Below are 57,671 nucleotides of genomic sequence, written 5' to 3'. Positions count from 1 at the left end.
GTGTCAGACTATAGGCGCCTAACACCTTGACGACCTCCGGGTTTGCAGAGCCACTGCGGTACAGCAAGTAAATGAGATCTTTAACGATGGAATCCGGTGCATCTTTGGTGGTCGCAACCTTTCCCACATACACCACTTCGCGGGCATATTTTTCCAGGCGCATCAGCAGGCGTTTTCGCGCTTTGTTAAAGCCCATCGCCCGGTCGAGCATGGCATCGGTCACCATAGCCAGCAAGCACCACATCTGCCCCATGGGCGCGCCCTGGCAAAGACGCGCGAACCCCCTCGCCGCCCGGGACATCAGTTTTTTGCTGACAACCTCATTGCGTTCACGGAGTATACCCAGCAGTGCAACCTGAAAGGTCAGGCGCATACGGCGGGCAAGAATCTCGTATTCATTTTCGGCGCCTTCGAGTGGGCGAAGAGTCAGATCGCAGCAGAAATCCGGGCGTTCCCGAACATCCACATCAAAAAAGCGCGATTCCGGGTAGGGCTTTTCTTTTCGGGCTTCCCGCAATTCATTAATAACCGGGAGCAACAGCTCCGGGTGGTCTTCTCGTTGCTGGTGATAATATTCAACATACCGGCGAAGGATAAAGAGCGCGGTACTGAGTGTGGTAAGCAGGATGTTCTTGTCGTCGTTCGCACCCACAGGAACATCGTTGGCCATGCTCACCGCTTCCTGACAGAGCAGAGTGCCACCGCGCAGCTCTACGAGGATGAAGATCCCTCTTAACTGATTCAGATAGTCGACACAGTTCTGCAGGTCCTCACCGCTCTCACGGTTCTCCTGAAAACGCTCAAGGCTGGATTCTGCCTGCTTGATGGTCTGCTCTATTTCACTTTTGACCAGATCAAACGACTGCGATTTCGTCGCCAGAGACGATTGGACCATAAACGCTTCCTGTTACTTTGCGGAGACTACCGCTTCCTGCATGTGAACGATAACTGCTCCAGGTGGAACAGCTTTTCTTATGCGCCCCGCAACCCTCGCCGAGCCTGACCGGTTCGCAGAAAAATGGCGAACTTATCATTACTTATAACACAAAACTCAAGTAGCTCAAGAAAGCCCGAATGTAACAAATGGTACAGTCAGACACAGATCTCACTCTGGCGCATCGAGTTGACCCCACAGTGTGTGACCGACCTGCTTTTCCATCATGGCCATGAATTCGTCATGGGCTTTTGCCTCTTCTCCGGTCGCACGAACCACCGCTAGCCGAGGCCGGTTTTCCGGAACCCTGCGCAGCCCGCGAACACCGCCGTTTTCACCGGCACCGGCATCAAGAGACAAGGCAGTCTGACCACCGGTCATCAGCAGGTAGACGTCTGCCAGAATTTCGGCATCGAGCAACGCGCCGTGAAGTTCACGATTGGAGTTATCTACCCCATACCGCTTACAGAGTGCATCCAGGTTGTTCTTTTGACCCGGATGCTTTGCGCGGGCTATGGCCAATGTGTCGACGATGCCGCAGTGATCGGCGGTTTTTCGTACCGGCTTAAGCCGTGCAAATTCTGCATCCATAAACCCGACGTCGAACGCCGCGTTATGGATAACCAGTTCGGCACCGTCGATGAACTCGAAGAACTCCTCCACAACCTCTGAGAATTTGGGTTTATCCCTCAAAAATTCGTTGGTAATGCCGTGAATGGTAATGGCCTCAGCCTCAACCTCACGATCGGGGTTGATGTAAACGTGGTAATTGCGCCCGGTCAGCTGCCTCTCCACCACTTCCACGCAGCCGATCTCGATAATCCGGTGGCCAGCATTCGGGTCAATGCCCGTGGTTTCGGTATCCAGTACAATCTGTCTCATTACAAACCTTCAGGTAGACATCAGATAATTCAACAGGCCGCTCAGGCACCGGTCAGTCCGGCAACGCCCATATTCGCCAATTCATCCGCAAGCTCGTTACCGGGGTCGCCGGCATGACCTTTCACCCAGTGCCAGTTCACCTGATGGCGAGCGGTTTCAGTATCCAACTCCTGCCACAGGTCGGCATTCTTTACCGGCTTTCGGGCTGAGGTTTTCCAACCGTTCCGCTTCCAGCCCGCCATCCACTCGGTAATACCCTTACGCACGTATTGGGAATCGGTATAAAGCTCCACCTGACACTCTCGATTAAGCGTACGCAGACCCTGAATGGCGGCCATCAACTCCATACGGTTATTCGTGGTCTGCTTTTCACCACCGTGCAGGGTTTTTTCTGCGCCACCGTAGCGCAACACGACGCCCCAGCCACCCGGCCCGGGGTTACCCTTGCACGCGCCATCGGTATACATCACTACTTTGCCGGCCATCAACGCTCCCGGGAATGATCATTCGTCTCAAATTTGCTGGATGTGCTGCTGGCGCAGCCTCTGGACGCGCCAACTGCTCCGGGCAATGACATGACCTTTGTTTTGCGCCAGGACATGTTTCGCCGAATCGGTGCGTACACCCGTTTGCGGGCAAGGATACAGTAATACGCGCCAACAGGAATAATGTTCGCCCGCCCAAGTGATGCGTTCGTGGCGGAGGCTCCATAGCCATCCCTGCGTTGAACCGGCGTGGTACAGAAATGCGTTGTTGACGACTCCAGCGCAAAGCCCAGCAGCCTGAGCCAGTCCTCCATTCGCGACCGCAGCAGAAATCGACCGCCCCAAGGGCCTTGCCTGTGCCTCGACACCATTCTGCGGAGGCCCCACAAACTTAAAGGATTAAAGCCGACCAAGGCAATTCTGCCCTCCCCCCGCAACACCCGGGCAGACTCTCTGAGAACCTGGTGAGGATCCGGGGAGAAATCTGCCGTGTGGTGAAGTATCACGAGATCCATGGAGTCCCCCGGAAACGGCAGCTCATCCGCATCACATACAGCAACACCGTCTGGCATGTGCGGATGCCAACCTGGTGACGTGATGATTTTCTGGACGAAATCCGTTCCGCTGGCCAGTGGCAGCCGGTGGCTCAGCCCGACCTGAAGCTGTCTGGCCCCGGTCATTCTTGCCAACTCACGGTCCAGAACCCCCCGCTGACTGGCCAGCAGACAACGCCCCAACGGACTCTGGAACCAACGCTCAAAGCTGTCATGCCGCGCTGCGTAATCAATCGGCTCTGAAGATCCCACACTGTAGTCCTCTATTCAGGCAACAATTCGATAGACGCCTGGTTTCTTGGGGTGAACGCTCTGTTGCTTTATCATAACAGTGACACTCATTCAGCACATGGGGTCAAGATGCTCAGCATTTATCCTGTTCCAGCGTTTTCCGATAATTATATCTGGTGCCTCTCCGATAGCCGGGCTGGCAAAGCCCTGGTGGTCGATCCAGGCCAGGCGCAGCCGGTTGCCGATTACCTGGAAAGCCAGAGCCTCACCCTCGACACCATCCTGGTTACCCACCATCACCCGGATCACACCGGCGGCATCTCAGAACTCAGGAAGCTGTTTCCGGAAGTCCGGATAATCGGTCCGGCAGCGTCGCCGTTCAAGGATGCCAGCGAGTTCGTTGCGCACGGAGACACCGTTCGCTGGCAAGACATCCGTTTCAGTGTTTTTGCCACACCCGGCCATACTCTGGATCACATTGTTTACTTCACCACGACCGCCCTTAACGGCAGGCCCGCACTGTTTAGTGGCGACACGCTGTTTGTCGGCGGTTGTGGCAGATTGTTTGAAGGTACACCCGAGCAAATGTTTGGCTCTTTGAGCATTATCCGGGACCTACCCGATGAAACAGCGGTGTATTGTGCCCACGAGTATACGCTCGCCAATCTGCGCTTTGCTCGACATTGGCTGCCTGATGACAAAGCGCTGATGACATTCGAACAGCACTGCAAGCAGCTGCGAGAAGCCGGCCAGCCAACCGTGCCAACATCGCTGAAAGATGAGAAGGCTCTGAACCTCTTTTTACGCTGGGACGACCCCTCCGTCACCAGGGCCGCGAGTGATTACGGCGCCAAGCAAGGTTTGCCCGTGACCACACCGACCGAGGTTTTTGCCGCGGTTCGCCACGGCAAGGATCACTTCTGATCGAGGTGCCTGAGAGGCCCGTTAACAATACCTCTCACAGCCGTAACATCACCGTTCTTGACCGGCCGGAAAACCGTCTCTTAGAATCGCTGGTCAAGAACGTTCGTAACCTGTTAAATCTGCCTGAATTTTTTACATACATATGGCAGCAACACCCGGAATCCAACATTATGCCGGTCAAACGAATCTCCCTCATTCTGTTCGCCAGTTCACTGGCAACGGGATGCAGCAACAGCCAGATTATTGAAAACTGGCACACGCCATCCGCCTGGTTTACCGAATCTTCGCTGGCTGACGATGGCAACCCTCTTGAGTCCGACGATGTGGTGGTTGCCAAAGGCGACCAGGCACTGATGGCGTCGGTTGAATCCGGCGATGACGAAGCCAACACGGTTAACGCACCGCTCGACGACGCCATTTCCCCGGAGCTTCAGGCCAAGGCCAAGGAGGCCAGAGAAAAACTGGATAACCCGAAGCCTCAGCCCGAGGGGTCCGCCTCTGACAACGACATGTGGGACCGGCTTCGTGCCGGTTTCGCCATGGATCACTCTGTCGACAGCGACCGGGTGCAATCTCAGCTCGACTGGTATGTTCGCAACCCTAGGTACATTGAGCGAGTGGTCGAGCGTGGGTCCCGCTACCTGCACCATATCGTCGGTGAGACGGAAGCCCGGGGCCTTCCCACTGAACTGGCTCTGCTGCCGGTGGTAGAAAGCGCCTTCGACCCATTCGCCTATTCACACGGCCGTGCTGCAGGCCTCTGGCAGTTCATCCCATCAACCGGCAAATATTTCGGACTAACTCAAAGCTGGTGGCACGATGACCGCCGGGATGTTCTCGCGGCAACTGACGCGGCACTGACCTACCTGGAGCGCCTGGCCAATCGATTTGATGGCGATTACACGCTGGCACTGGCTGCTTACAATTCCGGCGGCGGCACTGTGTCCAGTGCCATGCGCCGTAACCGTAAAGCGGGCAAACCGACAGACTTCTGGTCGCTGACCCTGCCCACTGAAACCCGGCATTACGTGCCCAAGGTGATTGCCCTGGCAAAGATTTTCGACAATCCGGAAGCCTACGGCATAAAGCTGCCAGACCTGAAAAACGAGCCCTACTTCGAAGTGGTTGAAACCGGCTCGCAGCTGGATCTCGCCCAGGCCGCCAAACTTGCGGCCGTTGATATTGACGAGATTTACCTGCTAAACCCTTCGTACAATCGCTGGGCGACCAACCCCGACGGCCCCCACAGGCTGCTGGTCCCCATTCAGAATGCAGAAACCTTCAAGGTGGCACTGGACAATTTTCCCGCCAAACAGCGGGTGTCCTGGCAGAACTATCGAGTGTCGAAAGGCGACAGCCTGAACACCATCGCCCGCCGCTTTTCGACCACACCGGCGGTGATTCAGCAGGTCAACAAATTGAACAGCGACCTGATCCGTATCGGACAGCAATTACTGATACCTTCCTCTACCAAAGGTTCTGAAGCCTACGCTTTGAGCCAATCCCAACGGTTGGAGCGGACTCAGGACCGAAAGCGCGACGGCAATAAATTACGTTATACCGTTCGGAGAGGCGATACCTTCTGGGATATTGCCCGGGATCACAGAGTCACCGTGAGAGAAGTGGCCGCCTGGAACGGCATGGCACCCGGTGATCCACTCATTCCCGGAAAGGAACTGGTGATCTGGTCAAAAACCGCCCAATCAACCACCACCGCCAGCAACACCCGAAGCAAAGCGATGGTGCGGAAAGTCGGTTACCGCGTTCGCAGTGGCGACTCGCTGTCTGCCATTGCCAGCCGTTTTTCAGTGAATGTGCGGGATATCGCATCATGGAACGATCTTAATACGGACCGTTATCTGCAACCCGGCCAAAGTCTGGTACTCTACGTGGACATAAGAAACAGTCCCTAACGTGCGAGAACCATGACAAAAACACGGAAAGCACCGAGCCTGACCGGATGGGTAGCGTCCCTGGCCCTTCTGGCCGCTCCCGGTATTGTTAATGCAGAACCACACCCCACCGAAGCGCCGGAACCGGTGCATGGCATTGCCATGCACGGTGACGTTAAATACCCCGAGAACTTCAGCCACTTTGACTACGTAAACCCGGATGCGCCCAAAGGCGGCCACCTCAAGCTGAGTGTCGTGGCGAACGGTTTCGACAGTTTTAATCCGTTTGTCGTGCGGGGTGTCGCAGCGACAGGTATCAACGCCTACCTTTATGACACCCTGATGGTGTCGTCTGACGATGAACCTTTCTCGGAATACGGGCTGATCGCTGAAAGCGTTGAAATACCGGAGAACCGCAGCTACGTTGTTTTCAACCTCCGCAAGGAGGCCAGGTTCCAGGATGGCCAGCCAATCACAGCAAAGGACGTCGAGTTTTCCTATCGCATCCTGACCACCGAGGGGCACCCTTTTTATCGCAACTATTACGCCGACGTACAAGGCGTGGTCGTTGAAAACGCCCGTCGCATCCGCTTTGATTTCGGTGAAACAGAGAACCGCGAACTCCCACTGATCCTTGGCCAGATGCCCATTCTACCCGCTCACTACTGGCAGGAGCGTGAATTCGAAGGCAATGGCCTGGCCATTCCTGTCGGCAGTGGCCCGTATAAAATCGCCTCATTTGACGCTGGCCGGGCCGTGACATTCGAACGGGTTGCCGATTACTGGGCAGAAGACCTGGGGGTACGAAAAGGCCGTTACAACTTCGACAAAATCACCTACGAGTACTACAGCGACGACACCGTAGCACTCGAAGCCTTCAAGGCCGGAAACTTCGATTTCCGCCAGGAAACCTCAGCGAAGAACTGGGCCACAGCGTACACCGGAACCCCGTTCGAAAATGGCTCCATCACCAAAAAAGCCATAGAACACCAACGCCCTACGGGTATGCAGGGGTTTGTCTTTAATACCCGCAAGGACGTATTCAAACATCCGAAAGTTCGACAGGCTCTGGCCTATGCCTTTGATTTCGAGTGGGCCAATCGCAACCTGTTCTTTGGCCAGTACACCCGCACCGACAGCTATTTTGAAAACAGTGAACTGGCCTCCGAGGGTTTGCCCTCAGGGCGGACCCTGGAGATTCTCGAACGCTTCCGGGATCAACTGGCCCCGGAGGTCTTCAACACCGAATACACCCCACCTGACACCAGCGAATCCCAAAGCCTTCGGGATAACCTGAGAGCGGCTTTGAAGCTGCTCTCCGAGGCTGGTTACGGAATTCGCGATGGCAAAATGGTTCATCAGGAAACCGGCACACCATTGGCATTCGAAATACTGCTGGCCCAGAAGAGCTTTGAGCGAGTTGTACTCCCGTTCAAGCAAAATCTCGAGAAGCTCGGCATTGACGTAACCGTTCGGTTGGTCGACAGCAGCCAGTACATAAGGCGCGTGCGCAGTTTTGATTTCGATATGATTACCCAGGTATTTCCCCAATCCGATTCACCCGGCAATGAACAGCGGGATTATTGGCACTCCTCAAATGTGAATGCTGAGGGATCCCGCAACATCATCGGCATCCATGATCCGGTGATCGACCAATTGGTCGATCTGGTCATTCAGGCACCCGACCGCAAGGAGCTTGAGCATCGCGTTCAAGCACTGGACCGGGTACTGCTTCATGGCCATTATGTTATTCCCCACTGGCACCTGAGCAAAGACCGGGTGGCTTACTGGAACCGCCTCCAGCGGCCCCAGGCAACACCTAAAAGCGGCGTTGACCTGAATAACTGGTGGATCAGCCCCTGATCAGATCTCAACCGATCCGGCAGTAATGGAAGGACGCCTCTCCTAGATGGGTACATACATTCTTCGGCGACTGGCACTGATTATTCCCACCCTGGTGGGCATCATGCTGCTCAACTTCATCATTGTTCAGGCGGCCCCCGGTGGACCGGTTGAGCAACTGATTGCTGAAATGGAAGGCCTGGGCGGCAACGCCCTGGCCCGTGCTGGCGGCGGTGACATGGGCGGTGAAGTATCGTCAGCGTCGGGCGAAAGTCGGGGGGCCCGCGGGCTGCCTCCGGAATTACTCCAGCAGATGGAAGTCCGCTACGGCTTCGACAAGCCTGCCCATGAGCGTTTTCTGAAAATGCTGAAGGATTACGCCACCTTTGATTTTGGCGACTCCTTTTTCCGTGACCGGTCCGTGGTCGAACTGATCATCGACAAAATGCCGGTATCCATCTCGCTCGGCCTCTGGTCTACCCTGATCATCTATCTTATTTCCATCCCCCTGGGTATTCGCAAAGCGGTATCAGACGGTTCCCGGTTCGATGTCTGGACCAGTTCCGCAATCGTGGTGGGCTATGCCATACCCGGGTTCCTGTTTGCCATTCTCCTGATCGTGCTGTTTGCCGGCGGGAGCTACTTCGACTGGTTTCCCCTGCGCGGACTCACTTCTCCGGATTTTGAAACCATGACCTGGTATCAGAAGATCGGTGACTATTTCTGGCATCTGGCCTTACCGGTCACCGCCAACGTGATTGGCGGCTTTGCCACCCTCACCCTGCTGACCAAAAACTCTTTTCTGGATGAGATCGGAAAACAGTACGTTGTGACCGCCCGAGCCAAGGGGCTGGAAGAGAAGCAGGTGCTCTATGGCCACGTGTTCCGGAATGCGATGTTGATCGTCATCGCCAGTCTGCCGGGCGTGCTGGTCGCACTGTTCTTCACCGGCTCATTACTGATTGAGGTCATCTTCTCCCTGGACGGACTGGGGCTGCTCGGGTTTGAGGCCGCCCTGAACCGCGATTACCCGGTTATCTTTGGCACACTGTACATTTTCACTCTGATGGGCCTGATTCTGAAACTGATCAGCGACATCACCTACGTGCTGGTAGACCCCCGCATCGATTTTGAAAGCCGGGAGGGGGCGTAACCCTCATGAAACTGACTCCGATCCAACAACGCCGCCTGCGCAATTTCCGCAACAACCGCCGTGGGTACTGGTCACTCTGGCTATTTTTGTTGCTGTTCGGGCTGTCTCTGTGTGCCGAGCTGATTGCCAACGACAAACCGCTGCTCGTGTCCTACAACGGAGACTGGTATTTTCCGGTTGTAGACCAAATTCCCGAAGAAACCTTCGGGGGGTTTCTCCCCACCGAGACCGATTATCGCGACAGCTTCATCGCTGAAGAGATTGAAGCCAACGGCTGGATGCTGTGGCCCCCGATCCGGTTCAGCTACAACACCATCAATTACAACCTGGATGTACCCTCCCCGGCACCGCCGAGCGCTGTCAACTGGCTCGGAACAGACGATCAGGGTCGCGATGTGGCAGCACGGGTCATCTACGGTTTTCGAATCTCCGTTGTCTTTGGTCTCACACTCACCATTGCCAGCTGTATTGTCGGCGTTGCCGTAGGCGCAATTCAGGGCTATTACGGAGGCAAGGTCGACCTCCTTGGCCAGCGTTTTCTGGAGATCTGGTCTGGCCTCCCGATGCTGTATCTGTTGATTATCCTGTCCGCCATTGTTCAGCCCAATTTCTGGTGGCTGCTCGGCATCATGCTTTTGTTCAGCTGGATGGGGCTGGTGGATGTGGTACGTGCAGAATTTCTGAGGGCCAGAAACTTTGAGTATGTGAAGGCCGCAAGAGCGCTCGGCCTGGATAACCGGAACATCATGTACCGACATGTTCTGCCGAACGCCATGGTGGCCACGCTGACGTTCATGCCGTTTATCCTGGCCGGCGCCATTACCAGCCTCACATCCCTGGACTTCCTGGGCTTCGGCCTGCCGTCCGGCTCGCCTTCCCTCGGCGAACTGATCGCCCAGGGCAAGGCCAACCTTCATGCTCCCTGGCTCGGCGTATCCGCTTTCGTGTCACTGTCACTGATGCTCACGTTGCTGGTGTTCGCCGGGGAAGCCGTTCGTGATGCCTTTGACCCGAGAAAGAACTGATATGAGCAACCTGTTGACCATCTCGGATCTCTCCGTCCGGTTCGACAACGGCCCCTTGGTCGTACAGAACCTTTCTCTGGCCATACAGCCAGCAGAAACACTGGCTGTGGTTGGTGAGAGCGGATCAGGAAAGTCGGTATCGGCGCTTTCTGTGCTGCGCCTGCTCGACGGGCGCCATGTCAGCTACCCGACTGGCAGCATCCGCTATCAGGGCGAAGACCTTCTGAAAGCCCCCGAGAACACGCTCCGAAAAATACGCGGCCGGAAAATCAGCATGATTTTTCAGGAGCCCATGACATCGCTCAACCCGCTTCATACCGTCGAAAAACAGATTTCCGAAACACTTCAGCTCCACCTCGGCATGCGGGGCCCCCAGGCGCGTGAGCGGTGTATCGAATTGCTGAACCTGGTGGGCATTCATAATCCAGAGGAACGCCTCAAAAGCTATCCGCACCAGCTGTCTGGGGGGCAGAAACAGAGGGTCATGATTGCGATGGCCCTCGCGAACGAGCCAGAGCTTCTGATTGCCGATGAACCCACCACCGCTCTGGATGTGACCGTTCAGAAGCAGGTACTGGAATTGCTGACATCACTTCAGCAAAAGCTGGGTATGGCGATGCTTCTGATCACCCACGACCTCAGTCTGGTCAGGCGCTATGCCGATCGGGTAATCGTGATGGAACAGGGCAAAAAGGTAGAGGAAGGCGCCACCGACACCCTGTTCAACGCACCGAAACACCCTTACACCCGCAAGCTGATTGACGCCGAGCCGCCCGGGCATCCCCTGCCGGCGGCCGGGAACGAGCGCGAACTGCTGCGAGTATCGGAGCTGAATGTCGAATTCACCCTTCGCAAGAGCTTCCTGGGCAAAGTCAAAGAGAGCTTTCCGGCGGTCAAAGATGTCAGTTTCAGCGTTGGCAGGGGCGAAACACTGGGTATAGTCGGCGAAAGCGGCAGCGGCAAAACGACCATCGGACATGCATTGCTCAAGCTGACCGGCAGCACCGGTTCCATTCAGCTCGACGACCATGAGTTGGCGCACCTGTCCCAGAAACAATTCCGGCCCTGGCGTCGCCGGGTTCAGATTGTCTTTCAGGACCCGTTCGGCAGCCTGAGCCCCAGAATGTCGGTGGAGCAGATCATCAAGGAAGGTCTGGAGATTCATGACCGGGACAACAGCACGGAGCACCCGAATAAGGTCATACAGGCGTTGAAGGATGTGGGGCTTGATCCGGAGGCCCGGCATCGATACCCCCATGAGTTCTCAGGGGGCCAGCGTCAACGCATTGCGATCGCTCGCGCACTGGTTCTGCAACCTGACCTGATCATCCTGGATGAGCCGACCTCCGCACTGGACAGAACCGTTCAGAAACAGGTCATTGAACTTCTTACTGAAATTCAGAAGCGATATGGACTAAGCTATATTTTTATCAGCCATGATCTTGCAGTTGTTCGTGCGCTCAGCCACAAATTGCTGGTACTGCAGCATGGCCGCATTGTGGAATACGGCAAGGCTTCCGACATCTTTCGGTCACCCCGTGCAGACTATACTCGTGAGCTGTTGAATGCCGCGTTCTTTTATCAGAACACAACTACGACTATTTGAGCGTTACCCTGGCGGAACCACTTCAGGGATAATGCACTGAAATCAGGAACACAGGGAGAACGACCCATGGGAATCCTCAGTGGCAAAAAAGCACTGATCGTTGGCGTAGCCAGCAAACTGTCCATCGCCTATGGCATTGCCGAGGCATTCGCCCGGGAAGGCGCCGAGCTGGCGCTCACCTACCAGAATGAAAAGCTGCAGCCACGCGTCGAGAAATTCGCTGAAGAATGGGGCAGCACACTGACGTTCCCCTGTGATGTTGCCAGCGATGAAGAAATTGAAAATGTCTTCAAGGAACTGAACAAGCACTGGGACAACATCGACATCATTGTCCATGCGGTTGGTTTTGCACCGGGCCATGAACTCGATGGAAACTATGTGGACGTCACCACCCGTGAGGGCTTCCGTATCGCTCACGACATCAGCTCCTACAGCTTTGTGGCTCTGGCCAAGGGCGCCCGTAGTATGATGCACGAAGGCAGCTCTTTGCTGACACTGAGCTACCTGGGCGCTGAGAAGACGCTGCAGAACTACAACGTGATGGGGCTGGCCAAGGCATCCCTTGAAGCCAACGTTCGCTACATGGCAGCCAGTCTCGGCCGCGACGGCATTCGTGTGAACGCCATTTCCGCGGGCCCGATCAGAACCCTCGCGGCCTCCGGCATCAAAAGCTTCCGCAAGATGCTCGCAGAAAATGCCAAGCGCGCACCGCTGCGCCGCAACGTAACCATCGATGAAGTGGGCAACGCCGCAGCCTTCCTGGGCTCGGATCTTGCCAGCGGCATAACCGGTGAAATCATGTACGTAGACGCCGGCTTTAACATTACCGGCATGGGTGAACTGGAGGACTGATCGCCGCCAGCTAATCGATAATCCAGGGCCGGCTTCTTGCCGGCTCTGGGCTTATTAACTGTCGGAAAAGGCCTCTGCTACAGATTCCATCCAGCGCAAGTAATCCGTCTCATCAGACTCCAGCACGCGAACACCCACCAGGTAGCCTCGCCCGTCTTCCCGGCACCAAACCACTTCAACCATGAGCCGCAGGGGTGCCTGATGCGCATCGAGGCTGACTTCTGCTGTCAGGATGGAATCAACGCTCAAAGCCTGACGCGACACCAGGCTCATACCCCGAACGGAAATATCCCTGATCTCGCAAGCCAGTGTTGTGGCATCGCCGTCGCTGACGCCTGGCTCCCGTGACTCAAGCTCGATTCTGACCAATGCCCGTGCAGTCAGCCGGTAATCTTCCCTCATGTCCCGGCCGTCAGGCGTCTCTTCACCGGAGCCAAAGCTATAATCTTCATCTGCCATACTTACCCCTTAATTCCGGCCGACCCGAATACGACCCACCACGCGGCTAAGCGTGTCATCAAATTCTGCAGAGCTTCCCAGTACCCGGATTGTGCCCTCGACAATGCCATTAACCAGTTCATCATCAATAAACTGGCGACGGTTCAGACCAAGGCGATCGACAAACACAAACTTTCGGGACGCAGCAATCTTGACCGCAAGCTTTAATCTCTGCGGCTCACCCTCCTCCTGATCCGGCGCAACAACAATCCAGCCTCCCAGTGCGATTCCCTCAACCTGCCGGGATGCGATGGCCTCGGCCTCTTTTCTGAGACGCACCTGCTCCGCTTTCTCGTCAGCCAACCTCTGCTGCTCCTCGACGGCCTTTTGCTGCTCGGCTTCCAACCTTCTGGCGGCCTCCTCCTCTTGCCGGCGACGTTCGGCCTCTTCCTTTTCACGGCGCAGCGCCTCGGCTTTGGCCCTGGCCTCCCTCGCCGCCAGTTCCCGCTGCTGCTGCTGCTTTTTGCACACGTTCGATAGCAGCGTCACCGTCTCGGTCAAAACCTCGCCGAAAGGCGTCGGCTCCGGTAAGCCGCGTAAAGCCTGAGCACCCAACCCGGTTTTAAAGTCAGACCAGGCCTGAAGACCGAGCTTTACGCCGACTCCGTTGGTCCAGAGAACCTCCTGACTGTCTTCAAGCAGCAGGAAAAAGTACCTGCGCTGCTCTTTCGCACCCTCACCCTCTACAAACCAACGACCGATGTGGCGCTCATAGTCCGATGGCGTTATCGGGTCGAGTGCCAACCAGCGATTGTCCCAGGTAAAGCCGGAATCCGGCGGCAACGCCAGAGTGAGTTCAGGTGTCTCTCCCCTTATTCTCGCCACCATCACCGCCTGAATGCCCTCACCAGCGGAGGCCGGCATTTCCTGGCCCAGGGTTCGGCGCCAGACATCCTGAATTCGGTCGCCAAGCTGTTCACCGACCTGGTAAAGGCGATTGCGATCCTGATCGGAAAGCTGAGGATCCCCCGCCCACACCAGCCATTCCAGGATTTTGTTGGCATGCCGGCAAAGCTCGCTGTCGACACCCTCGGCCAGCACGCTCTGTTTGATCACCTTGAACCAGTCATTCATCACAAACCGGCTGATCACCGGAGGCAGGTGACGGCCAGTCAGCGCACGCCCTACAAAGGCGCGGGCGACCTGCTCTGCCAGGCGCTGTCTCGATGCACCCTGCTCGGTTTCCCTCAGCCGTTCCCGTAGCCTGCCAACCTGGCTCTCGCGTTTATCGGCATCTTCCAGCCATTGCCGGCAATAGTCTTCCAGGGGCGCCATGGTTTCGCTCTCAAAACTGCCAGCAACCGCGATGACCAGGCTATCGAGTTGCTCCAGCAATACACGGGAAGAGCGCCCCCCGGTGTCGCTCCAGCCCCGCCATTCCTGCAAGTGATCAAGCCAGCTCAGTATCAGCTCGCTGAAGGCATTATCGCCGGCGGAATCCAATTGCCACGCTAGCCAGAACCGGAGCCTGGCAATTCGACTGATCAGCGAGGTGTGCAGCCCGCTGGTTTTCAGAAATACATCCATGATGCGATCAGAGAGATAAGCCGCGTTCACCTGCCGGACACTCCACTGGATCTGCACAGACCGAAGTACCTGAGTGACACGTTCATCCCGCTGCTCAGACCAGCAAGATAACAACAGGGGGCGCCAGTCGGGCACGGATTCAGGTGCAGTCTTACCGCTGGGGTATGGCAGATCAGGCACACGGATACCCGTAAGCACCTGGTTAATCCTCTCGGAAACCACCTTTATTGAGGAAGGGACAGCTTGTGGCTTCTGGGCCTTGGGGGACATCCGGTACCTGTTGTCTGGAAGCGTTGAAAAGGGCCTTCAAATAACGCAGTATAACCAACTCGCCGGGGTTTGCTGCAACCGCGTACCGGCACCATTCGCGTTAATCTTCAATCACCGGACAAATAAACACAGAGTTGCACCGGTGATGCAACGATCTGATTCGGGGAAGCACAACAAGATGTCGGGCAAGAAACTGGAAAACCTGAATGTGGCCAGCCAGGAACCACTGATTACACCTGAAGCGCTAAAGCAAGAAATGCCGCTTTCTGATGCCGCAGCGGACACTGTGGCCTCCGGCCGGCAAGCCATTTACGACATCATGGACGGCAAAGACCATCGTCTGTTCGTTGTTGTCGGCCCCTGCTCGATCCACGACGTAGAAGCAGCACGGGAATACGCCACCCGACTGAAAACCCTGGCCGACGAAGTCAGTGACACACTCCTACTGGTGATGCGGGTCTATTTTGAAAAGCCAAGAACCACTGTAGGCTGGAAAGGGCTGATCAATGACCCGCACCTGAACGACACCTTCGATATCGCTCAGGGCCTCCACATCGGTCGCCGCCTGTTGCTCGATATCAATGAAATGGGGCTCCCTGCCGCCACAGAGGCACTGGACCCAATTTCTCCACAATACCTGCAAGATACCATTGCGTGGTCTGCCATCGGCGCCCGCACCACGGAATCTCAGACACACCGCGAAATGAGCAGCGGTCTGTCGATGGCTATTGGCTTCAAGAACGGCACCGATGGCAGCCTGGATGTCGCCGTCAACGCCATGAACTCTGTATCGCACCCCCACAGCTTCCTGGGCATCGATCAACAGGGCAAGGTCGCGATAATCCGCACCAAAGGCAACAACTACGGTCACGTTGTTCTGCGCGGCGGTGGCGGCAAGCCCAACTACGATTCCGTCAGTGTGGCCCTGTGCGAACAAGCGCTCGAAAAAGCCAAACTTCGCAAATCCATCATGGTCGACTGCAGCCACGCCAACTCCAACAAAGACCCCGGCATTCAGCCGTTGGTGATGCAGGACGTGACGCACCAGATTCTGGAAGGCAACCAGTCTATACAGAGCCTGATGGTTGAGAGCCATATCAACTGGGGGAATCAGTCCATTCCAGAGAACCTGGCTGACCTGAAATACGGCGTATCGGTTACCGACGCCTGTATTGACTGGGAAACAACGGAGAAAGCCATTCGCGATATGCGCAACAAGCTAAAGGATGTACTGCCGAAGCGCGGTCGGTAAGGTTTCGGGCCCGGCGCAGTCACTGCACCGGGCCCGCTGTTCAGCCGTCAGTTCACGGGCTCCACGCCCAGCCAATCGAGCTTGCTCCGCAAGCTGACAACCTGGCCGATAATAACCAGTGTCGGCGCCTGCACACCACTGCTCTCAACCTTTTCGACGATCGTGTCCAGCGTCCCTGTCACTACCCGCTGTTCCGGTGTCGTTCCTTTAGAAACCAGCGCAACGGGCATGCCGGAGTCCATACCGTGTGCAACCAGCTCCCGGCAAATTATCGGCAAACCCACCAGCCCCATGTAGAACACCAGAGTCTGGTTGGTCTGGACAAAATCCGACCACGGCAGGTTACAGGTATCGTTTTTCAGGTGGCCGGTGATAAACCGTACGGACTGAGCATGATCGCGATGGGTAAGCGGGATACCCGAGTAGGCTGCACAACCCGAGGCGGCCGTTATTCCTGGCACCACCTGAAAGCGAACACCCGCAGCCGCGAGGGTTTCAATTTCCTCACCGCCACGGCCAAAAATAAATGGATCGCCACCCTTTAATCGAACGACCTTATAACCCTCCCGGGCCAGATCGACCAGTCGCTGGTTAATCTGATCCTGTGGGAGAGTGTGGTTTGCGCGCTGTTTACCAACGTGTATTTTCTGAGCCTGCTCCGGAATCAGCGCCATGATCTCGGGCGAAACCAGGCTGTCATAGAGCACCACTTCAGCGGACTGTATTAACCGCCAGGCCTTGAGTGTCAACAGCTCAGGATCACCCGGGCCGGCGCCAACCAGCGCGACATCGCCGGCGGAGTTGTTCGGATTATCGGTGATCGGGTTGGCTCTGTACCTGACAGGGGCAGTGCCGGCCTTAACGCCCTGCCCTGGTGCATCTTTAGATGGGTTCATTGGATGCGCTCAACGCCTCCCATATAGGGTTTGAGAACCTCCGGAACCAGAATGCTGCCATCGGCCTGCTGGTAGTTCTCCATCACCGCTATCATCGCGCGGCCAACCGCCAGGCCCGAACCGTTCAAGGTATGAACCGGCTCAGGCTTACCTGTTTCCGGGTTGCGCCAACGGGCCTGCATGCGCCGTGCCTGAAAATCACGAGTGTTTGAGCAAGAGGAAATTTCACGGTATTTACCCTGCCCGGGCAACCACACCTCAAGGTCATAGGTTTTAACCGCGGAGAATCCCATGTCGCCGCCACACAGGGTAACAACCCGGTAAGGCAGCTCCAGCAGTTGCAACACTTTCTCGGCATGGCCGGTCAGCTGCTCGAGCGCATCGGTCGATTCATCCGGGCGAACAATCTGAACCAGTTCAACCTTGTCAAACTGGTGCTGACGAATCATACCCCTCACATCCCGGCCATAGGAGCCCGCCTCACTGCGGAAGCACGGTGTGTGACAAACCAGGCGCAGGGGCAGTTCTGAATCGTCCAGAATCGTGTCAGCCACCAGGTTGGTCGCGGGCACTTCTGCAGTCGGAATCAGGTACAGAGGGTTGTCGCCAGCGGTGCGGAACAGATCTTCCTCAAACTTGGGTAACTGACCGGTTCCGAACAACGTATTGGCATTCACCAGATACGGAACATAGGTTTCGGTGTAACCGTGCTCAGCCGTGTGCAAATTGAGCATGAACTGAGCCAAAGCGCGGTGCAACCTGGCCAACTGGCCCCGCATGACCGCAAAACGGGAATGGGCAAGGTGGGTCGCTTTCTCGAAATCCAGGCCCTTGATCGCCTCGCCGAGCGCTACGTGGTCTTTCGGCTCAAAATCAAAAGTTTTCGGCGTACCCCAAACCCGGGTTTCAACATTGTCTTCTTCACTTTTTCCCGGCGGCACATCTTCGTCGGGCAAGTTAGGAAGGCCAGCCAGAAAGGCATTCAAAGACTCCTGCACAGAGCGCAGCTCATCTTCTGCCTCGCCACGCTGCTGTTTCAGGCTCTCCACCTCATCCAGCAGGGGCTTGATATCGTCACCTGCGGCCTTGGCCTTGCCTATCGACTTCGACCGTTTATTCTGCTCGCTCTGCAGAGTCTCCGTGCGAACCTGAATGGCTCGGCGGCGTTCCTCTAATCTTTCGAAGGTGGCAACATCAAACTCAAAGTTCTTGATGGCCAGCCGACGGGCGATCTCTTCAGTCTGCGTACGGACACGTTTCGGATCGAGCATGGTCTTCCTGAATTTTTCAGTTAACGAATGAGTGATTAACGACGCATTATACCCGCCGTAAACCTGCTGACCACCATCCGCCGGGGCCGCCCGCGAAAATCTGCTGCTGCCAGCACTCAATATCGCTTTTTCGGGCTTTGTGCGTCCAGAGCATCCAGCCGTTGTCGTTTCTCGGCCAGCTTGATCTCCAGCCCTCGCATGACAGGCTCATAATATCGACGCTGGTGAATGGCTTCAGGCAGATAGTTCTCGCCAGCGGCATAGGCCTCAGGCTCATCATGGGCATAACGGTATTCGTCCCCGTGCCCCATGCTTTTGAGCAACTTGGTCGGGGCATTTCGCAGGTGAACCGGCACTTCGTAGTCCGGGTCTTTACGAATATCCGCCATGCACTGGTTGAAAGCGGCATAAACGGCGTTGCTCTTGGGCGCCAACGCCAGATAGGTCACTGCCTGGGCAAGCGCCAGCTCTCCCTCTGGCGATCCCAGGCGTTCCTGGGCATCCCACGCCTGCAAAGCAATCTGCAGAGCGCGGGGGTCCGCGTTACCAATATCCTCGCTGGCAATCCGCGCCAGCCTACGCGCGACGTAGAGTGGATCACAACCGCCATCCAGCATTCGGCATAGCCAATACAGAGCACCGTCTGCACTGGAGCCGCGCACGGACTTGTGCAGTGCGGAAATCTGGTCGTAAAACACATCGCCGCCTTTATCGAAACGGCGCAAACTGGTTTGCAGTACCTGCTCCAGTGTTTCCGCAGTCACCCGCTCGCGCCCCTGCTCATCCGGCTCAGCAAGGTCTGCAGCCACTTCCAGTATGTTCAGTGCCCGGCGCGCGTCACCACTTGACGCTGTCGCCATGGTTTCAAGAACCTCCCTTTCCACCTGAAGGGTGCCGGCAAAACCCTCTGTGCTGACCAGGGCCCGCTCGAGTAGCAGGAGAATGTCATCGGGTTCGAGGTTTTTCAGCACGTATACACGAGTGCGCGAAAGCAATGCACTGTTCAGTTCAAAAGAGGGGTTTTCGGTGGTGGCACCCACAAAAATAAACGTGCCGTCTTCAATATGAGGCAGGAAGGCGTCCTGCTGGCTTTTGTTGAACCGATGTACCTCGTCCACAAACAGCAAGGTGTCGCGGCCCTGCGACTGTTTTCGGTTACGGGCGCGCTCAACCACCTCGCGTATATCCTTCACGCCACTGAGAACGGCTGACAGGGTTTCGAAGGTGAGCTCACCGACATTGGCCAGCAGTCGGGCAAACGTGGTTTTACCAACGCCCGGTGGCCCCCAGAGAATCATCGAGTGCAGCTGCCCCTGCTCCACCGCTTTTCTCAGGGGCTTGCCGGGGCCCACAAGGTGAGCCTGCCCGACATAGTCATCCAGAGTTGCCGGTCGCATTCGAGCCGCCAGTGGCTGAAAGCCGGCTTCCTGCTGAAACAGGCTGTCCTGCATCAGGCGCCATCCCGGATGACGTCAACCTCCTCAGGATACTCCAGCCGGAACGCGCTCTTATCGATCGCCTGGTTGAGCACAATGTCATCAAAACTGAGAATGCTGATCTGGGAAAGCGAATCTTCCATACGCATCTCCTGCAGCTCACCCTGGTAGAAGCTCAGCCGCAGGGAGGTAAACAGAGAGTCTGCGCCACGGGGAATCAGGGTGAATTCCTGAGTGGACTCACCCAGAATGCGCTGGCTCACCTGGTAGGTCTCATCCAGGTTTTCAACCTCGCCACTCAGCAAGAGCGCGGGCGTTGTCTGCACGCGGTCATCCAGTTTATGAATGGTCACCTGTTCCAGATCCGGGTCATACACTTCCACTGTATCGCCGTCGCTGACGATAAACTGGGACAAAGGCGCACCGGTTTCCCAATAAAATAAACCCGGACGCTTTGCCTTGAGTGATCCGCGGGTTTCCTGAACGTTGGTGCCATTTTCTCCCACCACAATCTGAATGAAGTCCGCCTGATAGGTCTCATAACTTCTCAGAATGGAGGAAAGCTCCTCGGCAGCCCCCTCCTGTGACGCCCCCTGCGCCAGGGCCGTGCCCGAAAGCACAGACATCAGCACAAATGAAAGGGTGGTGAACAGTGGCCTGATCATGGTTAACACTCCTAGTCTCTTGGAGGCGGCGGTGCCAGAACTTCCCTGGCACCATTATGGCCCGCCGGGCTGACTACCCCCGAAGCTTCCATAGCATCCACCAGATTGGCGGCACGGTTGTAGCCTATTTTGAATTTACGCTGTACCGAAGAGATCGACACTCTGCGGTTTTCAGTGACGAAGGCAACGGCCTCATCAAACAGTGCATCGCCCTCATCGCCGCCACCGGCGCCGCCATCGCTCAGGCTGGGCACACCCGGAAGGTACTCCCCTTCGGCGCCGCTGAGCACGTCGTCGATATACTCAGGTTCGCCCCTGGCTTTCCAGGCACTGACCACCCTGTGCACTTCGTCATCATCCACGAAAGCACCATGCACACGTACCGGCAGGCCCGAACCGGGCGGCAAGTACAACATGTCGCCGTGGCCAAGCAACTGTTCAGCCCCGCCCTGATCAAGCACGGTTCTGGAATCGATTTTCGACGACACCTGGAACGACATACGCGTGGGAATGTTGGCCTTGATCAAACCGGTGATGACATCCACCGATGGCCGCTGGGTGGCGAGAATAAGGTGAATGCCTGCTGCCCGGGCTTTCTGGGCAATACGCGCGATCAACTCTTCCACTTTTTTGCCGACAATCATCATCATGTCGGCAAATTCATCAATGACCACCACAATAAACGGTAAGGTCTCGAGCTCCGGGCGTTCCTGCTCGTCGTTCGCCAGGTACTCATCCGGTTTCCAGAGCGGGTCAAGTAAAGGCTCGCCTTCCGCCCGTGCATCTTTGACCTTTTTGTTATAACCGGCAATGTTGCGAACCCCCAGGTTTGCCATCAACCGGTAACGACGCTCCATCTCAGCCACACACCAGCGCAGGGCATTGGCAGCCTCTTTCATGTCAGTCACAACCGGAGCCAGCAGGTGTGGAATACCGTCGTAGATGCTCAATTCGAGCATCTTCGGATCCACCATGATAAAGCGGACGTCTTCCGGGCCAGCCTTCAGCAGCATGCTCAGAAGCATGGCGTTGACCCCCACCGATTTACCGGACCCGGTGGTACCAGCCACCAGCAGGTGGGGCATCTTGGCCAGGTTTGCAACCATCGGGTTGCCACCAATATCGTTCCCCAGCGCCAGAGTGAGCGGTGAGGCCGAGTCAATAAAGACCCGGGCACTCAACACTTCACTCAAGCGAACGATTTCCCGTTCTTCGTTTGGTATTTCAATACCCACAACCGACTTGCCGGGGATGACCTCGACCACCCTCACGCTCAACACCGCCAACGACCGAGCAAGGTCTTTGGCCAGGTTGGAAATCTTGCTGACTTTCACGCCTGCAGCCGGTTTGATCTCAAATCGGGTGATCACGGGCCCGGGATTCACCTCGACCACTTCGACGGTAACCCCGAAATCTGCCAGCTTCTCTTCCAGCAGGCGCGACATATGCTCCAGGGATTCCTCGGAATAACCGCGCTCTTTGTGTTCCTCTGGCGGGTCCAGAAGCGTAATCGGCGGAATCAGGCTTTCGATGTCCTCAAGCAGCGAACCCTGTTTGCTGTCGGCTTTTTTTCCTGGGCCGCCCTGATCGTCTTTTTTAAACGGCGCAATCTTGAGTGACCGCCCTGCAGGCTTTTCAGCCGGTTTGGGCACCGCAGCAGGCTTCGGCGCTACGGGCTCCGCATCCCGGGAGCTGAAGCTCTCGATTCGGGCTGGTTCGGGATCCGCAGAGGGTAGACCTTCGATAGCGGGCTCTTTACGTTGTTTTCCGGGCGTCCCGCCATGATCCTGCTCTGCATGTCCGGATTTCTTACCAAACAAACGGCGCCACCAGGAATCTTTGACCCCCTTGGTTGCTTTTGGCTCTGGCCCTTTCACCCTGGCATTGACGACAGGGGGCTCCGGGGCCGGCTCCGGTTTGGCAGCATGCTCCGGAATTTTGGGCTTTTGCCTCAACAGGGCTTTGACCGCCAGGCCAGCCTTGAGCGTTAAGCCACCCACCCGGTCCATGAGCCGGAACCAGGAAAGACCGGTTGTAACCGTCAAGGCAAACAAAAAGATGGCAATCAACAACAGCGTGGTGGCCGGAAGGTTGAAGAAGCGCACCATGGCTTCAGACACAGCGGTGCCCAACACGCCACCGGACGACATACCGAGGCCAAACAGAGAGTACAGCGAAAGCAGGCTGGTCGATGACAGCAAAATCAGGACGAACCCACCAAACCGCACAAGGAACAGCGGCCAGTGCAGGTCAAGAGGCTGGTTTCGCAAGCGGATGAGCATGATGGCGTAACCCGCCACCATCACCGGGAACAACCAGGAAACGTGTCCGAAAAAGTCCATCAGAAGGCTGGCGAGCCAGGCACCGGTTCGGCCAGCATCGTTCTGGACCGTCATGTCGTGGCCAATACTCGCCCAGCCGGGATCGGAGTGGCTGAAGGTAAACAGCGCCATGGCCAGATAGATACACAAAACGATCAGGCCAAGAACAGCACCCTCTCTGGCCCCCTGGGCCATCAGGCGGCGAAAGCGCTTTTGTTTGTCTGTCAGTTCAGTGGATACAGATTTCTTCGCTTTAGCGGTTTCCGCCATGAATACTCAAACCGTGTGTAAGTTTAGTCTTTCAGTGCCTGAAAACCCCTTTCGAGATCGGTTTTCAGGTCGTCTATGGCTTCAATGCCTACCGAAAGCCGGACCAGATTTTCAGTAATACCCGCTCTCGCCTTGTCTTCCGGAGACAAGCGCCCATGGGTGGTGGTTGCCGGGTGGGTAATGGTCGTTTTCACATCGCCCAGGTTTGCTGTAATGGAAATCATCCGGGTGCTGTCAATAAAGCGCCAGGCCTCTTCCCGCCCGCCTTTCAGCTCAAAGGACAGCACACCGCCAAAGCCACTTTGCTGCTTTTTCGCCAGCGCATGCTGGGGGTGGCTTTCAAGCCCGGCATAGTAAACCCGTTCAACCGCTGGCTGTGATTCCAGCCATAGCGCCAACTCTAACGCATTGTCACAGTGGGCTCGCATACGGATCGGTAAGGTTTCCAGCCCCTTCTGAAAAACCCAGGCATTGAAGGGGCTCATGGTCGGGCCCGCCGAGCGCAGAAAACCGTAGACCTCATCCAGATACCTGGCCGGCCCCACGACAACACCGCCGACACAGCGCCCCTGGCCATCCAGATACTTGGTGGCAGAGTGGATGACCAGATCAGCCCCCTGCTCCAGCGGGCGCTGAAGAACCGGTGTGCAGAAGCAGTTATCTACAACAAACAACGCGTCGTTAGCTTTTGCCAGTGCCGACAGTTGCTCCAGGTCTGCCACTTCACACAACGGGTTGGACGGCGTTTCAATAAAGAGCATGCGGGTTTCAGGGCGCACGGCAGAACGCCATTCATCCATATCTGTCAGGCTCACAAACGTGGTCTGTACGCCGAACCGCGCCATGTACTTCTGGAACAGAACGTTCGTGGTGCCAAACACTCCCCGGGAGCAGATGACATGATCGCCAGACTGTAACAAAGCCATGCAGGTACTGAGGATGGCTGCCATACCAGACGCTGTGGCAACCGCCTTTTCGCCGCCTTCCATCGCCGCTATGCGGGCTTCGAAAGCCTGCACGGTCGGGTTGGTGAAACGCGAATAGATGTTACCCGGTTCCTCACCGCCAAACCGGGCTGCCGCCTGCGCCGCGCTGCCATAGACGAAACTGGAAGTCGGGAAAATGGCATCACTGTGCTCCAACTGCCCGGTGCGGATCTGCCCTGCCCTGACGGCCAACGTATCAACCGACATACCCTCCAGATCGGATTCAGGAATCCAGAGGTGTTCTTCACGACCGTGAGTCATGGCGTACTCCTGATGCAATTGGCGATATTTCAGTCTTCGTCATTATGAAGATCGATGATGGCATTGTCCGAGTCTGACATTTCGCCACCCGAACGGCTCTCATCCTTGCGCATGTCGTCAAGGCGATTCAGATAGGCATCGTCCACGTCGCCGGTGACATAGTCCCCGGTGAACACAGAACATTCCCAGCCATCAATGTCGTCATTGACATCGCTAACGCAGGCAATCAGGTCCTCAAGGTCTTGATAGACCAGCCAGTCAGCACCAATCAAGTCCCGCACATCCTCAACCGTCCGATCATGGGCGATCAGCTCACTGGCTGACGGCATATCGATGCCGTAAACGTTCGGATACCGGACAGGGGGCGCAGCAGACGCAAAATAGACGTTACGAGCGCCGGCATCCCGCGCCATCTGCACAATCTCTTTACAGGTCGTACCCCGCACAATGGAGTCGTCAACGAGCATGACGTTCTTGCCACGGAATTCGAGATCAATCGGGTTAAGCTTCTGGCGAACCGACTTCTTCCGCATCTTCTGGCCCGGCATGATGAACGTCCGGCCGATGTAGCGATTTTTGATGAAGCCCTCCCGGTACTTTACTCCAAGCTGAAAGGCCATCTGCATGGCAGAGGTGCGACTGGTGTCCGGAATCGGAATGACCACATCAATGTCGTGCTCCGGACGGTCTCGCAAAATCTTGTCAGCCAGAACCTCACCCATTCTCAAGCGGGCCTTGTAGACCGAAACCCGATCCATAACGGAGTCCGGTCGGGCGAAATACACGTGTTCAAAAATACAGGGATACAACTTGGGCGATTCAGCACACTGCTCGGTGTACAGAGTGCCATCCGTTTCGATATAAACCGCTTCACCGGGCGCAATATCCCGAACCAGAGTAAAGCCAGCCGCACTCAAAGCCACGCTTTCCGAGGCAATCATGTACTCTTTCTGACCGTCGTCGCTTTCGCGAACGCCGTAACAGGCCGGGCGAATGCCGTTGGGATCCCGGAACCCGACAATTCCATAGCCGGTGATCATCGCAATCACCGCATAGGCGCCGCGACAACGTTGGTGAACCGCACGAACCGCCGAAAAGATTTCATCTTTGGTCGGGTTCAGCTTACCCAGCTTCTGAAGCTCATGGGCAAACACGTTCAGGAGCACTTCCGAATCGGAATTGGTGTTGATATGACGAAGGTCCGTGCGGAACAGGTCACTGCTCAGTTCGTCGGCATTGGTCAGGTTGCCGTTGTGGGCCAGAGTAATGCCATAAGGGCTATTGACGTAAAACGGCTGCGCCTCTGAGGAGCTTGAGCTTCCGGCAGTCGGATACCGAACATGGCCGATACCCACGTTGCCCACCAGCCTGCGCATATGCCGGGTGTGAAAAACGTCCCGCACCAAACCGTTGTCTTTGCGCAAAAAGAACCGGTTATCCTGGAAGGTAACGATACCCGCCGCATCCTGGCCACGGTGTTGTAGAACGGTCAGCGCATCATAAAGCAGCTGATTGACGTTAGAAGTACTGACAATACCGACAATGCCACACATGGCTGGAAAATTCTCCGAGTGTTAAAACTGAATGTTAGCGGGTAAAGGCGTGGATTCCACGTCTTTCGGATCAGCGGCTTGTTCTGTGCCGTTTGATCCGTTTTCGGCAGGCCCCAGGAATCGGGCAAATTCATCACCAAACGTCCGGCGAGACCAGTCCTCTACTACAGCAAGGCGCTCGATCATCACTGACGTTTGCCACCAGGTGTCTTGCGCCAGAGGGGTGTAACGGGTGAAGGCAATGGCCACAATCACCACAACCACGCCGCGAAGCAGACCAAACCCCATGCCCAGCACACGATCCGTAGCTGAGAGGCCGGTTGCCCGGACCAGGTGACCAATAAGATTGTTGATAATGGCACCGACTATCAGGGTGCCGAAAAACAGAATTGCAAACGCAGCAATCAGGCGAACCAGCGGAGTTTCGACCGTAGACTCCAGCAGCGACTGCATCTGCGGGTGAAAGGTACGGGCAATAATAAAGGCACCGATCCAGGTCACCAGCGACAGGGCTTCGCGCACGAATCCCCGCTTCAAACTGATGAGCGTAGAGACAGAAATAAGGGCAATGATGACCCAGTCAATCCAGATCAGCGATTCCATGAACAACCCGCTGGAGAAAACGAAAGGCGGATTCTATCAGGAAACCGATGCGCACCAAACTGCCCTCTGCACATAATTCTACTGCAAAGGGATTATTTGCCACCCTGAGTGACCAGGCTTTTGAGCCCGAACTCTTTGTCCAGAACCGCCTTGGCTTTGTCCGCCTCGGTACGGTTGACGAACGGGCCACTGAATACACGGGTTAACGTGGTGTCGCCGCGGGAGAACTGCTGCAAGTGCGCACCCAGCCCCATTTCCAGTACCTTGTCTCTCAGCCTGCGCGCGTTGTCTTCATTGCCAAAGCTACCCAACTGAACCACCCAGGCACCCTCAAGGGAGCGGGTAAACTCGGCTTTCTCAGGCTGGTCAATGGGTGTTTGAACTTCTGGCTCTTCGGGTTCTTGCGCCGCCTGCGCTTCAGGCTGTGGCTCTGGGGACAGCTCCGGCTCCTGCGTTGCAACGGGCTGCGCCGCTTGCACGTCGTCACCTTCTATCATACGGAAGCCCGGTGCGGATGCTGAATCTGGCTCGGAGGTCGTAACAGGCTCGGGAGACAGGCCGTAATCCTGGCCTTCACTGTCTGGCCCGGCGGGCATATCAACTTCGGGGAATGGCGGCTCTTCGGGAATGGTAATCGGCGTGGTCTGCCGCTGGGAATGGGGCTCATCAAAGATCATTGGCACAAAAATAACCGCCAGGGAAATCAGAACCAGCGCACCAATGATCCGTTGTTTCAACCCATCCACCTGAGAGCACTCCCTTTTTCTGCCTGTTTCGAACTGATAGTAACCGCGACGATTTGATAACTGAAGCCCCGGGCAATGCCATGGACAAAGTTTAAGACGGTTCGGGAACCAGCATTTGCCTCGCCTCGGCAACCGTAAAGAACGAGCCGAACACAACAATACAGTCTTCTGGTGCCGCCTGCGCCACCGCAACAGACAATGCGTCCGTGACCGTTGCATGAGCACGGACACCAGACAGGCCACCAGCCCGAGCCCTGAGAGCTTCAGCGCTCAGCCCCCTCGGCACAGCCAGCCCGGCCAGATGCCAGGAGTCCACAACGGGCACCATGGCAGCGACAACACCTTCAACATCTTTGTCGGCCAGAGCCCCATAGACACCAACGACCCGCCCGCCATCCCGGCGCTTCAAGACTGAGAGCCTGGCTGCCAACCACTGCGCCGCATGGGGATTATGGCCGACGTCCACAATTACAGCAGGGCTTCGCGCCAACTGCTCGAAGCGGCCGGGAACCCGGACAGAGCGAGCGCCCTGGCTGAGCACATCGGCATCAACACCTGGTAACAATCGGGTTGCCAATACAACGGCCGCAGCAACACTTTCGACCGGTAACGGCCCTGCGGGCAACGCAATTCTGCACCCTTCGAGGATCAGATCAACCGTTTCCACGCCGTCACGGGCTGTTTCAATCTGATAATCCCTACCCGTGAGAAGCAGATCCACCTTCTGTGCCGCAGCCTGCTGCAGAACCGACGACGGCGGCGCAGGGTCCGCACACACGGCCGTAATTCCACGCCGAAGGATGCCCGCTTTCTCGAACCCGATCACTTCCCGGTTATCACCGAGAAAGCCAATGTGATCAATATCGATGGAGGTAATCACCGCGTAATCAGCGTCCATGACATTCACCGCATCAAGCCGCCCACCGAGGCCAACCTCAAGCACCCAGTCCTGCACGCCGGCACGCTCAAAGGCGACAAACGCAGCGAGGGTACCGAACTCGAAATAGGTCAACGACACCGAGCGTCTTGCCGCCTCAACCTTCTCAAAAGCGGACACCAGCTCAGCATCCGTGATATCCACGCCGTTCAGGCGGACGCGCTCGTTATATCTCTGCAAATGAGGGGAGGTATAGGCACCGGTGGTTCTGCCACCTAATCTCAGCAAATGCTCAAGAGTGGCGACCGTTGTACCTTTGCCGTTCGTACCTGCAACCGTGATAATCCGGGCGTCTGGCTTACGAGGGAACAGCCGGCGCAAGACAACCAGCACGCGATCAAGGCCCAGGTCAATTTCGGTGGGGTGGATGGCTTCCAGCCAGTGAAGCCATTGATCAACGGAAGCACCCGGCGCCGGGCTACCGGATGCTTCCGTAACGCCGTTACTCGACAACTTCATCTGTGTCCGGCTTTTCCGTAATTTCGAACTCAATGGGCGCTTCCGTACCTGGCTTTTCCTGCCCGGTAAATTTGGCAAGCACATGGGCAATTCTTTCCCGCATCTGGTGACGATGCAAAATCATATCGATGGCACCATGTTCAAGCAGGAACTCGCTGCGCTGGAAACCCTCCGGCAACTTCTCCCGGACCGTCTGCTCGATAACCCGGGGACCGGCAAAGCCAATCAGGGCAAACGGCTCAGCAATATTCAGATCCCCAAGCATTGCCAGGCTGGCGGACACACCACCAAACACAGGGTCTGTCATCACTGAAATGTAGGGAATGCCTTCCTGCTTCATGCGCTCCAGAACAGCGGCGGTCTTGGCCATCTGCATGAGCGAGAGAATGGCTTCCTGCATGCGCGCACCGCCACTGGCAGCGAAGCACACCAGCGGAATGCGACGTTCAAGCGCCACATTCGCAGCCTGCACGAATTTCTCGCCCACCACCTGCCCCATCGAGCCGCCCAGAAAATTAAATTCAAAGGCGCAGGCAACCAGAGGCACACCCATGGTCGTGCCGCTCATCGCAATCAGCGCGTCTTTTTCACCCGTGGCCTTCTGGGCTGCCGACAGGCGATCCTTGTAGCGTTTCGTGTCTTTAAACTTCAGTCGGTCAGACGGCTCCAGATTTGCAGCGATTTCCTCACGACCATCTTTATCAAGAAAGATATCCAGGCGCCGGCGGGCAGACACTCGCAGGTGATGGTTACATTTCGGGCAAACATCAAGATTCTTTTCGAGTTCCGGCTTATACAGAAAAGCGCCACACTTGGGGCATTTCTTCCACAACCCTTCCGGTACACCGGTGCGTTGCCGTGATTCCGAGCGAATCTTGCTCGGCATGATCTTGTCCAGCCAGTTACTCATGCTTTCATCCTGTCCTTTGATGCCTGGATAATCGTTACTCAGGGGGCAAGGCTATCCAGAGCTTCGCGCATCGGGTACAACAGATCGTACAACGCCTTATTCAGGGCGCCCGGATCTGATTGGTGTCGGGCTATTGTATCCACCAGCACGCTACCAACAATTACACCATCGGATACTTTGCCAATGGCACCTGCTGTTTTCGCATCCCTAATGCCAAAGCCCACTCCTACGGGAAGCGCGGTCAATTCGTGAATATGGGCCACCTTGGCAGCCACTTCCTCCACGTTAATGGTAGCCGAACCGGTTACACCCTTGATAGAAACATAGTACACATAACCGGATGAGTGCTCGCTGATTGCTTTGATCCGGCTATCGGTGGTGGTGGGTGCCAACAGGAAAATCGGATCCATGCCCCGCTGCGAAAACAGCGGTGCAACATCGTCTGCCTCTTCCGGAGGCAGATCCACGGTCAATACACCATCGATACCCGCATCCGCAGAGGCATCGGCAAAGGCTTCGTAGCCCATGGCCTCCATCGGATTCAGATACCCCATCAGGACAACGGGCGTAGCACTGTCGGTTTTTCGGAATTCCCGAACCATCCCGATCACCTGGCGCAGAGATGTGCCATGCTTCAGTGCCCGCTCGCAAGCCAGCTGAATGACGGGACCGTCTGCCATGGGGTCAGAAAATGGCACGCCAAGCTCAATAATATCAGCGCCCGCTTTTACCAGGGTATGCATCAGTTCGACGGTCTGATCCGGGTGTGGATCGCCGGCAGTAATGTAAGGGATCAAGGCCTTGCGGCCTTGATCCTTCAGAGATTTCAGTACACCTTCAATACGGCTCATGCCTGCTCCTGATCCCTTCAGATCTCAATGCCATCCAACTGGGCGATGGTATGAATGTCCTTATCACCGCGACCAGACACGTTGATGACAAGCATCTTGTCTTTGTCCATGGTAGCTGCGAGTTTGAGTGCGTACGCCACCGCATGAGCGGACTCAAGCGCCGGCATAATACCTTCCACCTGCGTCAGCGTGCGGAACCCGGCCAATGCTTCCTCGTCGGTCACTGATACATAGTTGGCGCGACCGATATCCTTTAACCACGAGTGCTCCGGGCCGACGCCGGGGTAGTCCAGGCCAGCACTGACAGAGTGCGTACCCGCAATCTGACCGTTTTCATCTTCCATCAGATAGGTACGATTACCATGAAGTACACCCGGGCGCCCCGCGCAAAGTGGCGCAGCATGTTGCCCGGTTGCAATACCAAGCCCGCCGGCTTCAACACCGTACAACTCAACAGACTCATCCGTCAGGAAAGGGTAAAACATTCCGATCGCGTTAGAGCCGCCACCCACACACGCCACCAGCGCATCAGGGAGCTTACCAACTTTCTCCATCGACTGCCGGCGCAATTCACGGCCAATCACCGACTGAAAATCACGAACCAACAGCGGATACGGATGCGGGCCAGCGACGGTGCCTATGATATAGAAGGTTTCGTCAACGTTCGCCACCCAATCACGCATGGCATCGTTCATGGCGTCTTTCAGGGTTTTGGTGCCGCTTTCAACCGCGTGCACAGTCGCACCAAGCAGCTTCATGCGGTAAACGTTCAGCGATTGGCGTTTGACATCTTCAGAGCCCATGAAAACATGGCATTCCAGACCGAGCCGCGCGCAAACCGTTGCCGTGGCGACACCGTGCTGGCCGGCGCCGGTTTCAGCAATAATCCGCTTTTTTCCGAGGAACCTGGCCAGCAGAGCCTGTCCGATCGTGTTGTTAACCTTATGTGCACCCGTGTGGTTAAGGTCTTCCCTTTTTAGCCAAATCTGCGCGCCACCGGTTTCCCGGGTCAACCGCTCGGCGAAATAAAGAGGGCTCGGCCGGCCAACATAATCTGCGAGGTCTTTGTCGAATTCAGCCTGGAAGTCGGCGTCGTCCTTCAGGCGCAGATATTCTTTCTCCAGCGTCATCAGGGAATCCATCAGGGTTTCTGACACAAACCGGCCACCGAAGGCACCGAAGTGACCACGGGAATCCGGAAGCGCCTTCAACATATCATCAGTCAATTTTACAGACACGGTGCACCTCTTTGAAAAATTCAGATAGTTTGGTGGCGTCTTTCTTACCTTTGCTCAGCTCTACCCCGCCGCTGACATCCACTGCCCAGGGGCGCACGTTTTCAATGGCGCGAGCTACGTTATCAGATGACAACCCACCGGCCAATATCAACGGCAGCGGGCGTTTCTCTGGAATCAACTGCCAGTTGAAAGACTGGCCCGTTCCTCCATACCGGTCCGGATCCCAGGCATCAACCAGCAATCCGGAGGCTTTGCTATACACTGCAAACGCTTGCTCTATCTGCCCGGATTCCCGAACCCTGATCGCCTTTATCCAGCGTCGCCCGAAAGACGCACAGAATGCTGCTGTTTCATCGCCATGAAACTGCAGTAAATCCAGCGGGACCGCCTCAAGCACGGCTTTCACAAACTCGATCTCGGGGTTCACAAACAAACCCGTGACGGTCACAAACGCCGGCACTCGGGCCACCAACTTCCGGGCCTGTTCGATCGAAACGGCTCGTGGACTCGGTTCGTAGAATACGAAACCAACGGAGTCTGCCCCGCTGGCCACCGCAGCATCAATGTCCTGCTCTCGGGTCAGGCCACAGATCTTCACTCGGGTCATCGTCATTACGTTACCGGCTGTTTTCGATGTATATGTGTCGGCTGAATAGGCAGATTTGCCTGCTCAGAAAACCACGGAGTAGCAAACGCTGGGCCACAAAGGGCCTGGGGCAAGGCGAATTGATCAGGATAGCCAACATCAACCAGGTACAAACCATAAGGCGGTGCAGTCACCCCTGCAAGCTTTCGGTTACGGGCCTCAAGCACTTCCGCAACCCATTCTACCGGCTGAATCCCTGAACCAACTGCCATCAATGCACCCGCGATGTTACGTACCATATGATGCAGAAATGCATTGGCCTGCACATCTATTACGACGTAATCCCCACAACGGGTTACTGAAATATTTTCGAGAAACCGAACCGGTGTTCGGGATTGACAACCTGCAGCCCGGAACGATGAAAAATCATGCTCACCCTGCAAGGCTTGTGCAGCCGTATGCATTCTCTCGGTGTCAAGGGGCCGGAAATTCCAGCTGACCTGACCACGCTGAATACCCGGACGCACCGGGTGATTAAGAATGATGTAACGATAGCGCCGGTATATCGCAGAAAACCGTGCATGGAAGTCCTCGACACCGGGACCGGCCCAGTGGACCGCGATATCAGCGGGTAGCGCGGTATTGATCCCCATGACCCACGAGCGAAGTGTTCGAACCGACGCGGTGTCGAAATGAGCGACCTGAAAGCTCGCATGCACCCCGGCATCGGTGCGACCAGCACAAACCAGCTCTACCGGGTGGTCAGCGACCTTCTCCACTGCCTTGGCGAGCTCTGCCTGAACCGACCGCACACCACTCTTTTGCTGCTGCCATCCGTGGAACCCGTGGCCATCATACTCGAAAATAATAATGACCCGACCATTACCGATCGGCTCGTCTGTGGTTAGAGGTTGCGGCTTTAGAAACAAGTGTAAGTCCGGTTTTCTGGGGTCTGAAAAACAAAGCGCCGGCTCAATGGCCGGCGCTATTGCCGTTAAGGATTGATTATAACGGATCAGGAGAGATTTTTAAGAAGCTCCTGCGCTTCCGTTTTCTGCTCATCCGTACCCTCAAGGGCCACTTCCTCGAGAATATCCCGGGCACCATCACTGTCACCCATCTCGATGTAGGCGCGGGCCAGGTCGAGTTTCGTGGCGGCTTCGTCCGTTCCAGCGAGGAAGTCGAAATCGTCATCATCGCCCAGATCACTGTCGTTGATGTCCAGCGCACCTGAAGACCCGCCTGCTTCCTTAACCGGCTCCGCCGAGTCTTCCGGCTCCAGAGAAGGCACGTCGGCATCGGTATCGGCCAGCTCAGCATCCGAGTCAAAGCTCTCGAAAGCATCTTCCAGACCCAGCTCTTCATCCAACGAGGACGTCGACTCTTCGGGCAATCCGGTTTTGTCAGCTTCTGAGAACTCCTCCATCAGCGCCAGATCTTCATCAGACACATCAAGTTCGAGATCATCCAGGCTGGATTCGTTCAAATCCAGTTCGGCTGAGTCGCTTTCTTCTTCGGCTTTCTCAAGCTCTGCATCGAGCTCATCCAGGAAGGACTCATCCAACCCCTCTACGCCCGACTCAAGATCATCCTCAGGCTGCTCGCCGAGTACACTCAACTCTTCATCGTCAGACAGTGACGGCAACTCTGGCTCTGCGTCAGAACCACTATCCAATTCACTGTCCAATTCACTGTCCAATTCACTATCCAGCTCACTGTCCAGCTCACTTCCAAGATCCAGTTCAGCTTCAGGCTCCAGCTCACCTTCTGAGTCCAGGTTTTCGCCAAGGCCCAGGTCAAGATCGTCCTCAGACAGGTCAGCTGACTCTTTCAGCTCCTCTGGTTCTTCAACGTCGAAGTCGAGGGCAAAGTCGTCATCCGCCAAGGCGTCATCCGACTTTCTCTCACCTGAATCAGACTCGATATCCATTTCCAGAGATGAGAAGTCACTCTCTTCATCGAGGCGCTCTTCGGTATCTTCGACATCAGCGGAGCCGTCTGACTTTTCAATCCCGGACAGATCGTACTCAATCAGATCCTCACGGGACCCGGTCTCTTCCGCAACATCCGATTCCAGTTCACCAAACTCGTTCTCGGGCACCTCATCCTTAGAGGCGTCGAACTCGTCTTCCTTCAGCTCGTCGGAAAGAGCCCACTCGTCGTCGCTGACAGCTTCATCAGAGCTTGTGGCTCCTGCATTGAACGAATCCGAACGAAGCTGGCTTTCCAGATCATCAATGCTGGGCACTGCCTCAGCTTCTTCGAGCCGCTCCTTCAGGTTCTCGGCCTGCAAAAGCGCCGCCTCATCATTGAGCGCCTCAACCTCACCGTACTGTTTTTCAAACGCATCGCGGTCCTGATTGTCTGCATAGACCTCAAGCAATTTCAGACGCAGATCGGTCCGGCTTGGCTCACGAGAAATGGCAGTCTCAAGAACCTGGGCGGCCTGGTCGTGACGACCATAAGCAATGTAGGTTTCTGCTTCGGCCAATACATCGCCTTCACCGACTGCTTCCGATTCATCTTCATCATCCAGAGTCAGGTCAAAGCTGTCTTTCTCGCCGCTGTCCTCGGCGTTCAACTGGTCATAAAACGCTTTCTCGCGGTTCGCGTTTCTGCGGGCGACCAGAAGCAACAACAGCAGCAGAATCAGCAACCCGCCACCCAGAGCAATCTGGTACATCGGGTTGTTGACAATGGCGTCCATCGTTTTGCCGAACAAGCCCTTCTCTGGCGCAGCGGCCGGTTGCTGAGGCTTGGGTTTGACTGGTTCGGCTTCCGCCACAGGCGTCGTATCGGTACCGGCAACCTCTGGAGCAGAGGCATCAACCGCATCAGCCGCTTCGTCAGCTGCTGCAACCTGTTCTGCGTCCGCACCGGGCGTAGCATCAACGCCGGTTTCCGCCGAAAGCGCGTCTTCTGCCGCAGCTTCAGCACCACTGTCGACCGAATCTGCCAGGCTTTCCGGTGATTGCTCAGCCACGGCTTCCGGTTCAGCCGTTTCGCCCACGGCAGTATCTGCACCTTCCGGGGTAACATCCTGGCCTGACTCACCGTCAGCAACCTGACTTTCCAGACCAGGCTCACCTGCAACTGAACTGTCGCCGGCGCCTTCATCTGCAGCCATACCCTGCATATCCGCCAACTGACTGTTCTTCAGCTCAAGCAGACGTTGCAGCGTTTCGACCTGGGACTGCATGTCTTCGAGACGGGAGTTCAGCTCTTCGTTTTCGCGACGAGTTGCTTCAAGCTCTTCCATCGCGACAGCCGCGCCGGCATCCGCGCCGCCGGGCACATCACCGTCACCACCCGCGGAACCACCCTGCTCTGCAGTACGTGATTCGGCCTCGTCAGCTGCAATAAGCCGAAGCTCATCACCAGCCATACTCTGGGACGGCTGGCCCTGAGCTGAGGTCGCGTCAGCGGTGCTGGTTGCGTCAACCGGTCTCGGTGACCGGAATTCCTGGTTCTGCCTGGCCACGACCCGAGTCGCTTCCGCTTGACTCCGGTTACGAATCTGCTCAAGAGTCGGCGCCCGCAACACTTCGCCACGCTTCAGGCGATTGATGTTGCCACCAATAAACGCATCCGGGTTCTGATCCTGCACCGCCAGCATCACCTGCTGCATCGACACAGAGTTATCCGGGCGCATTCGCTGAGCAATCGTCCACAACGTATCGGACGGTCCTGTGGGGCCAAAACTTCCGGCGCTGTAGCTGCTCGACAAAGAACTTTCAGCCGCGGCCTGCCTACGCACAGATTCCGCACTCCGGGTTGTCCCGGTTGCTGAGGTTTGTTGGCGGGTAGCCGCGGTGGCTGGTGCACTGACCGACTCCTGAATACCCGATTCCTCAGCGTAGACAGGCGGATCAACAAGTACCGCGTACTCCCGCATCAAACGTCCGCTCGGCCAGGTCAGCTCCAGCAGGAAATTCAGGTACGGCTCACGGAACGCTTCGCGAGACGAAACGTTGATAACGAGATTGCCGTCAGCCCCCGTGACCACTTCAAATCTGAGTTTGCTGAGAAACTGATGGCGATCCAGACCGACCCTTTGATAGGCGTCTTCAGGAGCCACGTTAACGAAGACATCACCGGGATCAACCCCGCGACTTTGTCGCAAAGTAATTTCTGCGTCCAGCGGCTCGTTCAGCCAGGACTGCATCTCAATTTCGCCCAGCCCCAAGGCCTGAGCCATACCGGAGCCGAGCCCTCCCGCCAGCGCCAGGGCAACCGCAAGCTTGCGTACCTTCATGCTTTTTCCTTTCCAGTCTCCGTTATTCTTTGACTGCTGAATCTCAACAGAATCGGACGAGGTTGGATGACGTTCGTCTTTTTTTGGGAAGTATTGTTGATAAAACCCCTTTTATCAATCAATCAGACGCAATCCTTGCACCGTTTTTTTATCAATCCGACGGAACCCATTAGTGTTCCTGAAAATAACAGGGGCGGACGCTGAAATCAGCCTCCGCCCCTAGCCGGCTTGCGAAAAACCGGACACAGTTGGCATTAATGACCAAGCTGTAACATTTTTTAACGTTCCTGGAGGATCCTGAGCATCCTTCGAAGCGGCTCGGCCGCGCCCCAAAGCAGCTGGTCGCCCACGGTAAACGCGGAGATATACTCCGGCCCCATGGCCAGTTTGCGAATACGCCCGATCGGAATGCTCAGGGTGCCGGTCACTTTGGCCGGCGTGAGCTCTGCCATGGTCGCGTCGCGATCGTTCGGGATCACCTTCACCCAATCGTTGGCCTTGGCCAGAATACTCTCGATCTCCGACACCGACAGATCTTTCTTGAGCTTGATGGTCAGCGCCTGGCTGTGGGATCGCATGGCACCAATGCGCACGCAAATACCATCGATGGGAATCGGGCTGTCGCTGCGACCCAGAATCTTGTTGGTCTCAACGCCCGCCTTCCACTCTTCTTTGCTCATGCCGTTATCGAGCTGCTTGTCGATAAACGGAATCAGGCTGCCTGCCAGCGGCACACCGAAATGTTCCGTGGGAAAATCACCGGAACGCATGGTGTCTGTCACCTTGCGGTCGATTTCCAGAATGGCAGAGGAAGGATCGGCCAGTTCGGATTTCACACTGTCGTTCAGGGCGCCCATCTGGTTCAGCAGTTCCCGCATATTCTGGGCACCGGAACCGGAAGCGGCCTGATAGGTCATCGGAGCAACCCATTCGATCAGATCCTGCTCCAGCAAGCCGCCAAGGGCCAACATCATCAGGCTGACGGTGCAGTTGCCTCCAATGTAGTCCTTCACACCTTTGTCGAGAGCCGCATCAATCACATTACGGTTGACCGGGTCCAGCACGATCACAGAGTGATCGACCATCCGCAAGGTGGACGCTGCATCAATCCAGTAGCCATCCCATCCTGCATCACGCAGTTTCTGGTAAACCTCGGTGGTGTAATCGCCGCCCTGACACGTCACAATCACATCCAGAGTTTTCAGGATGTCGATATCAAAAGCATCCTGCAGTGGCGGAACACCCTCTTTGCCTACGTCCGGGGCCGGCTTCCCAGTCTGGGAAGTGGTAAAAAACACCGGTTCGATATCGGCAAAATCGTTTTCTTCACGCATGCGCTGCATGAGGACTGAGCCCACCATGCCACGCCAACCTACAAGTCCAACTCGCTTCATGTGCGACCTTTGAACCTCACATTATGCCCGCCCGCTACCGTTATCGCTGGCAGGGACAGGATGGATGATCCCGCAGCGGCAGCATCGCGCCGCTGTCGGGTCTCGAATCAGAACTGGCTCAGAGTGCGTTGAGTACGGCTTCACCCATCTCGCGGGTCGAAACCTTCTGGCCGCCATCAGACATGATATCGGCCGTACGCAAGCCCTGATCCAGCACCTTACTGACCGCCGCCTCAATAGCTTCTGCGGCTTTATCCTCATTCAGACTGTAACGCAGCATCATGGCTGCACTGATGATGGTGGCCAGTGGATTGGCAATGCCCTGCCCGGCGATATCCGGTGCTGAACCATGGCACGGCTCATACATGCCCTGCTTGTCGGAGTTCAGCGACGCGGAAGGCAGCATACCGATAGAGCCGGTGAGCATAGCCGCTTCGTCAGAAAGAATATCACCAAACATGTTGCCAGTCACAATCACGTCGAATTGCTTGGGCGCACGAACCAGCTGCATTGCGGCATTGTCCACGTACATGTGGGACAGCTCCACATCCGGGTATTCCCGCTTCAGGTCTTCCATCACCTCGCGCCACAGCACGGTCACTTCCAGCACGTTGGCCTTGTCAACCGAACACAGTTTCTTGCCACGCTGCTGAGCCGCTTCAAAGGCAACCCGGCCAATACGACGGATCTCGGACTCAGTGTACTGATAGGTGTTGTAACCCTGACGCTCCCCACTTTCCAGAACACGCACACCGCGGGGCTGGCCAAAGTAAATGCCACCAGTCAGTTCGCGGACAATCAAAATATCCAGACCGGAAACCACTTCCGGCTTCAGCGAAGACGCCGAGGCCAGCTGCGGATACAGAATGGCCGGGCGCAGGTTGGCAAACAATTCCAGGTTGGAGCGCAAACCCAGCAGTCCTTTCTCAGGACGTTGAGCCATCGGCAGGCTGTCCCATTTCGGACCACCGACAGCACCCAGCAGGATGGCATCGGCGTTACGGGCCTTTTCCAGAGTTTCGTCAGGCAGCGGAACGTCTGTTGCATCGATAGCAGCACCGCCCACCAGGGCCGTGTCGAAGGACAGATTCAGGCCGAATTTTTCATTAACCTTATGCAGAACCTTTTCGGCTTCCGCCACAATCTCGGGACCAATGCCGTCACCCGGCAACAGCAATACATTACGGGACATATCAAAATCCTTGTTCATCAGTTTCCGGCGTTAAACAACCAGGGCGCAGTGTTGCGGCGAGCATCTTCATAAGCCTGAATGGCATCCGCATCTTCAAGCGTTACGCCAATATCGTCCAGACCGTTCAGCAGGCAGTGGCGACGGAAATTATCCACCTCAAATGAAAACGACTCACCGGACGGCGTGGTTACGGTCTGCGCGTCGAGATCAACCGTCAGAGCGTAGCCCTCAGCAGCCTCAGCCTCTTTAAATAAATTGTCTACAACTTCTTCATCAAGAACAATAGGTAACAAGCCATTCTTAAAGCAGTTGTTGTAGAAAATATCGGCAAAACTCGGCGCAATGATCACCCGGAAACCGAAATCATCCAGCGCCCATGGCGCGTGCTCACGACTGGAACCACAACCAAAGTTAGCACGGGCCAGCAACACGCTGGCGTTTTTGTACCGCTCCTGGTTGAGCACGAAATCCGGATTCAGCGGACGGCCAGCACAATCCTGGTCCGGCTTGCCTTCGTCCAGGTAACGCAATTCATCAAACAGGTTCGGGCCAAAGCCCGTGCGCTTGATGGACTTCAAAAACTGCTTGGGAATGATCATGTCCGTGTCCACATTGGAACGGTCCATGGGGGCTACGATGCCCTGGTGTTGCGTAAATGCGCGCATGGTCTCTCTCCTGTGGCTCAGTGCATCAATTCACGGACATCAACGAAGTGGCCGGTTACCGCAGCTGCAGCAGCCATGGCCGGGCTCACCAGGTGGGTACGCCCACCAAAGCCCTGACGACCTTCGAAGTTCCGGTTAGAGGTAGACGCACAATGCTCGCCCTGCCCCAGCTTGTCGGCGTTCATGGCCAGACACATGGAGCAACCCGGATCACGCCATTCCAGGCCCGCTTCGATAAAGATCTTGTCCAGACCTTCCTGCTCCGCCTGCGCTTTCACCAAACCGGAACCCGGAACCACCATCGCCTGCTTCAGGCTCGGCGCTACCTTGCGGCCTTTCACAACCGCAGCCGCTTCACGCAAGTCTTCAATCCGGCTGTTGGTGCAGGAGCCGATAAAAACACGATCCAACTGAATGTCGGTGATCTTCTGGTTCGGCTGCAGTCCCATGTACTTGAGCGCGCGCACAATGCCTTCACGCTTGATGGGATCTTCTTCCTTGGCCGGGTCCGGCACATTGCCGTCGACACCGGTTACCATCTCCGGAGATGTGCCCCAGCTCACCTGTGGCTGGATGGCTGTGCCGTCCAGCTCAACCACCTTGTCGAAAACCGCATCGTCGTCGCTGTGCAGGGTGCGCCAGTATTCAACGGCCTTGTCCCAGGTCTCGCCTTTCGGAGAGAACGGACGGCCTTTCACATACTCGATGGTGGTGTCATCCACCGCCACCATACCCACACGGGCACCGCCCTCGATGGCCATGTTGCAAATGGTCATCCGGCCTTCCATGCTCAAACCACGGATCGCCTCACCACCAAACTCGATGGCGTAACCGGTGCCGCCAGCGGTGCCGATCTTACCAATGATAGCCAGAACCACATCCTTGCCGGTCACACCCGCGCCAAGTTTGCCGTTCACCTTCACCAGCATGTTCTTCATCTTCTTCTGAACCAGGCACTGGGTAGCCAGAACGTGCTCAACTTCAGAGGTACCGATACCATGGGCCAGACAGCCAAAGGCACCGTGGGTAGAAGTATGGGAATCACCACACACAATGCTCATACCCGGCAAGGTCGCGCCCTGCTCCGGCCCAATCACGTGAACGATGCCCTGACGCTGGTCCTTGATCTTGAATTCCAGAATCCCGAACTCATCGCAGTTTTTGTCCAGCGTCTCCACCTGTGTGCGGGAAACCGGATCCACGATGCCCTCGATGCCCCGATCACGATCAGTGGTCGGTACGTTATGGTCCGGTGTCGCGATGTTGGCATCGATCCGCCACGGCTTCCGCCCCGCCAACCGAAGGCCTTCAAAGGCCTGCGGTGAGGTCACTTCGTGCAGCAGTTGCCGGTCAATGTAGATCAGAGCGGAGCCATCGTCCCGCTGTTTGACCAAATGGTCGTCCCACAATTTGTCATATAAGGTTTTGCCCGCCATGGTTCTCTCTCACTCTCTGGGGGTTTCTGTTTCTGACTAGACTTTCGCCATCTTACTACTCTGCGACGAATAACCCCAATTCATGTTTTTCATTCTTTGCATTCCAACTAGTTATCGCCGATAGTGACTATCAGCACCCTATGCCTGAGAAGGGCTTCAAAACGGTAGCAGGCACGTCCGGATGGGGGAGCTTTTCAAAACACGCCTACAAGCACATCCATGTGGGCTCTTTCGGGCCATCCCTGGCCCTCAACGGTTTTGAAAAGCTCCCCCATCCGAACGCGCCCCTACATTGGTCGTGGATTCACGATTTTTTCAGACAGCAGGCTCGATCGTTAGCGGAGTTGCTTCACTGAGCCCCTCCCAAAAATCTCGGAGGCCATGGATGGCCGGAGCGAAGCGCACATGGATGTGCTCGTAGCGTTTTTTGGGAGGGGCTCAGTGAAGCAACTCCATGCTCCCAAATCAGATGCAAGATCAAGATGAGCACCGGACATGGACTCGAACGCACTTAAGGCATTCCTGACAATCGTAGACCAGGGCTCCTTCTCAGAAGCCGCCGAAACCCTGCACCTGACACAGCCCGCTGTCAGCAAGCGCCTGGCGGCCCTGGAACACCTGCTGGGCACCAAACTAATCGAGCGAGGCCACCGGGAAATCCGGCTGACCGACGCCGGCGCGCGCCTGCTGCCCCACGCACGACAAATCCTTGATGAAATCCACAACGCCCGCGTCGCCCTGTCCTCCGACGACGGCACCATCACCGGCGAACTGAACATCATCGCCAGCCACCACATCGGCCTGCACCACCTGCCCAACTGGCTGCGCCGATTTGTCAAAGACTACCCGAACGTTACCGTCAACTTACAGTTCATGGAATCCGACGCGGCTTACAGTCAAATGCACAAACGTAACGCAGAGCTGGCCTTTGTCACACTCAGTGACAGCATGGAAAGCCAGTTCATGGTATACGAACAATGGTCCGATCCTATGGCGTTCGTGGCAGGTGCAAGCCACGAACTGGCAGAACAGACCACCGCGACACTCGCCGATCTGGCACGGTATCCCGCGCTGCTGCCGGATACCACCACAGCAACGTATCGGGCAGTCAGCCGTTTGTTTCTGGAGGCCAACCTCCCACTCAAACAGCAGATACCGACCAATTATCTTGAAACCATCAAGATGATGACCAGTGTCGGCCTTGGCTGGAGTGTACTGCCGGTGAGCATGGCCGACGAGAGCCTGCGCCAGCTGGATACGGGGTTTGCGGTTAACCGGGTGCTGGGCGCGGTTGGTCTGTCCGGGCGCCAGTTGAGCCAGGCGGCCAGAGCCATGCTGAACATCGTGCGGGACGAAGAAACCGGCACACCATCATAAACACAACGAAAGCAGGAGATTTCATGGGCTTTGATGACTACCTCAGAATTCTGGCCAAGCACGACGGCTCCGACCTCTATCTGAGCACCGGTGCGCCGCCTTGCGCCAAATTCCACGGCGCCCTTAAGCCCATTGACCGAACGCCATTGGCGCCGGGCGTGATCAAGGAAATTGCCTGGTCCATCATGGACGAGGAGCAGCGGGCCGAGTTTGATCAGGAGCTCGAAATGAACCTGGCCTACAGCATTCGCAATGTCGGCCGGTTCCGGATCAACATCTTCCGTCAGCGCAATGAAATCTCCATTGTCGCCCGGAACATTGTCACCGATATCCCGAACGCCGACGATCTTGGCCTGCCATCGGTTCTGAAAGACGTTGTGATGGCCAAACGTGGACTGGTGCTGTTTGTCGGCGCGACAGGCTCTGGCAAATCTACCTCTCTGGCGGCCCTGATCGACTATCGCAATACCAACTCCGCAGGCCACATCATCACCATTGAAGACCCGGTCGAATACATTCACCGGCACAAGAAGAGCATCGTGAACCAGCGGGAGGTCGGCGTAGACACCCGCAGTTTCCAGAAAGCGTTGAAGAACACCCTCCGTCAGGCCCCGGACGTCATCCTGATTGGCGAGATCCGGGATCGGGAAACCATGGAGCACGCCCTCGCCTTCGCAGAAACCGGTCACCTCTGTATATCCACCCTGCACGCCAACAACGCCAACCAGGCCCTGGACCGGATTATCAACTTCTTCCCGGAAGAGCGTCGGCCTCAGTTGTTGATGGATCTGTCGATGAACCTGCGGGCGTTTGTCTCCCAGCGTCTGATTCCGACCGTGGATAAGAAACGTACCGCCGCCATCGAGATTCTGCTGGGCACACCCACCATCAGTGAACTGATCCTCCGTGGCGAGATTGACGGCATCAAGGAAATCATGGAGAAGTCCGCCAACCTCGGCATGCAGACCTTTGACCTGGCACTCTTCAATCTCTGGAAGGACGGCAAGATCACCGAAGAAGAAGCTCTGAAAAACGCCGACTCGGCCAACAACCTGCGGCTGAAGATCAAGCTGCACGGCCAGGGCGGCTCAGCGAGTGCGGGCAGTGCGGCCGGCGCGAAGGGGCCAACGGGAAGCGGCCTGTCCCTGCAAATGGAAGACGACGAAGAAAATCCGGAACCGTAACCCTACCGGGTCACGATTCTTTTGGCGGTGGTTGCAGGCCACGCCAGGTAATCAAGATGGCGACCGCCATGGCGACAGCACCACCCCAGAAGGCCGCGGAGGTGCTGTAGCCGTCCACCAGAAAGCCCGATAGCCACGCGCCCAGTGCCCCGCCAGCCCCAAAGGTCAACCCGCTATACAGCGCCTGGCCCTGACCGTGGTGGTGCTTGCCAAAGAATCCCTGAATGTACTGCACAGACACCGCGTGTAAAGCGCCGTATGACGCCGCGTGCAGGAGCTGGGCGAAGATCAGTACCGGCACCACCGAGGTCAGCTCTGCAATCAGGCCCCAGCGAATCATGGTCAGCAACAGTGCGCCGAGGACAATCTGGCGCACCGTCAGCCGATGGGACAGCCGATGCATAACCAGAAACACAACAATCTCGGCAATAACGCCCAGTGACCACAGCAGCCCGATGGACAGCTTGCCGTAGCCATGCTGCGCGAGGTGGATACTGAAAAAGGTGTAGTAAGCCCCGTGGGATACCTGCAGCAGAAAATTCATCAGAAAGAAAGTCACCACCGCCGGGTGAGTGACGATCGCCTTCAGGCTGCCCTTCTGGGCGGGTTCTTTGCGCTCACCAGGCTCCGACGGAACCAGAAAGGCCGATACAGCAATGCCTGCGAAAACCGGCAGCAACAGCCAGGGCAGATAGCGTATCGACACCAGTTCCAGCACCCCGCCCACCAGGGCCACGGCGCCGATAAAACCCACGGAGCCCCAAAGGCGAACCTTGCCGTACTTGTCTTTGCGGGTGCCTAACGCCCGCAGCGTGATGACTTCGTAGAGCGGCAAGATGGCGTTCCAGAAAAAGGTAAACGCCAGCATCACCAGCAGCAAACCATAGAACCCCGGCTCCACAAACACGCCCGCGAAAAACAGGGAGCCGGTGATCGCCCCGAAGCGCACCAAACGAACGCGCTGGCCGGTGCGGTCACCCAGCCAGCCCCAGACACTCGGCGCGATGATCTTGGTCAGTTGAATGGTTGCCATCAGACTGGCGATTTGCAGATAGGAAAAGCCCTGCCCCTCCAGATAGAGGGACCAATAGGGCAAAAGCCCTCCAAGGAGGGCAAAGAACCAGAAGTAGAGGTTAGACAGCCGCCAGTAGATGGTGACGCCCCCCGGTGATCAGAGCTGGCCGAGAACCGGCGTGTTCACTTCCACATCGCCATTCTGGCCGCGATGGCGCAGGTAGTGATCCAGCAACACGATGGCCATCATCGCCTCGGCAATGGGCGTGGCGCGAATTCCGACACAAGGGTCGTGGCGGCCGGTGGTGATCACTTCGACAGGATTACCACTCTGATCAATACTGCGCCCGGGCAGCCGCAGGCTGGAGGTCGGTTTCAGCGCAATGCTGGCAACAATCGGTTGGCCTGAAGAAATTCCCCCCAGAACACCGCCGGCCTGATTAGTAAGAAACCCTTCCGGCGTCATTTCATCCCGGTGCTCGGTGCCCTTCTGCTCAATGCAACCGAATCCGGCCCCGATCTCGACGCCCTTGACGGCGTTGATGCTCATCAGCGCGTGAGCAAGATCGGCATCCAGCCGATCAAAAATCGGCTCGCCCAGGCCTGGTGGAACTCCCTCGGCGACCACATTGATGCGTGCACCAATCGAGTCGCCCTCTTTGCGCAGGGCGTCCATGTAGGCTTCCATCTCCAGCACCTTGTCAGCATCCGGGCAGAAAAACGGGTTCTGATGCACCTGTTCCCAGTCCAGTTTTTCAGCCTTTATCGGGCCTAGCTGTGACAGGTAACCCCGGATTCGTATACCCAGGCGTTGCTCCAGAAACTTTCGGGCTACTGCACCCGCGGCAACCCGCATGGCCGTTTCCCGGGCGGAAGACCGGCCGCCACCCCGATAATCCCGAATGCCATATTTGTGGGTGTAGGTGTAGTCCGCGTGTGCAGGGCGAAACTGTTCCGAAATCTTGGAGTAATCCTTGGAGCGCTGATCCGTATTCTCAATGATCAGGCCAATCGGTGTACCGGTGGTTTTGCCCTCGAACACACCCGACAGAATGCGCACTTCATCAGCTTCACGACGTTGAGTCGTGTGCCGGGAGGTGCCGGGTTTCCGACGGTCCAGATCGGCCTGCATATCAGCCTCGGACAGCTCCAGCCCCGGAGGACAGCCGTCAATGATGCAGCCCAGAGCCGCGCCGTGGCTTTCACCAAAGGTGGTTACGGTAAACAGCTTTCCGAAAGTATTTCCCGACATATTTCAGCACTTTATTGAGGTTTTATAATAAATAACTTCAGGCTTTTCTGGCCTGCCATTCTCGCAAATCCCGGGCCGTGATCAGGAACACTCCGTCACCACCGCTTTCAAACTCCAGCCAGGTCAGCGGGAGGTCAGGATAGGCATCATCCATGGCACCCCAGGAGTTGCCGACTTCGACAATCAGCAGGCCGTCTTCGGTCAGGTGATCCGCCGCACCGGCAATGATCCGGTGAGCAATATCCAGTCCGTCTTCGCCGGCCGCTAACCCTAGCTCTGGCTCATGGCGATATTCGTCAGGCATGTCGGCCATGTCTTCAGCATCCACGTAGGGCGGATTGCTGAGAATGACATCGTACCGGCCTTCAATATTCGCGAACACGTCTGAACGGATCGCACGTACCCGCCCCTCGAGACCGTGCAATTCGATGTTGGATTCTGCAACCGCCAGCGCATCTTCCGAAATATCGGACAGATCAACCTCAGCCTCGTCAAACACCGTTGCAGCCCCGATACCGATGCAGCCGCTGCCGGTGCACAAATCCAGAATACGGTGTACGTGGATGCCCCCCAGCCACGGCTGCAGACCGTTTTCGAGCAACTCCCCCAACGGGGATCTGGGAACCAGAACGCGCTCGTCTATGTGGAACGGCATTCCCATGAACCAACCCTCACCCAACAGGTAAGCAATCGGTACACGTTCGCTGATACGGCGATCAATACGCTCGAGGATCAGTTCCCGCTCGCTCCGGGTCAGCCTGGCGTCCAGAAACAGGTTGTTGTTTTCCAGAGGCAAATGAACGCTGCGCAGCACCAATTGAACCGCCTCGTCCCACACGTTGTCGGTGCCGTGGCCAAAGTAAAGCGGCGACGCGGCAAAACGGGAGGCGGCATACCGCAATAAATCGCGGATGGTGTGCAGATCGTCAACGGGGCTGGTCACAAATAAGCTTTCCTGATCAGAGCATTTGAGGGCGGCATTATACGCTGATTAAACACCCACCTGCAGCATTCAACCGTGTTAAAGCGCCAGGGGGCCGGAACTGCTCCGGCTGGCCTCAAAGCGATCCAGCGCCGCGATCATGCGTTCCCGGCCAAGGCGGATCAGTTCCGGCGCTTTATGGTAGTCGTAACTGCGACAGGCATTTTTCGGAATGTTGATCAGCAGATCCGGCGGATAGCCTGCTATCTTGTACTGCACCAGGGCGCTCTGCATGGTTTCGATGGTCAGGTTCATAACATCGAACTTGCCGATACCGAGCTTGTCCCAGTCTATCGTTTCATGCTCTTCCCGATGTTTGGCCCGATTAAGGTGCCGCTCATCCTCACGAGCTTTCTGCTGAGCTTCTTTTTTCTCAGTGTGGGCTTTTTTCGCCATCGCGCGGCTTATTTTCTCTTCCGGAGAATCTCCGCTATCCGGCTTTCGGGCCGCCAGGGATTTTAAGGTATCCCAGTCGAACCAGCGAGACGCCTTATCACGCATGGCGTCTACCCACTCTTCAATATCACTCGCCGAATCGTCAACAGCGGTAAAGGCGGCATCGGGAACCCGGCGCGGCTGCTCATCTTCGCCACTCAGATTCACCGCCATAACCAGATCAGCATGGGCAGAAATGGTTGGAATGATGGGCAACGGATTCAGCAGCGCACCGTCAACCAGAACCCGACCATTGAGCACTAAAGGTGTCACCACACTGGGAATCGCAATAGAGGCCCGAATGGCTTGATCCATCCGGCCCTCCTGAAACCAGATCTCCTTGTGGGCGAGGAGGTCTGTGGCAACCGCAGTGAACGCAATGGGAAGGTCCTCTATGCGGGTATCGCCCAGAATGTCCCGAACCACCGAGAATACCTTGTCGCCCCGGATAGCACCCACCGAGGTAAAGGTCACGTCCAGCAGCTTGAGCACGTCGAACTGCCCCAGGCCTGTCACCCAATCCTTGTATTCTTGCATCTTGCCGGCAGCATACATGCCGCCAACAAGCGCACCCATGGAGCAACCAGAAATCGCGACAATCTTGTAACCACGCTCATTCAACACTTCGATGGCACCCATGTGCGCATACCCGCGCGCGCCGCCGCTGCCCAGGGTGAGTGCAACGGTTTTTCCCTCGCCCGTCTTTTTGACCTCGCGCCCCACTGGCGATACGTCAGAACTGGTTACGACTGAGCTGGCACCATCGTGTACCGGCGACTGTGCCTTAGGGGCACCTCCGGTTTCCGGATGATCCTGTTCCGACATACCCATTACCTCTTGATAACCAAAACTTCCACACGATTGCCCTGACGGACAGGAGAGGCCGACTGAACAACCGGGCCAATGGCCATGATACGAATCCGGTTTCGGGAAACCCCGATTTTACCCAGCACTTCCGCCAGGGATTGCCCGGCCTGCTCCGACCGCTTGAGCGCACTATCGAGGGGCTCACCGTTCTTTAGCTCGGAAAACGCCACAAGAACAACTTCCGCTCCCTCATCGCCAGCCCACGCCTGCAGCTGGCGTCGGTCATCCGCACTGAAATCAAAGCGGAAGGTTACACCGCCCTGCCAGGGCACCACCACAGGCCCCAGTATTCGGCCACTTAATGGCTGAAATCCGGGTATATTTGCGCCCTGCTCAACGCGCAGGTGCTCAACCCAGACATACTCCCGCAGGTTACCCCGGGTAACGGTATACACCAGCGTTATCCATTGCTGCCCTCGCTCATCCACCACAGCGGCAACCGTGTAATCCTGATCCGCATCGCGCCCCAGAATCCGTGACTGATCAAAAACCTGATTTGCCCAGACGTTGCTGCGCCCACAACTGACTCCGGAGCACTCGAACAACACCTGCGCACCGCGTACCTGTAATTCACGAAGGTAATGATTGCGCGCGGCTTCCCGGCTTGCGTCACGCTCAATTTCATAAAGCAGCCCCTGACCATTGACCGGCAACCGGGCCATTACTTCTGAGCGAATCTCATTGCGAATTTCCCGGATCGGACTGAACAGGACCAGGTGGCCCGAGGACACGATATCTTTGGATGACTGAAGACGGGACTGGGGGAATGGCTCGGGGGCATTGCTCACTTCAGACGCCATGGATGGCAGGGAGACCGCAGCCAGAAACGCCGTCAATACGGCTTTGCGAAGACAGTCATTCACTCGGTCAAACATTAAAAAGAAACCTTTTTATGGCGGAAGATACCGGCGAGGTGTCTCCATCCAGATGGCAATGATGACCACCCGGCACATCCGCGATCGTTAAGTCGGGAATCAGGTCTGCGCGGCCGTCCAGCCCACGCGCACTGGCCAGCAACCCCTGCCGGGCCCGCACAAACAGCGTAGGTGTTTGAAGGGCAGCCAGCGAAGCCTGAACCTGCTCCTCCGTCATCATCAGTGCAGTGGGATGGCGCAAGCGCGCATCCGATTGCCATACGAAACCGCTCCCCTGCCGGCGCATACTTCTCGGCACCAAGGTTGCCGCGGCCTCCGCACTTAACGGGCTAAGGCCTCCTTCGCGGATCTTTGCCGCGGTCGCCACATCCGGATAGACCGCTGGCGAAGCGGATCCGTTCCGTTTTTTTTGCAACGCTCGCCGTAACTGGGGAATAGTCTCTTTGGCAGGGCGACTGAGGGCACCCAGACTGTCTATCATGACCAGGCGCCGAACCCGCTCCGGAAAAGCCGCAGCATATAGCGCACATACGATACCGCCCAGTGAATGGCCCACCAGATCCAGCGGATGCTGCTCAGCTTCGGAGAAATGCCGCTCAATCAGCTCACAGAGGTCGGCCACGTAATCCATCAGCCAATAGCCGTAACCGGGCGGGCGGTGGCCTGAATGCCCGTGGCCCGCCATATCGATGGCATGAACATTGGTGAATTCAGACAACTCCGGCGCCAACCGGGTGAAGGTCATGGCATTGTCCAGCCAGCCATGCACCATAATCACCGGAGCGCGGGTTTCGGCCTCGGCCCTGGTTCGCCAGGTCAGCCCGGCCAGGGAGAGGTTTTCAAGCGGCCAGCGAGCCTCCCGGCAACCGGCCGGAACGACGTGCCCACTGCCGGGTACCGCTGTGTTATTCATTCGAGGTGGGTCCTACATGGTGTGCGTTGGGCGGTCCGAGCTCAGAGATCCAGCCAGATACGATTCAATTTTTGTACGGGCGGTTTCGTCATCGCCGTTGAACTGAACTCCGATACCCGCTGCCCGGTTACCCTGGGCACCCTTCGGGGTGATCCAGACCACTTTTCCCGCGACCGGTATTTTCTCGGGTTCATCCATCAGGTTGAGCAACAGAAACACCTCGTCGCCCAGCTGGTATTGTTTCTGGGTCGGGATAAACAAACCGCCCTGACGAATATAAGGCATGTAGGCGGCATAAAGCACCGCTTTGTCCTTGATGGTCAGGGTGAGAATACCGCTGCGTGCTCCGAATCCGGGCCCCATATCAAACACCTTTGAATGCTAAAAGTTCCGTGACGTCATTTCGTGTTGGGATTCGCCAAGAATTCCCCGACATTTCACAATCATAGCAGCTGATCTTGCACAAAGCTCAGCTTGCCTTGCGCTTAACAGGCATCAGTTCACGCCAGGCAATCAAAAGCTGGCTTGCTTCCAGTTCCGGGCTGGCATTGTAGACCGCCGCGCTTCGGCTCTCTTTCACTTTGTCCAGAAGCTCATGGGCGCGCCAGGGTGGATTGCTGCGCGCAAGATAGCCCAGCATGTCGGCCGCTTCGGGATCTGACACCTCACCCCCGGCGCTGCACCGGGCGAGATCGGCAGCCCAGCATTCGAACAGCCAGAGTGTATCTTCCAGTCCAAGAGCCTTGAATTTTTTGGCCGCCTCACCAACGCCCACCTGCCCTTTCATAAACTGACGAAAGGCATCAAAGGCTTCGTCGCGCAGAGACAGGAAGTCGCCGGTGGCATACTCCAGTGCCAGGCGAGGAGCGTTACCGGCCAGCATCAGGCTTTTCGCCAGGACATTGGTGTCCGGACGAGCGCCGTCCTCCAGCTCCGCTACCCGGGACGCCAGCCACTGGCCGGCCTGCTCGGTAGTAGGCAGCGGAATGGTCAGCGCCTGACAGCGGGACCGGATGGTCGGCAATATCGGGCGACCACTTTCCTGCAATAGCAGCAACGTAACGTCGGGTTGGGGCTCTTCCAGGGTTTTCAGCAATGCGTTGGCGGCGTTGATGTTGAGCTGATCGGCCCGGTCAACGATGGCCACCTTGTGATGGGCCACCTGCGGTGAAGCCACTGCAAATGTGGATAACGCTCGAATCTGGTCAACTTTCACCATGCGGGACTTTTCCGGCGCATACACCCGCAAATCGGGATGGGTGCCTGCCGCCAGAAGCTCACACTGTTTGCAGTGGCCACAGGCCATTGGCGCACTTTCGCCAAGACCTACCGGCGCTTCACACAGCAGTAACCCGCCAACCGCCATGGCCCAATCCCGTTTCCCTACTCCGCGCTCCCCAACCACCAGCAAGGCATGGGGCAAGCGATCCTGCGCCAGCCGGTGCTGAACCGCGCCCCAGGCTTTGGCAAGCCAGGGCATGTCCTGTGCTATATCAGTCATCTCGGGGTGCTCGTGATACCGGTTTTCCGTAGCGCCGAAGTTGACGCTTCATGGTTTTCAGCAACCGCTTGAGGCGCTGTGAGTCTGCCGCATTCTGCCTGGCAGATGCGGAACTATAGTAATGGCTGTTAACCGCACGGGCAAAGGTCCTGGCGGTTTCAGCCACCACCGGGCGGGCGTCGGCCATCCGTTCGGCCAACACCATGGGCGTTTCACCACTTCGAACCGGAACCCCGGCCTGTTCACATAGGCGGTGCCAGGCAAACATCACCCGGCCAAAAGCATCTTGTCGCGTGCCTTTGCGCAGCGCCAGACCCGAGACAACGCCCGCAATCAACAGCGCCAGACCGACCACGCCCGCCGTAATGTAACCCAGCTCTCTCATGCCAATGCCGCCCGGCAGCCGCGACATTAGATCCATCTGGCTCTGGCCCTGATAGCCCACCACCCAGCGCTGCCACTGGTAATTTATGCGATCCAGCTGCAGCGATGCCCACTGCAGTGCCGCAAAATCGCCATAGCGTTGCGGTGACGTCAAATCGTTCTCGAGAAATGAACCTTCCTCTGCCATCGCGTCCCGAAGGCCGGATTCGATACGGCTCGGTGCGATCGCCGCCGTGGGATCAATCCGGACCCAACCCCGGCCTTCAAGCCAAACCTCCACCCAGGCGTGGGCATCATACTGACGAACAATCAGGTATTCACCGCCGGCACCCGCATCCCCGCCCTGATATCCCACCACAATACGAGACGGAATACCCGCGGCACGGAACAGAAAAGTGGCCGCTCCAGCATAGTGGGCGCAGAAGCCCCGCTTCTCGTCAAACAGCAGTGCGTCTACTCCGTCCTCCGGCATGGCAGGAGGCCTCAACGTGTAAAAATACTCCTGTTCCCGGAACCGGCGCATCAGATTGTTCACCAATTCCACCGGTGACTGGCTCGCGGCCATATCGGCGGCCAGTTCCCGGGTCCTCGGGTTACCGCCCTGCGGCAATTGTAAGTACCGGTATCGCTGAGCCGGCGCAAGCACCGGACTCGAAGGCGCCGAATCCATGGCAAGCGCAAGCCGGTAGCGGACCGGGCTGTCGGCCGGCCGGCTAAACCGAAAGAGATCTTCCCCTGCACGGAATACGTTGTCAGACGCCGCAACCGAATTATCCAGGGCAAACGCCCAGCGCTTATCGGTAGGCTCCATCAAAACATCGTATTCGTTGTCCGCCAGCGGCCCGACGCCGCCATCGGTCGCCACGCGACCCAAGCGCTGAAACGGCTCGTCATCCCTTTGGCGCCAGGTTTCACCATCCAGGTAGTCGAGAATAAGGCCGCGCCAATAACGGTCCCGGTATTCCGGGGTTGCACCCCCAAACGTCACCCGGAAGGCCCGTTCACTGCTTTGGACAAGATTGGAGATATCCCCGGGTCGCATGGTGTCTGAAATCCCACTACGGGCCTGGCCTGAAACCAGCGGCACACTCCAGAGCGGAGCCATTCGGGGGAAAAACACAAACAGCAGAACCACCACCGGAAGGGTTTTCAGCATCAGAAGCCCAAGGCGCTTCCATCCGGCCTTCAGGCTTCCCGGAAGGTCCGGCGCATTGAGAATCTGCACGCCAACCAACAAACAGCCAATGGCCCCGAAGGTCAGCAACGCCCAGAGAATGTCCTGCTGGAACAGGAAGTTCACCGCGGCAAGGTAGACCAGAATAAAAAACAGAACATAGAAGTCACGGGCGGAACGGGTTTCCAGCCATTTCAGGCCAACCGCCAGCACGAAAAAGGACGCAGCGGTATCCACCGTAAACCGCCCCTGCACGGTCGCCACATAGACCGCAATCATGACCAGCATGATACCGGTTTTCAGCCAGCGCCCCGGCAGCCGCACCCGGCCTTGCTGGGCTATCCAGCGCCAGGCCGCCAGCACCACACAGGCTGCAATCAGCCACCAGGGCAACCGATCCCACTGGGGTAGCAGTAATAACGCAAAGCTGCCAATCAACCACAACAAAGCCCCGGAAGGAATGGCCTGTGTCGGACCTTCAGCGGCATCCGAATTGCTTCGGGAAAAACGCGCAAGCAGGCTCATACCCGTTTCCCCGCAGGCTGTACGTCCAACGTCTGACGCGTACCGAATGGCAAGGCATCGTGCTCTCGCGGCGGCTGTTCACCCCAAACAGCCAATGCCCGCAGGCAGCGTTCGCCATGGGCAGCACCGGAATCCGGATCAATTACTTCGCCCGGCAGGTTCAAGCCAAACTTCGCGCCTTTCTGTACACGATCTGCCACCAACCAGGCCAGGTAGCTCAAACGGAGTTCCGCATCGGCACCCGGAAACGAATTGAAATCAAGCCAATGGGGACTACCCTGCTCTCCCTGCCAATCGGCCACCACCATCTGACCTGAGCGTGCAAAGCGCTTCCACATCACTCGCTGGCTCAAGTCACCCTCTCTCCAGGGGCGCAGATCGGCATTGTCTTGCCCAACTCTGGGCTGGGCCGCGCGCGATTCTGAGCCGTCATCCACCAGACTGCCTGCCTCCGGAGCAACCAGAGGACGCGGATAAGCGATTCCGGCCGATGACAGGCGCAACCAGGACCAGGCCTTTAACAAACCGAACGGAAAACGGGTTTCGATGCGAATCCTGTCAGGCCTCAAATAGCCCCGATGTGCAGAAGGTATCGGCAACACCAAATCGCTGGCGGCACCTGCCCGAATGTGAACACCATCAAGGCGGGAGTCCTCAACTGACAACGAGATCGCCACCGACGTGTCTTTGCCGGCACTGAGCCTCAGATAGAAAGGAACGTCGTCGCCCGCAGTGCCCTCGCCAGCACGGATCAGTGCCAGAGTCAGGCCTGACAAATTCCGGTGAGTTTGATGCATTGCCCCTACAAACACCGCACCCAGCGCAAATGTCATCAGATAAATAAGGCTGTTCTGATAGTTAATCCCGGTGATCAGCATGATCAGCAACAACACCCCGAACACCACGCCCGCGCCCGTTGGCACGATAAAAATGTTTCTCTGGCTGAACGCCTGGGTGTCAGACCTCGGAATGCGCCGGTTAATCCAACGCTGCCACCTGCTTGATATCTTCTGTTTGAGCATGCCCATCAGGCCATTGTTTCCATGAAAAGTTCATCCGTTGCTGCGACGCATCAAACCACAGTTTGCCACCCGTTATAAAACTTTACTGTTCAACTGCGGATTCTGATCACACCCGGGGCACTTTCTGGTTGAAAAACTGTCAGACAAACCGAATACTCCGATAAGGAAGCGTATTGACTGAATAATGTAGTCTCAGCCGCGCCTCTGAACTGAAACGGTAACGCAAGAGGCAATGCCATGACACGCCCATCACTGCTTGCAGCCACCATCGCGGCTACATTGGCCAGCCCCACCTGGGCCGGCGTTCAAACCATGAGCTCCGATGAAATGGTTGAAACCTACGTTGAAGATTCGGCGGTTATCGTTGTGCCGAGGGCTCAGCAAAAGTCGGATGCCGACCGTGACAAAATCATTCGGGCGCTGACCATTTCGCCTGGTGAGCCGGTGATCACGGAAGCGGAAGAAGAAGCCTACCGCGAGGCACTGCAGCGATACCTGGAAGACGGCAGAAAAGATGCGCTCACCGATGCTGAGGAAGAGTTCGTCCGCAAGGCACTGCTGCTGCCCATCGATGAGCTAGCACGGGTTCAGCCGCCGGCGGATTTTACGCCGCGCACTCTGCCACTGATCTTTGGTCAGCGGCCAGAAATTCCGGACGAACCCTTCACCCAGACGTTCCTGAACGATCAGCTGGGCATTGGTTTTGACGGGCAGAACCTGAACTTCAGCATCGGCAACCCACCGGGCATCGACCGCATCCAGATTCCCGAGGCCATCAACGAAGGCCCTATTACCCTGACCCCAAGGCCTGGTGGTGGGTTTGATATGTCTATTCAGGTACCGGACCGCTAAAGCAGCTATCCAGGCCCTGTCATAAAAAACGGCAACCATCTCGGGTTGCCGTTTTTTTGCCTGAGTTTCAGGCAGACAAAAAAACGCCCCGCAGAGCGGGGCGTTTTATCACCAGTTTAGCAATCAGATAAGATTACTTACCGTAGACTGCCAGCTTGGTGTTGGAGATGGTCAGGTTATTCAGAGCAACCGAACCGATAGAGGTTCCGCCGATCTCGATAGCACCGATGTTCATATCCATGGTGATGTCGTTGATGTCGATGCGCAGAACGTCAGTCGCGGTAGAAGTACCAAGACCGTTGCCTTTGTATACATCTACGTCGGCCACAGCGAAGTTATCAGTCATTGGGTTGCCAGACTGCTCAAAGAACGTACCACCCATGATGGCCATGTCGCGGATACCAACGCCGAGGAATTCAACGTCGAAGTCCATGTCTACAACGTTGAACGCAACGTCCAGCTGCAGTTGGTCAGTCGCGGTATCAACACGAATGTCCAGCTGGGCCAGGTTACCATAGCCGCTCAGGTTGGAAACCAGAGTAGTGCTTTGGCTACCGTCAGCAGCAACCAGCTCCATTGATCCTGCGGTCATACCCCAGTCGATCGGAGCGCCGGAAAGTGACCTAACGTGGATAAACGCGTCGCCGTCAGCTTCAACGTCGATATCGATTGCCAAGTCGTCCAACAGGTTGGTGCCAGTACCGCCAGCAACGCCGGAACCACCAATCTGAATGTTGTTAACATTGAAGGAACCTTCGTCCGTGTAGGTGAAGGTGCCGATGCTAACCTGGGTTTCCAGTTCGATGGTCACACCAGCCTGACCGGTGATGTTACCCATGGCGCTGTCGTCCATGGCTTTCAGGTCAGCGTGAGCTGCAAACGGAGCAGCAGCAATAGCAGTTACCAGAGCAATTTTTTTCAGGCCTTTCATTTTATTCTCCTTGTGAAACTCATTTTATTCTTGTGCGAGTTTTTTATTGGTGTGGAGCGTGTTACCCCACACCTCCATTTAAGATTGTTTTACAGTCCTAATCCGTGACCCCATTCACAATCTCTTACCTAAGCCTTACATTTGGAAACAAACATCGAAGAGTTCGCATTTTGCTCAGGAATCATCCTCTTTGGCATCATAAAACCATTGAAACCGCTTCTTTTGGGTGACCGGCTCGGCCCAGGAAATATCACTGCCCTCAACCTCATAACCAATAACTTTGTTACCGGATACACCCAGTCGGTGCTCGTGTTCAATCACCAGTACCTCGGTGTCGGTTTCTTCGTTCAACCGCCCGGTATAGAGAATCGCAGCCGCATTGATTTCGCCCTTTCTGGCCACCGATTTCAGCGCAGCACGATACATGACGATTCGTGAGGCCGCCGGAATACCCTCGGCCTGACTGTCCATATTGATACGCTTGACGGTTTCACCGTCTTTCATCAACATCCAGGCGGCCGGCATATTGGGCTCGGCATCGCGAATGACGGCCTCATACTCAGCCGTTGCCTCATCAGACAGACGAATCAACTGCTGTTGGGCGGTGGCCAGGATAACAGCCAGTTCGTCTTTGGAAATTTCCCCGTCAGCCAGCTGGCCATCCTTCGGTAATCCCTGGGCAAACGAAACCGAAGCCCCCAGTGCAAACAGAGTGAAGGTAGCCGCCAGTGCGTGCTTTCTGATTCTGAACATAGGATTACTTCCATTATTGTTGTGCGAATTTCCGGCTCACGGGCGTAAAAGCGGTTAAAATACCGGCCGGCCCGATCACTAAGGACCAACTATTAGATCAGTGCGTGGCCCGAACGGACAACGTTCATTTTGTGCAGTGTTTATCATTCTTCCAATTTTTAACGGAGGTACCTTGGCCCTTCCCCTCTGCCAGCCCCTTTCCAGAGACCAGTACGCCCGGCTTTGCGGCCATGCCTCAGCTCAGCAGGACTTTGTATTTCTGGGCAGCCGGGCAAACGCTGGCAGCCGCGGCGGTGCGCGGGGATTTTCCAGCAACGCCACAGAGCGCATGGACATCCGGGCCACGGCGAACAATGGGCTGGACACCACCCGGCTGGCCAAGGCCATGGAAACACTCGGCGCGCCATACCAGCTTTCTCAACCTAACCTGGCAGAACCAACTTTCCCACTGGTCGGCGGCTGGGTTGGCCACATCGCCTATGAGTTCGGTTATGCCCGCGAGCCCCGCCTGCACCGTCTCGTGAATGAACTGCCCTATCCGCTGCTGTTCGCCGGGCTCTACTTATGGTTTGCCAGTGAAGATCTGGCGTCGGGCAAGTGTTTTTTGTGGGTACACCCAAAACTTCCTGAGCCACAACAGCAGCAATTGATTGACTGGCTCGAGGACACCGAAACAACCTCTTCTGGCGCCTGGACAATCGACGCCACGTTTCGCGCCACTCAGACGGCAGACTCGTTTCGACACAAAGTAGAACAGGTCCGGGAGTATATT

At 56.6% G+C, this 57,671-nt stretch carries 50 protein-coding genes (2 of these 50 running past the window's edge); 12 read left to right on the top strand and 38 right to left on the bottom strand.

Annotated features, from left to right (window positions below; genetic code table 11):
* The 4 genes from QPL95_RS03160 to QPL95_RS03145 all read right to left on the bottom strand — a co-directional run.
* On the bottom strand, positions 1 to 895 hold the 5' portion of the coding sequence (locus tag QPL95_RS03160; protein ID WP_303289542.1) for a chemotaxis protein. It extends 812 nt beyond the left edge of the window; only the first 895 of its 1,707 coding nucleotides appear in the window; it begins with the start codon at positions 893 to 895; its stop codon lies off the left edge, out of view.
* Positions 896 to 1,105: 210 nt separating this feature from the next.
* The gene (gene dnaQ / locus QPL95_RS03155; RefSeq protein WP_303289541.1) at positions 1,106 to 1,816 is read right to left on the bottom strand and encodes a DNA polymerase III subunit epsilon; all 711 of its coding nucleotides are present in this window, start codon (positions 1,814 to 1,816) and stop codon (positions 1,106 to 1,108) included.
* A 41-nt stretch (positions 1,817 to 1,857) separates the two neighbouring features.
* Positions 1,858 to 2,301: a ribonuclease HI gene (rnhA, locus tag QPL95_RS03150; RefSeq protein ID WP_303289540.1), complete on the bottom strand. Its 444-nt coding sequence runs from the start codon at positions 2,299 to 2,301 to the stop codon at positions 1,858 to 1,860.
* Positions 2,301 to 3,107 carry a class I SAM-dependent methyltransferase gene (locus tag QPL95_RS03145; protein ID WP_303289539.1) on the bottom strand — a complete coding sequence of 269 codons (807 nt, stop codon included), beginning with the start codon at positions 3,105 to 3,107 and terminating at the stop codon, positions 2,301 to 2,303. Before QPL95_RS03145 ends, rnhA begins: the two co-directional genes overlap by 1 nt.
* 108 nt (positions 3,108 to 3,215) lie before the next feature.
* Here QPL95_RS03145 and gloB point away from each other — a divergent pair, with 108 nt between their 5' ends.
* From gloB to QPL95_RS03110, 7 genes are all read left to right on the top strand, one after another.
* Positions 3,216 to 4,010, top strand: a complete 795-nt coding sequence (gloB, locus tag QPL95_RS03140) for a hydroxyacylglutathione hydrolase (RefSeq protein WP_303289538.1) — start codon at positions 3,216 to 3,218, stop codon at positions 4,008 to 4,010.
* A 170-nt stretch (positions 4,011 to 4,180) separates the two neighbouring features.
* Positions 4,181 to 5,923, top strand: coding sequence for a LysM peptidoglycan-binding domain-containing protein (locus QPL95_RS03135; protein ID WP_303289537.1), 1,743 nt, complete (start codon positions 4,181 to 4,183; stop codon positions 5,921 to 5,923).
* Between the two features lie 12 nt (positions 5,924 to 5,935).
* A complete protein-coding gene (locus QPL95_RS03130) occupies positions 5,936 to 7,765 on the top strand; it encodes an extracellular solute-binding protein (RefSeq protein ID WP_303289536.1) in 1,830 nt (609 codons plus the stop codon).
* Between the two features lie 46 nt (positions 7,766 to 7,811).
* On the top strand, positions 7,812 to 8,897 hold the full coding sequence (locus QPL95_RS03125) for a microcin C ABC transporter permease YejB (protein ID WP_303289535.1): 1,086 nt from the start codon (positions 7,812 to 7,814) through the stop codon (positions 8,895 to 8,897).
* Between the two features lie 5 nt (positions 8,898 to 8,902).
* On the top strand, positions 8,903 to 9,922 hold the full coding sequence (locus tag QPL95_RS03120) for an ABC transporter permease (RefSeq protein WP_303289534.1): 1,020 nt from the start codon (positions 8,903 to 8,905) through the stop codon (positions 9,920 to 9,922).
* A 1-nt stretch (position 9,923) separates the two neighbouring features.
* Entirely contained in the window at positions 9,924 to 11,528 is a 1,605-nt protein-coding gene (locus QPL95_RS03115; RefSeq protein ID WP_303289533.1) for an ABC transporter ATP-binding protein, read from the top strand.
* 66 nt (positions 11,529 to 11,594) lie between these two features.
* On the top strand, positions 11,595 to 12,380 hold the full coding sequence (locus QPL95_RS03110) for an enoyl-ACP reductase (protein WP_303289532.1): 786 nt from the start codon (positions 11,595 to 11,597) through the stop codon (positions 12,378 to 12,380).
* A 54-nt stretch (positions 12,381 to 12,434) separates the two neighbouring features.
* Here the strand turns inward: QPL95_RS03110 and QPL95_RS03105 are convergent, their stop codons facing one another.
* A complete protein-coding gene (locus QPL95_RS03105; protein ID WP_303289531.1) occupies positions 12,435 to 12,839 on the bottom strand; it encodes a PilZ domain-containing protein in 405 nt (134 codons plus the stop codon).
* A gap of 9 nt (positions 12,840 to 12,848) precedes the next feature.
* Positions 12,849 to 14,603 (bottom strand): DUF1631 family protein, encoded by a 1,755-nt coding sequence (locus tag QPL95_RS03100; RefSeq protein ID WP_303289530.1) that lies wholly within the window; start codon positions 14,601 to 14,603, stop codon positions 12,849 to 12,851.
* A 250-nt stretch (positions 14,604 to 14,853) separates the two neighbouring features.
* On the opposite strand from QPL95_RS03100, the gene QPL95_RS03095 reads away from it, so the two are divergent.
* On the top strand, positions 14,854 to 15,927 hold the full coding sequence (locus QPL95_RS03095) for a 3-deoxy-7-phosphoheptulonate synthase (RefSeq protein ID WP_303289529.1): 1,074 nt from the start codon (positions 14,854 to 14,856) through the stop codon (positions 15,925 to 15,927).
* A 47-nt stretch (positions 15,928 to 15,974) separates the two neighbouring features.
* On the opposite strand, the gene cobA is transcribed toward QPL95_RS03095, so the two are convergent.
* The 20 genes from cobA to leuC form a co-directional block, all read right to left on the bottom strand.
* On the bottom strand, positions 15,975 to 16,823 hold the full coding sequence (gene cobA, locus QPL95_RS03090; RefSeq protein ID WP_303289528.1) for a uroporphyrinogen-III C-methyltransferase: 849 nt from the start codon (positions 16,821 to 16,823) through the stop codon (positions 15,975 to 15,977).
* The gene (gene serS / locus QPL95_RS03085) at positions 16,820 to 18,094 is read right to left on the bottom strand and encodes a serine--tRNA ligase (protein WP_303289527.1); all 1,275 of its coding nucleotides are present in this window, start codon (positions 18,092 to 18,094) and stop codon (positions 16,820 to 16,822) included. The genes cobA and serS overlap by 4 nt, the downstream gene beginning before the upstream one ends.
* A 116-nt stretch (positions 18,095 to 18,210) precedes the next feature.
* On the bottom strand, positions 18,211 to 19,545 hold the full coding sequence (locus QPL95_RS03080) for a replication-associated recombination protein A (protein ID WP_303289526.1): 1,335 nt from the start codon (positions 19,543 to 19,545) through the stop codon (positions 18,211 to 18,213).
* On the bottom strand, positions 19,545 to 20,195 hold the full coding sequence (lolA, locus tag QPL95_RS03075) for an outer membrane lipoprotein chaperone LolA (protein WP_303289525.1): 651 nt from the start codon (positions 20,193 to 20,195) through the stop codon (positions 19,545 to 19,547). The genes QPL95_RS03080 and lolA overlap by 1 nt, the downstream gene beginning before the upstream one ends.
* Before the next feature lie 11 nt (positions 20,196 to 20,206).
* Positions 20,207 to 22,786, bottom strand: coding sequence for a DNA translocase FtsK (locus tag QPL95_RS03070; protein WP_303289524.1), 2,580 nt, complete (start codon positions 22,784 to 22,786; stop codon positions 20,207 to 20,209).
* A gap of 23 nt (positions 22,787 to 22,809) precedes the next feature.
* The gene (locus QPL95_RS03065; RefSeq protein ID WP_303289523.1) at positions 22,810 to 24,033 is read right to left on the bottom strand and encodes an O-succinylhomoserine sulfhydrylase; all 1,224 of its coding nucleotides are present in this window, start codon (positions 24,031 to 24,033) and stop codon (positions 22,810 to 22,812) included.
* Positions 24,034 to 24,062: 29 nt separating this feature from the next.
* The gene (gene purF, locus QPL95_RS03060; RefSeq protein ID WP_303289522.1) at positions 24,063 to 25,586 is read right to left on the bottom strand and encodes an amidophosphoribosyltransferase; all 1,524 of its coding nucleotides are present in this window, start codon (positions 25,584 to 25,586) and stop codon (positions 24,063 to 24,065) included.
* A gap of 21 nt (positions 25,587 to 25,607) precedes the next feature.
* Positions 25,608 to 26,189, bottom strand: coding sequence for a CvpA family protein (locus QPL95_RS03055; RefSeq protein ID WP_303289521.1), 582 nt, complete (start codon positions 26,187 to 26,189; stop codon positions 25,608 to 25,610).
* A gap of 92 nt (positions 26,190 to 26,281) precedes the next feature.
* Positions 26,282 to 26,935, bottom strand: a complete 654-nt coding sequence (locus QPL95_RS03050) for an SPOR domain-containing protein (RefSeq protein ID WP_303289520.1) — start codon at positions 26,933 to 26,935, stop codon at positions 26,282 to 26,284.
* A 91-nt stretch (positions 26,936 to 27,026) separates the two neighbouring features.
* Positions 27,027 to 28,331: a bifunctional tetrahydrofolate synthase/dihydrofolate synthase gene (folC, locus tag QPL95_RS03045; RefSeq protein ID WP_303289519.1), complete on the bottom strand. Its 1,305-nt coding sequence runs from the start codon at positions 28,329 to 28,331 to the stop codon at positions 27,027 to 27,029.
* The gene (gene accD / locus QPL95_RS03040; protein ID WP_303289518.1) at positions 28,315 to 29,241 is read right to left on the bottom strand and encodes an acetyl-CoA carboxylase, carboxyltransferase subunit beta; all 927 of its coding nucleotides are present in this window, start codon (positions 29,239 to 29,241) and stop codon (positions 28,315 to 28,317) included. The genes folC and accD overlap by 17 nt, the downstream gene beginning before the upstream one ends.
* 38 nt (positions 29,242 to 29,279) lie before the next feature.
* Positions 29,280 to 30,092 (bottom strand): tryptophan synthase subunit alpha, encoded by an 813-nt coding sequence (gene trpA, locus QPL95_RS03035; RefSeq protein ID WP_303289517.1) that lies wholly within the window; start codon positions 30,090 to 30,092, stop codon positions 29,280 to 29,282.
* Between the two features lie 17 nt (positions 30,093 to 30,109).
* Positions 30,110 to 31,306, bottom strand: coding sequence for a tryptophan synthase subunit beta (trpB, locus tag QPL95_RS03030; RefSeq protein ID WP_368389722.1), 1,197 nt, complete (start codon positions 31,304 to 31,306; stop codon positions 30,110 to 30,112).
* Positions 31,307 to 31,310: 4 nt separating this feature from the next.
* Positions 31,311 to 31,943, bottom strand: a complete 633-nt coding sequence (locus QPL95_RS03025; RefSeq protein ID WP_303289516.1) for a phosphoribosylanthranilate isomerase — start codon at positions 31,941 to 31,943, stop codon at positions 31,311 to 31,313.
* On the bottom strand, positions 31,943 to 32,845 hold the full coding sequence (gene truA, locus QPL95_RS03020) for a tRNA pseudouridine(38-40) synthase TruA (RefSeq protein WP_303289515.1): 903 nt from the start codon (positions 32,843 to 32,845) through the stop codon (positions 31,943 to 31,945). Before truA ends, QPL95_RS03025 begins: the two co-directional genes overlap by 1 nt.
* A gap of 86 nt (positions 32,846 to 32,931) precedes the next feature.
* A complete protein-coding gene (locus QPL95_RS03015; RefSeq protein WP_303289514.1) occupies positions 32,932 to 36,171 on the bottom strand; it encodes a FimV/HubP family polar landmark protein in 3,240 nt (1,079 codons plus the stop codon).
* Between the two features lie 278 nt (positions 36,172 to 36,449).
* Positions 36,450 to 37,565 (bottom strand): aspartate-semialdehyde dehydrogenase, encoded by a 1,116-nt coding sequence (gene asd, locus QPL95_RS03010; protein ID WP_303289513.1) that lies wholly within the window; start codon positions 37,563 to 37,565, stop codon positions 36,450 to 36,452.
* 118 nt (positions 37,566 to 37,683) lie between these two features.
* Entirely contained in the window at positions 37,684 to 38,757 is a 1,074-nt protein-coding gene (gene leuB, locus QPL95_RS03005; RefSeq protein WP_303289726.1) for a 3-isopropylmalate dehydrogenase, read from the bottom strand.
* Positions 38,758 to 38,774: 17 nt separating this feature from the next.
* Positions 38,775 to 39,422, bottom strand: coding sequence for a 3-isopropylmalate dehydratase small subunit (leuD, locus tag QPL95_RS03000; protein WP_303289512.1), 648 nt, complete (start codon positions 39,420 to 39,422; stop codon positions 38,775 to 38,777).
* Positions 39,423 to 39,439: 17 nt separating this feature from the next.
* Positions 39,440 to 40,858 carry a 3-isopropylmalate dehydratase large subunit gene (gene leuC, locus QPL95_RS02995; RefSeq protein ID WP_303289511.1) on the bottom strand — a complete coding sequence of 473 codons (1,419 nt, stop codon included), beginning with the start codon at positions 40,856 to 40,858 and terminating at the stop codon, positions 39,440 to 39,442.
* 495 nt (positions 40,859 to 41,353) lie between these two features.
* Between leuC and QPL95_RS02990 the strand changes: the two genes are divergently transcribed.
* Both QPL95_RS02990 and QPL95_RS02985 read left to right on the top strand, forming a co-directional pair.
* Positions 41,354 to 42,235 carry a LysR family transcriptional regulator gene (locus QPL95_RS02990; protein ID WP_303289510.1) on the top strand — a complete coding sequence of 294 codons (882 nt, stop codon included), beginning with the start codon at positions 41,354 to 41,356 and terminating at the stop codon, positions 42,233 to 42,235.
* A gap of 23 nt (positions 42,236 to 42,258) precedes the next feature.
* On the top strand, positions 42,259 to 43,419 hold the full coding sequence (locus QPL95_RS02985) for a PilT/PilU family type 4a pilus ATPase (RefSeq protein WP_303289509.1): 1,161 nt from the start codon (positions 42,259 to 42,261) through the stop codon (positions 43,417 to 43,419).
* A 10-nt stretch (positions 43,420 to 43,429) separates the two neighbouring features.
* Here QPL95_RS02985 and QPL95_RS02980 read toward each other — a convergent pair whose 3' ends face one another.
* The 10 genes from QPL95_RS02980 to QPL95_RS02935 all read right to left on the bottom strand — a co-directional run bounded on the left by QPL95_RS02980 (position 43,430) and on the right by QPL95_RS02935 (position 54,363).
* Positions 43,430 to 44,515: an MFS transporter gene (locus QPL95_RS02980; protein WP_303289508.1), complete on the bottom strand. Its 1,086-nt coding sequence runs from the start codon at positions 44,513 to 44,515 to the stop codon at positions 43,430 to 43,432.
* Positions 44,516 to 44,590: 75 nt separating this feature from the next.
* On the bottom strand, positions 44,591 to 45,685 hold the full coding sequence (aroC, locus tag QPL95_RS02975) for a chorismate synthase (protein WP_303289507.1): 1,095 nt from the start codon (positions 45,683 to 45,685) through the stop codon (positions 44,591 to 44,593).
* 37 nt (positions 45,686 to 45,722) lie between these two features.
* The gene (gene prmB / locus QPL95_RS02970; protein WP_303289506.1) at positions 45,723 to 46,628 is read right to left on the bottom strand and encodes a 50S ribosomal protein L3 N(5)-glutamine methyltransferase; all 906 of its coding nucleotides are present in this window, start codon (positions 46,626 to 46,628) and stop codon (positions 45,723 to 45,725) included.
* Between the two features lie 78 nt (positions 46,629 to 46,706).
* Positions 46,707 to 47,927: a patatin-like phospholipase family protein gene (locus QPL95_RS02965; protein WP_303289505.1), complete on the bottom strand. Its 1,221-nt coding sequence runs from the start codon at positions 47,925 to 47,927 to the stop codon at positions 46,707 to 46,709.
* 5 nt (positions 47,928 to 47,932) lie between these two features.
* Positions 47,933 to 48,844, bottom strand: a complete 912-nt coding sequence (locus QPL95_RS02960) for a DUF4892 domain-containing protein (protein ID WP_303289504.1) — start codon at positions 48,842 to 48,844, stop codon at positions 47,933 to 47,935.
* Positions 48,837 to 49,757, bottom strand: a complete 921-nt coding sequence (locus QPL95_RS02955) for an alpha/beta fold hydrolase (protein ID WP_303289503.1) — start codon at positions 49,755 to 49,757, stop codon at positions 48,837 to 48,839. Before QPL95_RS02955 ends, QPL95_RS02960 begins: the two co-directional genes overlap by 8 nt.
* A 12-nt stretch (positions 49,758 to 49,769) precedes the next feature.
* Positions 49,770 to 50,120, bottom strand: a complete 351-nt coding sequence (locus tag QPL95_RS02950; protein WP_114333655.1) for a PilZ domain-containing protein — start codon at positions 50,118 to 50,120, stop codon at positions 49,770 to 49,772.
* Positions 50,121 to 50,226: 106 nt separating this feature from the next.
* The gene (locus QPL95_RS02945; RefSeq protein ID WP_303289502.1) at positions 50,227 to 51,258 is read right to left on the bottom strand and encodes a DNA polymerase III subunit delta'; all 1,032 of its coding nucleotides are present in this window, start codon (positions 51,256 to 51,258) and stop codon (positions 50,227 to 50,229) included.
* Positions 51,251 to 53,341, bottom strand: a complete 2,091-nt coding sequence (locus tag QPL95_RS02940) for a DUF3488 and DUF4129 domain-containing transglutaminase family protein (RefSeq protein WP_303289501.1) — start codon at positions 53,339 to 53,341, stop codon at positions 51,251 to 51,253. The genes QPL95_RS02945 and QPL95_RS02940 overlap by 8 nt, the downstream gene beginning before the upstream one ends.
* Positions 53,338 to 54,363 (bottom strand): DUF58 domain-containing protein, encoded by a 1,026-nt coding sequence (locus QPL95_RS02935; RefSeq protein ID WP_303289725.1) that lies wholly within the window; start codon positions 54,361 to 54,363, stop codon positions 53,338 to 53,340. Before QPL95_RS02935 ends, QPL95_RS02940 begins: the two co-directional genes overlap by 4 nt.
* Positions 54,364 to 54,600: 237 nt before the next feature.
* Here QPL95_RS02935 and QPL95_RS02930 point away from each other — a divergent pair, with 237 nt between their 5' ends.
* Positions 54,601 to 55,215 carry a hypothetical protein gene (locus tag QPL95_RS02930; protein ID WP_303289500.1) on the top strand — a complete coding sequence of 205 codons (615 nt, stop codon included), beginning with the start codon at positions 54,601 to 54,603 and terminating at the stop codon, positions 55,213 to 55,215.
* 133 nt (positions 55,216 to 55,348) lie between these two features.
* Here the strand turns inward: QPL95_RS02930 and QPL95_RS02925 are convergent, their stop codons facing one another.
* A complete protein-coding gene (locus tag QPL95_RS02925; protein ID WP_303289499.1) occupies positions 55,349 to 56,146 on the bottom strand; it encodes a DUF6160 family protein in 798 nt (265 codons plus the stop codon).
* Positions 56,147 to 56,320: 174 nt separating this feature from the next.
* Entirely contained in the window at positions 56,321 to 56,899 is a 579-nt protein-coding gene (locus QPL95_RS02920; RefSeq protein WP_303289498.1) for a hypothetical protein, read from the bottom strand.
* A 172-nt stretch (positions 56,900 to 57,071) separates the two neighbouring features.
* Between QPL95_RS02920 and pabB the strand changes: the two genes are divergently transcribed.
* On the top strand, positions 57,072 to 57,671 hold the 5' end (the start) of the coding sequence (gene pabB, locus QPL95_RS02915) for an aminodeoxychorismate synthase component I (protein WP_303289497.1). 762 nt of this gene lie beyond the right edge of the window; 600 of the gene's 1,362 nt are visible here — the first part of the coding sequence; it begins with the start codon at positions 57,072 to 57,074; the stop codon falls past the right edge of the window.

Origin of the sequence: Marinobacter sp. SS5-14b (assembly GCF_030541005.1) — a bacterium.
Taxonomy (GTDB): Bacteria; Pseudomonadota; Gammaproteobacteria; order Pseudomonadales; family Oleiphilaceae; genus Marinobacter.
The sequence above is the reverse complement of the archived record's forward strand: the minus strand, read 5'-3'. Positions and strand labels throughout refer to the sequence as shown.

Bases quoted from the DNA above. Each gene is read 5' to 3' on its own strand.
- QPL95_RS03105 (WP_303289531.1), bottom strand. From the start codon at position 12,839: ATGGCAGATGAAGATTATAGCTTTGGCTCCGGTGAAGAGACGCCTGAC.
- QPL95_RS03070 (WP_303289524.1), bottom strand. From the start codon at position 22,786: ATGGCGGAAACCGCTAAAGCGAAGAAATCTGTATCCACTGAACTGACA.
- QPL95_RS03120 (WP_303289534.1), top strand. From the start codon at position 8,903: ATGAAACTGACTCCGATCCAACAACGCCGCCTGCGCAATTTCCGCAAC.
- trpB (WP_368389722.1), bottom strand. From the start codon at position 31,306: ATGTTGAAGGCGCTTCCGGATTCCCGTGGTCACTTCGGTGCCTTCGGT.
- QPL95_RS03025 (WP_303289516.1), bottom strand. From the start codon at position 31,943: ATGACGATGACCCGAGTGAAGATCTGTGGCCTGACCCGAGAGCAGGAC.
- QPL95_RS03110 (WP_303289532.1), top strand. From the start codon at position 11,595: ATGGGAATCCTCAGTGGCAAAAAAGCACTGATCGTTGGCGTAGCCAGC.
- QPL95_RS03055 (WP_303289521.1), bottom strand. From the start codon at position 26,189: ATGGAATCGCTGATCTGGATTGACTGGGTCATCATTGCCCTTATTTCT.
- QPL95_RS03125 (WP_303289535.1), top strand. From the start codon at position 7,812: ATGGGTACATACATTCTTCGGCGACTGGCACTGATTATTCCCACCCTG.
- QPL95_RS02945 (WP_303289502.1), bottom strand. From the start codon at position 51,258: ATGACTGATATAGCACAGGACATGCCCTGGCTTGCCAAAGCCTGGGGC.
- dnaQ (WP_303289541.1), bottom strand. From the start codon at position 1,816: ATGAGACAGATTGTACTGGATACCGAAACCACGGGCATTGACCCGAAT.
- QPL95_RS03135 (WP_303289537.1), top strand. From the start codon at position 4,181: ATGCCGGTCAAACGAATCTCCCTCATTCTGTTCGCCAGTTCACTGGCA.
- accD (WP_303289518.1), bottom strand. From the start codon at position 29,241: ATGAGTAACTGGCTGGACAAGATCATGCCGAGCAAGATTCGCTCGGAA.
- aroC (WP_303289507.1), bottom strand. From the start codon at position 45,685: ATGTCGGGAAATACTTTCGGAAAGCTGTTTACCGTAACCACCTTTGGT.
- purF (WP_303289522.1), bottom strand. From the start codon at position 25,586: ATGTGTGGCATTGTCGGTATTGTCAGTACTTCTAACGTCAATCAGCTG.
- QPL95_RS02965 (WP_303289505.1), bottom strand. From the start codon at position 47,927: ATGTCGGAACAGGATCATCCGGAAACCGGAGGTGCCCCTAAGGCACAG.
- QPL95_RS02940 (WP_303289501.1), bottom strand. From the start codon at position 53,341: ATGAGCCTGCTTGCGCGTTTTTCCCGAAGCAATTCGGATGCCGCTGAA.
- folC (WP_303289519.1), bottom strand. From the start codon at position 28,331: ATGAAGTTGTCGAGTAACGGCGTTACGGAAGCATCCGGTAGCCCGGCG.
- QPL95_RS02930 (WP_303289500.1), top strand. From the start codon at position 54,601: ATGACACGCCCATCACTGCTTGCAGCCACCATCGCGGCTACATTGGCC.
- QPL95_RS02955 (WP_303289503.1), bottom strand. From the start codon at position 49,757: ATGAATAACACAGCGGTACCCGGCAGTGGGCACGTCGTTCCGGCCGGT.
- QPL95_RS03080 (WP_303289526.1), bottom strand. From the start codon at position 19,545: ATGCAGGACAGCCTGTTTCAGCAGGAAGCCGGCTTTCAGCCACTGGCG.
- QPL95_RS02925 (WP_303289499.1), bottom strand. From the start codon at position 56,146: ATGAAAGGCCTGAAAAAAATTGCTCTGGTAACTGCTATTGCTGCTGCT.
- leuB (WP_303289726.1), bottom strand. From the start codon at position 38,757: ATGTCCCGTAATGTATTGCTGTTGCCGGGTGACGGCATTGGTCCCGAG.
- asd (WP_303289513.1), bottom strand. From the start codon at position 37,565: ATGAAGCGAGTTGGACTTGTAGGTTGGCGTGGCATGGTGGGCTCAGTC.
- QPL95_RS03015 (WP_303289514.1), bottom strand. From the start codon at position 36,171: ATGAAGGTACGCAAGCTTGCGGTTGCCCTGGCGCTGGCGGGAGGGCTC.
- QPL95_RS03130 (WP_303289536.1), top strand. From the start codon at position 5,936: ATGACAAAAACACGGAAAGCACCGAGCCTGACCGGATGGGTAGCGTCC.
- serS (WP_303289527.1), bottom strand. From the start codon at position 18,094: ATGCTCGATCCGAAACGTGTCCGTACGCAGACTGAAGAGATCGCCCGT.
- gloB (WP_303289538.1), top strand. From the start codon at position 3,216: ATGCTCAGCATTTATCCTGTTCCAGCGTTTTCCGATAATTATATCTGG.
- QPL95_RS03065 (WP_303289523.1), bottom strand. From the start codon at position 24,033: ATGACTCACGGTCGTGAAGAACACCTCTGGATTCCTGAATCCGATCTG.
- QPL95_RS02950 (WP_114333655.1), bottom strand. From the start codon at position 50,120: ATGGGGCCCGGATTCGGAGCACGCAGCGGTATTCTCACCCTGACCATC.
- QPL95_RS02920 (WP_303289498.1), bottom strand. From the start codon at position 56,899: ATGTTCAGAATCAGAAAGCACGCACTGGCGGCTACCTTCACTCTGTTT.
- lolA (WP_303289525.1), bottom strand. From the start codon at position 20,195: ATGATCAGGCCACTGTTCACCACCCTTTCATTTGTGCTGATGTCTGTG.
- leuD (WP_303289512.1), bottom strand. From the start codon at position 39,422: ATGCGCGCATTTACGCAACACCAGGGCATCGTAGCCCCCATGGACCGT.
- QPL95_RS02935 (WP_303289725.1), bottom strand. From the start codon at position 54,363: ATGCTCAAACAGAAGATATCAAGCAGGTGGCAGCGTTGGATTAACCGG.
- cobA (WP_303289528.1), bottom strand. From the start codon at position 16,823: ATGAACCCATCTAAAGATGCACCAGGGCAGGGCGTTAAGGCCGGCACT.
- QPL95_RS02990 (WP_303289510.1), top strand. From the start codon at position 41,354: ATGGACTCGAACGCACTTAAGGCATTCCTGACAATCGTAGACCAGGGC.
- QPL95_RS03115 (WP_303289533.1), top strand. From the start codon at position 9,924: ATGAGCAACCTGTTGACCATCTCGGATCTCTCCGTCCGGTTCGACAAC.
- rnhA (WP_303289540.1), bottom strand. From the start codon at position 2,301: ATGGCCGGCAAAGTAGTGATGTATACCGATGGCGCGTGCAAGGGTAAC.
- QPL95_RS03095 (WP_303289529.1), top strand. From the start codon at position 14,854: ATGTCGGGCAAGAAACTGGAAAACCTGAATGTGGCCAGCCAGGAACCA.
- QPL95_RS02960 (WP_303289504.1), bottom strand. From the start codon at position 48,844: ATGTTTGACCGAGTGAATGACTGTCTTCGCAAAGCCGTATTGACGGCG.
- QPL95_RS02985 (WP_303289509.1), top strand. From the start codon at position 42,259: ATGGGCTTTGATGACTACCTCAGAATTCTGGCCAAGCACGACGGCTCC.
- trpA (WP_303289517.1), bottom strand. From the start codon at position 30,092: ATGAGCCGTATTGAAGGTGTACTGAAATCTCTGAAGGATCAAGGCCGC.
- leuC (WP_303289511.1), bottom strand. From the start codon at position 40,858: ATGGCGGGCAAAACCTTATATGACAAATTGTGGGACGACCATTTGGTC.